Genomic DNA, 57,671 nt, shown 5'->3' with positions numbered 1-57,671 from the left:
GTTTAAGGACTTTGTAAGACAGATCTATATCTTCGCCGTACATAAAATAATCTTCGTCAAAACCATTTACTTGTTTATAAACATCGGTTTTAAGCATCATAAATGCGCCTACTAAAATATCTACTATTCCAGAAGAATCTTGTTTTACTGTATTGGCATAATAGTGTTTGGTATTACCTAGCATTTTTTTAATTGCCACTTTTGGTGTTGGCAAATTACGCTTACTTTCTGGCAAATACGTTCCAGTTCCATCAATTAATCTACAAGCAAAAATGCCTAAATCGTTTTTAATTTCTGAAAATTCAAACAATTCTGTAAAGCAATCTTCAGGGACAACGGTATCTGGATTTAGTATACATAAATACTCGCCTTTTGCATGTTGTACGCCAATATTATTTCCTTTGGAAAAACCTAGATTTTCTGAATTTTCTATAAGTTTTACATTAGGAAATTTTTGCTTTACCATTGTACAACTTTCATCTGAAGACTTGTTATCTACAACAATAATTTCGGCATCTAAATTTTGGATTGCTGCTTCTACACTTTGCAAACAAAGCTCTAAAAAATAACGCACGTTGTAGTTGAGTATGATAACAGACAGCTTCAAAAGTAGAATCTATAATTTTAAAGAGTTTTCAAAAGGAATTCGGTTTAAAATACTTCTTCCAAGCGTGATTTCGTCTGCGTATTCTAGCTCGTCACCAACCGATATTCCGCGTGCAATTGTAGAAGTTTCTACTTCAAATTCTTTAATCTGCTTGTAAATGTAGAAATTTGTGGTATCGCCTTCCATAGTTGGACTCAATGCAAAAATAAGTTCTTTAACGCTACCGTTTTTCACCTTTTCAACTAAACTAGAAATGTTTAAATCATGCGGTCCAACACCATCCATTGGTGAAATTTTTCCGCCAAGAACATGGTACAATCCTTTGTGAGACGCTGTATTTTCTATTGCCATAACATCTCTAATATCTTCTACAACACAGATAACATCTGTTTTTCTTAGTGGGTTTGCACAAATATCGCACAAATCGTTATCGCTTATATTATGACAGGATTTACATAGTTTTAAATCGTTAACCATAGTCTCTAAAGCAAGACTAAGTTTATGCGTATTCTCTTTTGGTTGACGCAATAAATGTAAAGCCAATCGCAATGCAGTACGCTTACCAATACCTGGTAATTGCGAGATTTGATTGACTGCATTTTCTAATAGTTTTGAAGAGAATTCCATAAGTGCGAATTTACAACATTGCAAGATATTATTTTAGATTTTTGGATAAATTAATAGTTAGATACTAATTTCACGAATTGACACTAATTTTTTAATTAAAGCTTAAAACCACTAGCTACTCACTACTAACAACAAAACACCAAACACCATAAACTAAACACCAAACTTATTTCGTATTTTGGCAGTCAGAAAAATCAATTTATGTCGTCTTCTCAAATCATTTTACTAATTGCAGCCTATTTTGGCGTACTAATTTTAATTTCTTATTTCACCGGAAAAAAATCTGGAAACGATGCGTTTTTTAAAGGTAATAAACAATCACCTTGGTATGTTGTCGCTTTTGGAATGATTGGCGCTTCATTATCTGGTGTAACATTTATATCTGTTCCTGGTTGGATTGAAGCATCGCAATTTAGCTACATGCAAGTAGTTTTTGGTTATATGTTAGGCTACTTGGTAATAGGTACAGTCTTATTACCTCTGTACTACAAGATGAATTTAACGTCTATTTACACCTATTTAGAAGAACGTTTTGGAAATTACGCTTACAAAACAGGCGCATCTTTTTTCTTATTATCTCGAATTGTAGGCGCTAGTTTTAGATTGTATTTAGTTGCTAATGTATTACAACTTATTTTATTTGATGATTTAGGTATTCAGTTTTGGCAAACAGTAACAATTACAGTGCTTTTAATTTGGCTATACACATTTAAATCTGGTATAAAAACGATTGTTTGGACCGATACTTTACAAACGCTTTTTATGCTAATTGCTGTTGGAGTTGCTATCTATTTTGTAAGTTCTGAAATGGATTTAGGCGGACAAAGTATTTTTGCTTTTGTTAATGATAGCGAACTAAGTAAAATGTTCTTTTTTGATGATATAAAATCTGCTAATTACTTCTGGAAACAATTTTTATCTGGTGCATTTATAGCTATTGTCATGACTGGTTTAGATCAAGATATGATGCAAAAAAACCTTACTTGCAAAACGTTAAAAGACGCACAAAAAAACATGTTTTGGTTTACGCTTGTGTTAACAGCAGTCAACTTTTTATTTTTAAGTTTGGGATTACTTTTAACAGTTTACGCACAACAAAACGGTATTGATGCGCACAAGGATGATTTATTCCCAATTCTGGCTAAAAACCATTTAGGAATTGGTGTTTTTGTATTTTTCTTATTAGGATTAATTGCTGCAGCTTACAGTAGTGCAGATAGTGCTTTAACGTCTTTAACCACATCTTTTAGTATTGATATTTTAGACATCGAAAAAAAGCACAATGCAGAAAAACAGGTTAAAATAAGAAAGCGAATTCACGTCATGATTTCGTTACTACTTATCTTAGTTATTATAGCATTTAAATACATTATTAAAGATGAAAGTGTAATTTCTAAACTCTTTGTTTTTGCTGGATACACTTACGGTCCACTACTCGGGCTTTATGCTTTTGGATTATTTACCAAATGGCATGTTAAGGATAAATTTATTCCAATAATTGCCATTTTATCTCCTATTCTATCTTACATTATTAGTGTAAACAGCTTAAAATGGTTTGGTTTTGAGTTTGGTTTCTTTATTTTAATATTAAATGGGTTTTTAACGTTTTTAGGACTATTATTCATAATAAAACATCAAAAACAATAAACATAAAATATGTATTAACATAAATTTAAGATATTTTAAAAATATTTGTTAATTTTGAGTTAAATAAATTTAACCCAAATTAGCTTATGCGTTTAATAAAAAGATTTTTCTTTTTAAGCCTATTAATTGTTTTAAGTAGCTGTAATAAACAAAATACAACCAAAAATATCTCCCAAAAAGAATTTTTATTAGATGAAATTTCTCCCGAAGAAAGTGGAATAACTTTTAAAAATTTAATAGCTGAAGACATAAACCACAGCATAATAAACTATATATATTTTTATAACGGAAGCGGTGTTGCTGCAGGAGATATAAATAATGATGGTTTAACAGATCTTTACTTTGCTTCTAACCAGAATAGAAATAAACTTTATCTTAATAAGGGTGATTTTAAATTTGAAGACATCTCAGATAAAGCCAATATAAACAGTAATTCTAGTTGGAATACAGGTGTAACAATGGTTGATATAAATAATGATGGCTTTCTTGATATTTACGTATGTTCCGTTTCTGGATTATTAGATTTTACAGGTCATAATGAATTATTTATTAATAATGGTGATGGCACATTTACAGAAAAATCAAAAGAATACGGTTTAGATTTTAAAGGATATTCTACTCAAGCTTACTTTTTTGATTATGATAAAGATTCTGATCTTGATGTTTACATAGTCAATCATGCTATACATACTACAATATCTCATGGTTCTGCAAGCGTTAGAAACGAAAGAACACCTTTAGTTGGAGATGTCTTACTTAAAAATGATAACGGTAAATTTGTTGATGCCAGCGAAGATGCTAAAATTTTTGGCGGAGCAAATGGATATGGGTTAAGCGCTAGTATTGCAGACTTTAATAATGACGGATGGGATGATATATATGTATGCAACGATTTTCATGAAGATGATTATTACTATATAAATCAAAAAGATGGTACTTTTAAAGAGCAACTTAACGACGCTTTTGCTTCTACAAGTAGATTCTCTATGGGTAGCGATGCTGCAGATATTAATAGAGATGGCTTACAAGATATAATTACCTTAGACATGCTTCCTAAAGATGAAAAAGTTATAAAAGAAACAGAAGGTGATGAAGCAATGCTAAATAAACAAACCCAGTTAAGAAATTTAGGGTATAAAAATCAATATTCTAGAAACATGCTTCAAATAAATAGTGATAATGGTAATTACTTTTATGACACTGCAATTATAAATAATCTAGAAGATACCGACTGGAGTTGGGGACCACTTATTGCAGATTTTGATAATGACGGACATCAAGATATTTTTATAGCAAATGGAATTCTAAGAAGACCTAATGGTTTAGATTTTAGAAAATATGTTGCAAATGCATTTAGAAATAGGTCAAGAAGTGCAGGATTAGAATGGTTATACAATTCTATTAATGAAATGCCTAGAGGCGATATTCCTAATGAAATATTTAAAGGAAACTCAGAATCTTTCGAAGTAAAAACTGGCGAATGGATAGAAAAAAAACCTTCACTATCCAACGGAGCTACCTATGCAGACCTTGATAACGATGGAGATTTAGATATTATTACAAATAATCTAAATACTTATCCTACTATTTATAAAAACAATTCCAACAACAATTATATAGCTTTTAAACCAAACTATTTAGACCAAAACAAAGAAGGAATTGGAACGACTTTTACCCTGTATTATGATAACGTTTCTGTAAAAAAGCAAGTTCATAAATCTAGAGGTTTTCTATCATCAACTAGTAATTCTATTCACTTTGGTCTAAATCAATTAAAACAAGTAGATTCAGTAGTAATAGTATGGCCTAATTTAAAAGTTCAAACCATAAAAAACCCTGATATTAACAAGTTACACAATATAAACTACGATTCAATTAATAGTGTTGAGTTTTCATCTATTTATAAAAAACCTGAAATAACTAAAATATTCTTTAAACAAAACATTATAAATTTTGAACCTAAAGAAGATAGCTATAACGACTTTTATGTAGACAAACTTATTCCGTATAAAACATCTACAATTAGTCCTGCTATTGCAATAGCAGATTTAGACAACAATGGATATGAAGATGTTTTTTTAGGTAATTCTTCAGGTCAACAAGCTAAATTGTTATTTAATAACGGGAAATCTTTTAAAGAATCTAATACATTTTTTGAAGACAAAGATTTTGAAGATAATTGTGCTGCTTTTATAGACTTTGACAATGATGGCGACTTGGATTTATACGTTGGAACTGGAATTAACAACAATAGAGATGTAAAATTAGAAAAAGACAGGTTTTACATTAACACAAATAATAAATTTATAAAAAGTGATATTATTCCAGAAAACAAATTAAACACATCCACAGTTATACCTTACGATTATGATCAAGATGGTGATACTGATTTATTTATAGGCAACTTTTCTTCCACAAGAAAATTTGGAGACAATGTAACCTCTTATCTATTAAACAACAATGGACAAGGAAAATTTACAATAGACAACCAGCTAAAATTAGAATCTAAAGTTACAAGCGCTAAATGGGAAGATATAAATAATGATGGAATAAAAGATTTAATTGTATCCTGTCATTGGGACAACCCAAAATTATACATTAACAACGCGGGGAAATTTAATCTTTTAGATTTAAAAAGTAATCTAAATGGTTTGTGGCAAACAATTTCAACATTCGATATAGACCAAGATGGCGATTTAGATATTTTACTAGGAAATTGGGGTAAAAACACAAGATTTAATGCTTCTGAAAAAAAACCTCTTCATATGTATTTTTCAGATTTTGATAATAACAATGTAGACGAAGCCATTATTGCATATAATATTAATGACAAATATTACCCATTAAATTCTAAGGACGAACTTGCTTCTCAAATGAATTTCATAAGTAATAAATATGTAGAACATACAGATTTCTCCTTAAAAACAGTTGAAGAAATTTTTTCAGCTCAAAGCATCCAAAAAGCAAAACTTTTTAAAGTTCATACTTTAGAATCTGGTGTTTTATATAATGACAACGGAAACTTTACAAATTTTAAACCTTTTCCTTATAAATTACAACTTGCTCCTATTAACTCTTTTTTAAATTTAGAATTAGGTAATGAAAACTATGTTATAGTTGGAGGTAATTTAGAAAGTCTAACTACATATCATGGTGCTTACACCTCATTAAAAGGGTATATGTTTAACAACTTAGATAATATACAAGACTTATCTAAACTTGGCGTAGACATATTTAGCAAAGAGATAAAATCTTTAAACAAAATATCTACCAAAACTTCTGATTACCTAATAGTTTTAGCAAAAAATTCTCCTATAAAAACTTATAAAATTAATACTGATTAGTAGACAACAAAACTAACGTACAAGCAATTTCATAATCTATATTGTTTTCCTCTAAAATTTTATAGAATTCAGGATTTTCTGTTCCTGGATTAAAAATTACGCGTTTTGGTTTTAGATTAACCACATAATCATAATACGCTTCTTGTCTAGTTGGATTTAAGTATAGTGTTACGGTATCTATATTTTGATAATCTATTAAATCTGTATCAATAGTTACACTTGCAACATCTCCTTCTTTTAAACCAAAAGCTACAGTAGGTATGTTTTTGGCTACTAACCTATTAATAGCAATATTAGAATAACGTGTTGGGTTTAATGATGCGCCAAGCACTAAAGTTTTCTTCTTCATAAATGTTAAAATTTCTTAAAATTAAATTTTATCGGTAACAATCTTAAACAAAAGTAGTCTTAATAGCATAAATAAATTCATCAATCAATTAATCATTAAACCAAAAAATGAAAAAAATTCTAACCATTGTTATGCTATTGGTAGCCTTTAGCATAAACGCTCAAGACAACTCTAAACCCAAAATTGGTAGTGTTTCCGGTAAAGTTTTAGACGCAAATTTACAACAATCCTTACCATACGTAAACATTGTAATTAAAGACACTAACAACACAATTATTACTGGAGGCATTACAAACGATGATGGTACATTTACAGTAAATCAAATTCCGGTAGGAAAATCTATTGTAAGCATCGAGTTTTTAGGGTATCAAACCGAAAGTAAAAACATTGAAATCTCTAATAGCAACAAAAACATCAATCTTGGCACTATTAATTTAAAAGAATCTGCTGAAAGTCTGGACGAAGTGACTATTGTTGCAGAAACCTCAACCATACAACAAAAAATAGACAGAAAAGTAATCACTGTAGGTAAAGATTTACAAACTGCAGGTGCAACAGCAAGTGACATTATGAATAATATTCCTTCTGTAAATGTAGATCAGCAATCTGGAAATATTAGCTTACGCGGTAACGAAAACGTGCGTGTTATGGTAGACGGAAAATTATCTAACGTGCCAATCGCTCAATTATTAAAACAAATTCCTTCAACAGCAATTAAAAGTATCGAGTTAATCACTAATCCTTCAGCAAAATATAATCCAGAAGGAATGAGTGGAATTATTAATATCAAGCTACATAAAAACACACAACTAGGCTTTAATGGTAACTTAAACCTTGGATTAACTAAAGAAGTGTATGCAAAATTTAACAGCTCTTTAGATTTAAATTATCGCAACGGAAAATTTAACTTTTATGGAAGCTATGGTAATAATATTGGTAAATATGATAATTTTGGATACATCAACCAATTAAACGATAATTCTAGACAAGACTTTAATTTTTACAACAATAACAAATCTCATCTTTTTAAAGTTGGAGTAGATTATTATTTAAACGATAATAACACATTATCTTTTTTTACCAATCAAAATATTTACGATGGTAATGGTACAGGAACAACCAATTTAAGCTTTCCGGATCAAAACTTATATCAAACACAAATCTTTGGTAATGTTTCAGAAAATAACTCAAACCAATACAATTTTGTTTACAAGCATATTTTTAAAAATGAAGACGAAACTTTAGATATCGAAGTTGATTATAACGATTTTAATCAAGATGAAATTGCTAATTTTAATTACATAAATTTTTCATTTCCAGAAAACTACCAAGACCATGTTGATACACAAAGAAATCAAACGACAATAAACGTAGATTATGTTAAACCAATAAACGAAAAAACTAAATTAGAAGTTGGTGCAGAAGCAAGATTATTTACTACAGATTTAGGATATAGTTCTACAGGACAAACATTTTCTAGCACAGGTACAATTATCCCAACACCAAGTACAGCTTTTGATTATAAAAGAGATATTTTTTCAGCATATGTTACCTTTGGAAAAACTATTAGTGAAAAATGGAGCTACCAAGTTGGCGCCAGAGCAGAACAAGTAAATGTAGATGCAGAAGCTTTAAATCTATTTGCAGATGGTACTAATCAAAACCTACCTTTTACAAACGATTATTTTCAAGTGTATCCTTCTGCATTTGTATCGTATACTGCTTCAGAAAAAAATTCTTATCAAGTAAGCTTAAGCAGACGTGTAGATAGACCTGGATTACAACAAGTAAATCCAATTAGAGAATGGAGCACGCCAAGAGTTTCTTCTTATGGTAACACACAACTTTTACCTCAATTTACTAATTCTGCAGAGGTTAATTACACAAGACAATTAAACAAAGGAAACATTACAGCTGGTGTATTTTACAGACTAATAGAAGATAACATTAGTCGTTATGTCTTTGTAGACAGAACAGATGTCACTTCAGGAAACTCTATTTTATCTTACGATAATTTTGATAACACTTCTGCTTACGGTATAGAGCTTTCTAGTAATTACAGACCAACAAAATGGTGGAATTTTAATGCTAGTTTCGATCTATATTCACAGTCTCAAACTGGTATCACAGAATTTATTGATAGTAACGATTTAAGCACTGCTACAGTAGACGATATTAAGACTCAAACTACCGAAGTTCAAAACTTAGTTTGGAATTTCAGAATGTTTAACAACTTTAAAGCTACTAAAAATTTAAGTGTCTCACTATTTGCAATGTATCGCGGAGAAGAAAAGGGTGTGCAAATGACTAGAAAGCCAATGTATTTTGTAAATACTGGTTTACGCTATAGCTTTTTAGAACAAAATAGAGCTACAATTAGTTTTAATTATAGTGACATTTTTAACACCATGAGATTTGAATTTGAAGGTGATACACCTTATCCTTCAGAAGGACAATTTAATTGGGAAAGTAACACATGGAATGTGGCTTTATCTTATAGATTTGGTGGCGGAAAATACCGCGCTCTACAACGTAAACAACGTGATGACAACGAATCTTCTGGTGGCGGCGGATTTATGTAAAAATCTTCTAGAAGTTTAGCTTTTTACCTAAAATAGTTTGATGGTTAGTATTTAAGTAATTAGCTAAATAAGTGAAAACCCAAAGTTTGATCAGCTTTGGGTTTTCATATTTTACAGCTTTTACATTGCTAAAAAAAATTAAAAATTTAGACAAACTACAGCTAATTTTAAGATAAGTTTTTGTTTAACAATGGACTAGTGTTAAATAAGCGTTAATTATTGATAATCAATGTAATAAAACCTCAATTTTATCGTCTTATAATAAACAAACAACATTAGTTTTATAATTTATTTGAATTAGTCCTCAACCCTATAAAACAAAAGTTTAGTTAGTTAAGTTTAATAAATAAAAAATCCGAAACTCACGTTTCGGATTTTTTTTATTTGTCATTGCGAAGATAAAAAGCTAAGTAATATCTGTTTATAATTAGATTCCTGATTGCGCAGGAATTAGTTACCATTTAATAATAACGCTTCCCCAAGTAAATCCACTTCCAAAAGCGGCTAATACTACTGTATCACCTTCGTTAATTTTACCTTCTTCCCAAGCTTCGCATAATGCTAAAGGAATTGATGCTGCAGTTGTGTTACCGTATCTCATAATATTATTAAAAACTTGATCATCTGTTAGTCCAAATTTCTTTTGAATAAATTGAGCTATACGTAAATTTGCTTGATGCGGAATTAACATATCAATATTTTCTTTTTGAAGATTATTTTTCATTAATCCTTCCATAATAACTTCACTAAAACGTACAACAGCGTTCTTAAATACAAATTGTCCGTTCATGTAAGGGAAGTAACTTTCATCATTTTCATCATTATCAGCAATAATATCGGTTACCCAACGTGTTCCCATACCTGGTGCTTTTACCACCAATTCTTCTGCGTGTTCACCTTGACTGTGTAAATGTGTAGATAAAATTCCTTTATTAGTATCCTCTTCTCTACTCACTACAACTGCGCCTGCGCCATCGCCAAAAATAACAGATACGCCTCTTCCTCTTGTAGTTTTATCTAATCCGTGCGAATGTAACTCACTACCAATTACAAGTATGTTTTTATACATACCTGTTTTAATAAAATTATCTGCTACAGATAAAGCATATATAAAACCAGAACATTGGTTACGTACATCTAATGCGCCAACAGTTTTAATATCTAAAGCATGTTGTACTTGTACGCCTGGACCAGGAAAATACATATCTGGACTTAAGGTTGCAAAAATGATAAAATCTATATCGTCTTTATCTAAACCAGAGCGTTCTATAGCTTGTTTTGCTGCTTTTACGCCCATTGTAGCTGTAGTATCGTCGCTACCTGGAGTAACCCATCGTCTTTCTTTAATACCAGTACGCTCAGTAATCCACTCGTCACTAGTATCCATAAACTTGGATAGATCTTGGTTAGTAACCACATTATCTGGTACATACTTACCAATTCCAATAATTTTTGAGTTGTACATAATTTATTTTTATTGCTTACTCAATACTTTGAGTTTGTTTACAGTTAGTCGTGCAATTTAATGTTTTTACGCCTTTTAATAATTCAATATCTAATTTATTCGTTATGCATGCATAACATATTAAAATGTTCAATAATAAAGTGTCACTTTGTCACATTATTGGCATTGGCATTTTTGTTGCCTATTCAAGACAAAATATTAATCTTAACTTTTTGTTCTTTTTAGAACTGAAATAAAAAATAATACATCATGGCAAAAGGAAATATTAACGTTTCGGTAGAAAACATTTTCCCTTTAATTAAAAAATTCTTGTACAGCGATCACGAAATCTTTTTACGTGAGCTTATTAGTAATGCAACAGATGCTACGCTTAAATTAAAACATTTAACAAGCATTGGCGAAGCTAAAACCGAATATGGTAATCCTATTATCGAAGTAAAAATTGATAAAGAAGGAAAAAAATTACACATCATTGATCAAGGATTAGGTATGACTGCCGAAGAGGTAGAAAAATACATTAACCAAGTCGCTTTTTCTGGTGCTGAAGAGTTTTTAGACAAATACAAAGACAGCGCTAAGGATAGCGGAATTATCGGTCACTTCGGACTAGGTTTTTACTCGGCATTTATGGTGGCAGATAAAGTTGAAATTATCACAAAATCTTTTAAAGATGAACCTGCAGCACATTGGATTTGCGATGGAAGTCCAGAATTTACTTTAGAAGAAGCCGATAAAACTGAAAGAGGTACAGAAATTATTCTTCATATTTCTGAAGGTGAAGAAGAATTTTTAGAAGACAGTAAAATTAGAGAGCTTTTAGTGAAGTATAACAAGTTTATGCCAATACCAATTAAGTTTGGTACTAAAACTGAAACTTTACCAAAACCAGAAGACGCTAAAGAAGACGATCCTGCTCCTACAAAAGAAGTAGACAACATTATAAACAACCCAAATCCTGCTTGGACCAAACAACCAACCGAATTAGAAGAAGACGACTATAAGAACTTCTACCGTGAGTTGTATCCAATGCAGTTTGAAGAGCCTCTTTTCAACATTCATCTTAATGTAGATTATCCATTTAACTTAACAGGAATCTTGTATTTCCCTAAGTTATCTAACGATATGCAAATACAAAAGGATAAAATTCAACTATATCAAAATCAAGTATTTGTAACAGATAATGTAGAAGGTATTGTACCAGAATTTTTAACTATGCTACGTGGTGTAATAGATAGTCCAGACATTCCTTTAAACGTGTCTCGTTCTTACTTACAAGCCGATGGCGCAGTTAAAAAAATTAGCTCTTATATTACTCGTAAAGTTGCCGATAAATTAAAGTCGTTATTTAACAGTAACCGCGAAGATTTTGAAGCAAAATGGAATGACATTAAAATTGTTATTGAATACGGAATGCTGTCTGAAGAAAAATTCTTCGAAAAAGCTGAAGCTTTTGCTCTATACCCAACTGTAGACGGTAAATACTACACTTACGACGAACTATACAATGCAATAAAAGCAAAACAAACCGATAAGGACGATAAGTTAATCATTCTTTACGCAAGTAATCAAGATGAGCAACACAGTTACATAGAAGCTGCAAAGGACAAAGGTTACGAAGTCCTATTATTAGATAGTCCTATTGTTTCGCATTTAATGCAAAAATTAGAAGGTTCTAAAGAAAATATATCATTTGCTCGTGTAGATGCAGATCATATTGATAAGTTAATTCAGAAAGAAGAAAACACAATTTCTAAATTAGACGAAGACCAACAAAAACAGTTGGATGAATTGTTGAAAGAAGTGATTCCTTCAGAAAAATTTATGGTGCAATTAGAAGCTATGGATAGTAACGCTACACCATTTATGATCACACAACCAGAATTTATGCGTCGTATGAAAGAGATGCAACAAACTGGTGGCGGCGGTATGTTTGGTATGGGCAATATGCCAGAAATGTATAATTTAATTGTAAACACAAATCACAATTTAATTAGTGACATTTTAAATACCGAAACAAAAGAGGATAAAGAACGCTTAATAAATCAAAGTTTAGATTTAGCACGTTTATCGCAAGGACTTTTAAAAGGAAAAGAACTTAGCGACTTTATCAAACGTAGCTATGACATGATAAAATAATAATTTCTGCTTTCGCGGAAGATTTTAAACCACTTCTTAACCGAAGTGGTTTTTTTATTTTTAAAAATTAAATACATTTTAATAAAATGTATTTAAAAAATATGTATATTAGCAACATGTATAGCAAAGAACTCACAAAAGGAACACTTAAGCCTATCATTTTAAAGCTATTAAGTCAAAGCGATAAAATGTATGGTTACGAGATTACCCAAAAGGTAAAAGACATTACCAAGGGAAAAATAGATATTTCGGAAGGCGCATTATATCCTATTTTACACAAATTAGAAAAGGATAATGTATTAACTACAGAAAAGGTATTTATTGGCAAACGTGTAAGAAAATATTATTCGGTCACCAATAGTGGCAAACAAGTTATTGCCGAACAAACCAATCAAATCAATGATTTTATAAACACATTATCATTAATTTTTAATCCAAAACCAACATTAAAATGATACTTACAGAACAACAAATTAACTATATAGATAAAAATTTACAGTTGTATGGATTAAAAAACCAAACACTTAAAGAAGATATTTTAGACCATATCTGTACGTATATTGAAAATACAGAAGAAACCAACTTTGATATTGCCTATCAAAATGCAATTAATCAATTTGGTGGTTATTTAAATATCAATCAATTACAAAAAGAAACCAATGCACAATTATATTTTAAATCAGCTAAAAACCGAACTAAGTTTTTGTTTATCATTGGTTTTATTACAGCGGTATTAATTTCAGTAGGAAGTATTTTCAAAATTATGCATTTTCCGTTTGCAGGTATTATTATGGTTTCGGGCTTTGCTGTTCTAATTTTCATCACATTACCTTTATTTTTCTACTCAAAATATAAAGACACCATTTTAAAATATCAATCTTAATATTAATTATAAATCAATCAGAAAATGAAAAAATCAGTTTATGTTTTAGGCTTTATTGCCTTGTTTATTTTAAGTACAGGACTTATGTTTAAAAGTATGCATTGGCCTTTTGCGGGTATCATTACCGTAGTTGGATTTGTCCTTTTCAACTTTATGTTCTTACCAACACTTTTTTATAAATTATATAAAAGCAAATAAAATAAAGCCACTTTTTAAAAGTGGCTTTTTCATTTAATAAATTTCTAACATAATATCATTTAAAAAGATGTAATTTAGTCGGTAAACTAACCTTTTTCATGCTAGAAAAACTCTACAAGTTTTTAAATAATGAAACCGAACAACGTGTTTGTAAAGACATTACAGAACAAGCTTGCAAGCATGTTCCAAAAAATTACTTCATTATTTTACTAAGTAACGTATTTACCAAGCTTGGTGATACACTTAGTAATCCTAAAACTGTACTTACTTGGTTAATGAGTTATGTTAACGCTCCTGTATTTTTAATAAGCCTAATTGTACCTATTAGAGAATCTGGATCTATGGTACCGCAAATATTTATTGCTTCTTATATTAACAAACATTCTACAAGAAAATGGTTTTGGGTTATTGGTGCTTTAATTCAGTTTTTAGCAATCGCATCTATTGGATTTATCGTATTAAATTTTAAAAATGAAACTGCTGGATATTTAATTATACTTGCAGTAATTGTTTTTAGTTTGGCTAGAAGTTTAAGCTCTCTAACGTCTAAAGATATTATTGGAAAAACCATACCCAAAACACGAAGAGGACGACTAAAAGGTTTTACTGTTTCTGTTTCTGGTGTTTTAGTATTAGCTGCTGGTTTACTAATTATGTACAAATCCAAAAGCAATGCAACTATAGATTTTTACAGTTATTTAATCTTTTTTGCGGCTCTAACTTGGTTAATTTCTGCTATTATTTATTCTAGAATTAAAGAATTTCCTAATGACGTAGACGAAGATTCCAAAGACAAATCTAATTTTATATCAAAACTAAAACTTTTAAAAACAGACACTAATTTTAGAAACTTTGTGATTGCTAGATCTCTACTTCTCTGCTCTGCTTTAACTGCTCCGTATTACGTAATTTTAGCGCAAAAGTACGTTGGTAAAGAAAGTTATTTATTAGGCTTATTTATTATCGCAAAAGGTGTTGCATCAATAATAAGCTCGCCTTTTTGGGGAAAATTAGCCGATAAATCAAGTAAAAATGTAATGGCTATTGCTGTTTTAATTGCTTCAGTTTTAGGAATAATAATATTTATAATTATTAGTTATTTTGAAACTATTAGAACAATAAACTGGATTTATCCTCTATCCTTTTTTATATTAGGTATCGCATATGGTGGCGTTAGATTAGGCCGAAAAACATATATTGTAGATATGGCTAAAGGCAACCAAAGAACAGATTATGTTTCGGTTAGTAATACAATAATTGGCTTAATTTTATTGGTAACTGGCGGATTAAGTGCTCTTGTGTCTTTACTTTCTATAGAAATTGTGATTCTAATTCTCTCTATTTTTGGGTTAATTGGTGCATACAGAAGTTACTTACTTCCTAACGTAGAAAAATAAACCGCTAAACAAAAACTCTTGTTTACTAAACCAAACGTACGGTTTACTCAATATTCATTTTATTAAGCATGACTTAAAAGTAAGTTTGATGTATAACATTAAAACTTATTATTATGAACAATGCCATTAAACTAAACATCAAATCACCTTGCAGTGAAGATTTTAACCAATTTAAACCAACTGCAAAAGGCGGATTTTGCGCTACGTGCACCAAAGAAGTCATTGATTTTTCTAAAATGAATTCTGAAGACATCATTAATTATTTCAACACTAAAAACACAGCAAATACTTGCGGTAGATTTAAAAGCGAACAATTAACTACATATCAAATTCCTGTAAAACGAAGTAAATTAAGTTGGTTAACTGGTATTGGATTAGCGTGTTTATCTTTTTTCTCATTTGGAACAGCTAACGCACAAGTAAAAACTACTGAAAATAATACGATTGAAAGCACTTCTGCAAAAGACAACTTAACCATAAAAGGTACAATTTCAGACCAAGATGGTTTACCGCTTCCTTCTGCTACTATTTTACTTGAAGGTACTTCTATTGGGACAACAACAGATTTTGATGGTAATTTTGAGTTTCCTCAACCATTAAAAAAAGGTGATGTTTTACAAATAAGCTACGTTGGTTACGAGCCTAAAAAAGTGGTAATAGACGGAAAAGCCAAAGCCCAAACTATTCAATTGAATATTAGTATGGATGTTGGCTCTGTAATAATGATGGGAAAAGTATCTTCTAAAAAATTATACAAATCTAAAAAGGATTAATAGCTATGAGAAATGTACTTACTATCATTTCTGTTTTAATCTTAAATGTTGCTTTTGCGCAAGTTTCAGATTTTAAATCTATCGATTTTACTGTTGCAGATAATGTTGCAAAACTCAACAATGGTAAAAACTTAGATAATTTACCACTGCTTGCGCATGAGCTAACTTATAAATTAGATACAGATGTAGAAAAATTTAGAGCGATTTACACTTGGGTTAGTACCAATATAAAAGGCGATTTAACTGTAAGCGATAAAGTGTTACACAAAAGAAAAAAACATAAAAATGATAGTTTAAGTTACACACAATGGAATAACGATTACTTAAAAAAAGCGTTTAAAAAACTATTTAAACACAAAAAAACAATGTGCACAGGTTACGCTTATTTAATAAAGCAACTTTGCTTTTTTGCAAATATTGATTGCGAAATTATTAATGGCTACGGTAGAAGTTTTGATGCAAATGTTGAAAGTTTAGAGCTCGTAAACCATTCTTGGAATGCAGTAAAACTTAACAACAAATGGTATTTATGCGATGCTACTTGGTCTAGCGGTTATTTTTTAGGTGCAAAATTCATTCAAGAATATAACGATGGTTATTTTTTAACAGATCCTGTTTTATTCGCAAAAAATCATATTCCTATTGATAGATCTTGGTTTTTAAATCAAAAATTAGAAGTCAAAACGTTTATAGCAGAACCTTTAGTTTACGCTGAAACGTTTAAGCACAAAATAATCCCAATTCAACCTAATACACTAATTACCGAAGTAGAAAAAAACCAAACCTTAACATTTCAAATTAAAACTTTAAAACCTCTAAAACTTGAAGATTTAAGACTTATTTATTTTAAATCTTTAGAAATTAAAGACCTAAAAATCAACACTAAATTAGAAAAAGATCATACCATTACCTTAACAACTCAGTTTAACCATCGCGGATTGTATGATGTTCATTTAGCTGTAAAAGACGATGTTTTTGCAACATTTACCATAAAAGTTATAAAAACTAATAGCGCAGAAAAAATTAATCAAGCACTTGTAAGCAACTAACATTTTATAGCAAATAATTTAGCTACCTTTGTAGTAAATATTTAGCTTAATGTCATTTAAAGACTTACAATTAAACAAACCTTTACGTCGTGCTGTTGCAGATGCTGGTTACGACAACCCTACTTTGGTACAAGAAAAAGCAATTCCTGCTATTTTAGATAAAAAAGACGTTATTGTTTCTGCGCAAACAGGTACCGGTAAAACTGCAGCATTTGCATTACCAATTTTACAATTACTTTTTGACAAACAAGATGCACCAAAACGCGGTAAAAAAATTAAAGCACTTATTGTAAGTCCAACACGCGAATTAGCAGTACAAATCGCTAAAAACTTCGAAACCTATTCTACTTACACTAATCTTAGAACAACTGTGGTTTTTGGTGGTACATCTGTAGAGCCTCAAAAAGACATACTTAATAAAGGCGTAGATATTTTAATTGCTACACCTGGTAGATTGTTAGATTTACACAAGCAAACAGCTTTACATTTAGATCAAGTTGAAGTTTTGGTTTTAGATGAAGCCGATTTAATGCTAGATATGGGATTTATTGATGATGTAAGAAAAATTGAACGCTTATGTCCTACCGAAAAACAAACACTTTTATTTTCGGCAACAATACCTCATAAGGTTGAAAATTTAGCAAAAACCATTTTAAATAATCCAGAATGTATTTTGGTTGCGCCTAATGCATCTACCTCTAAAAATATTGAGCAGTTATTATATTATGTACCAAAACGTAATAAAATAGAATTGTGTTTACACTTACTACGTAACACTATAAAAGGACATATTATCATTTTTAGACGTACCAAATTTGGCGTTAGTAAATTAGAACAAACACTATTAAAAAACGGATATAAAGTAGATAGTATACATGGTGACAAAAGTCAAAGTGCAAGACAGCAAGCCTTAAATAATTTCACTAATAAAGAAGTCAATATTTTAATAGCAACAGATGTTGCAGCACGTGGTATAGATATAGACAGTTTGGATGCAGTAATCAATTTTGATTTACCAAATATACCAGAAACTTATGTCCATAGAATTGGTCGTACAGCACGTGCTGGTCAAACTGGTATAGCTTATTCATTTTGTAGTGCAGACGAAAAATCTTATATTAAAACCATCCAACAATTAATTAGTTTACAACTTGATGTTATTGACGATCATCCATATCCTTTAGACCCAAAAGCAAAACCTATTGTGCATACGTCTAATAAAAAAAGTAAGCACAAAAAAGGACGAAAAGGAAAAGGTAGTAAACAAAAGAAAAAACGCTGGTATTAAAATAGAATTCTTTTTAGATGAAATACATATCATTTTTAATTTTCATAATTTCAATACAATTAGGCTTTAGCCAAACCTTTGTAAAAGACAGTTTAAACAATCAACCTGTATCTTTTGCAACCATAGATTTTGGTAATGGTTACGGGACTTTTGCAGACGAAGAAGGTAAATTTTATTACAGCGAAAAACTATATAAAGGTATAGATACTTTAGCCATATCTGCTTTAGGCTATAAGAAGAAAAAAGTGGCGACAAACCAATTAGGTAATAGTGTACTTTTAAACCAAGAGTCTTCTATGTTAGAAGAAGTAATTGTTACTGCAACACCAAAAGGTAAATACAAATTGGTTACCTTAAAACCTAATGGTCACGAAGACTATTTTAAATGCTGGTTACCAACTATTGAAAGTGAAATCGCAGTGTTTTTCCCAAACAATTCACCAAATACAAAACGAATTTCAAAACTTTTACTACCGATAAAAACTGAAGCTAAAAATTGGGACAAACGCCATAAGGACAAACACGAAAAAAGACCATTTTCAACCCTCTTTAGAGTTCAGTTTTATGATAATAATAACGGTTTACCAGGCGATGTTTTAACTTACGAAAAGATATTATTCATAGCTAATCAAGATACAGATCCTATTTTTGAATTTGATGTTACAAACAGTAATATTATAATTCCTGAAGATGGAATTTTTGTTTCTATTCAAGTTTTAGGCTACACAGATAAAGACGGCAAGTTATTACCTAATAAAAAATATAAAGAGGTAGAAACTAAACGTGGTACCGTAAAAGTCTCTACAACCTTTAGACCGTTATTACCATTTACAGATCAAATAGCAAGCAAACATACTTATGTAAAACGCATTTTTCATAACAACGGTGAATGGGTATTATTTGATCAAAAAAACATAAAAAATTCTAACTTACTTAAAGCAGGATTAAACAATTACGGAATGGGTTTAAAAGTAGAAGTCTATAAAGACAAATAATTATAAATTTCGTCTTATTTATTATGTTTCAAAATTACTGCGCTTAGGCTTGTAAATTCATAATTTTGTAGTATTTTTATTATTCATTCTGTAATAAAAATAAGGCTATTATTTATGACCGAAATTGATATTGAAAAAGAAAATGCTGCGATTGCAAAAGCCTATAAAGAACTTCTTAAAGTAAGTTATCGTACACTATCCACAGAAGACAAAAAACTAATACGTAAGGCGTTTAATGTTGCTGTAGAAGCACATAGTGATCAACGTCGTAAAAGTGGCGAAGCTTATATATTTCATCCTATTGCTGTTGCAAAAATAGTAGCGCAAGAAATTGGTCTAGATGCAATATCTATTGCTGCCGCATTATTACATGATGTTGTAGAAGATAACGAAAACTATACCGTAAAAGATATAGAACGTCTATTTGGTCCAATAGTCGCAAAAATAGTAGATGGTTTAACAAAAATATCATCGTTAAAAAAAGACATGAATGTGTCTTTACAAGCAGAAAACTTTAGAAAAATGCTGCTTACTTTAAATGATGATGTTCGTGTTATAATTATAAAAATTGCCGATCGTTTGCACAACATGCAAACCATGGACTCAATGCGTCCAGACAAGCAAGAAAAAATTGCTAGCGAAACACTTTACATCTATGCGCCATTAGCACATAGAATTGGACTTTACAATATTAAAACCGAACTTGAAGATCTTGACTTAAAATATACCGAACCTGAAGTATATAACGACATCTTATTTAAGATGAAAGAAAGCAAAGAAGAACAAGATGCATACATACGCGAATTTAATGACTTGCTCAAAAAGTCTTTAGATAAAGAAGGTTTAAATTACATCATTAAAGGACGACCAAAATCTATTTTTTCTATTAAAAGAAAAATGGATAAACAAGGCGTATCGTTTGATGAAGTTTACGATAAATTTGCAATCAGAATTATTTATAAATCAGACCGAGCAAACGAAAAATTCTTAGCTTGGAAAATCTATTCAATTGTAACAGATCATTTTAGACCAAATCCAACACGTTTACGCGACTGGATATCGTCACCTAAATCTACAGGTTACGAAGCATTACACATCACTGTAGTTGGACCAAAAAGTAGATGGGTTGAAGTACAAATACGAAGTGAACGCATGAATGAAATAGCCGAAAAAGGCTATGCAGCGCACTACAAATACAAAAATGCAGACGAAAACGATGACAATCTAGACATGTGGATAAATCGTTTACAAGATGCTTTAGAAAACGCATCTACAAACGCAGTAGATTTTGTAGAACAATTTAAACTCAACCTATATTCTAAAGAGATATTTGTATTCACACCAAAAGGAGAATTAAAATCCTTACCAAAAGGTGCAACACCTTTAGACTTTGCGTTTAGTATACATACAGAAGTTGGTCGCAAAACACGTGGCGCTAAAGTAAATGGTAAACTTGTACCATTAAGCCATAAATTAAATAGTGGTGATAGAGTAGAAATTATTACCTCAGAAAATTCTAAACCAAACCCAAACTGGTTAGATTATGCAACAACAGGTCGTGCAAGAAGTAAAATAAAATCTTTACTAAAAGAAGACACTAAAATCATTGGTGAAGAAGGTAAAGAAATTTTAAGACGAAAACTAAAACAACTAAAAATAGAACTAAACGAAAGATCTGTTAACGAAATGGTTAACTTCTTTAAATTAAAAACAAGTTTAGATTTATTTTATCGTGTTGGAACAGGCAACATAGACAATGCAGCGTTAAAAGATTATGCAGCTTCAAGAAGCAATGCGCTAGTAAGTTTTATTAAAAACAAAATATCTAGACGTCAAAATGTTGCGCCAGAAGAAATTAACAAAGACGAAATAACACACAAGTACGATTTATTAGTATTTGGAAAAGAAGAAGAAAAGCTAGACTACAAATTTGCAAATTGTTGTAATCCAATACCAGGTGATCCAGTATTTGGATTTGTAACAATAAACGATGGTATCAAAGTCCATAAAAAATCGTGTCCTAATGCATTAAGCTTGCAATCTAATTACGCATATAGAATTATGCAAGCCAAGTGGATAGACTCTTCGCAACGCGAGTTTGCTGCACAAATAAGATTGTCTGGGATAGACAATTTAGGGTTAGTAAACGAGATAACAAAAGTCATTTCATCAAACATGCATGTCAACATGAAAAGCATAAGTTTTGATAGTGACGATGGAATATTTACAGGAAAAATTAACGTAGTGGTACGTAATAATACCTTACTAAAAAAGCTAATAGATAATCTTAAAAAAATTAATGGTATAGATAAAGTAACTAGACTATAACTCACTTTGTTAATAACTATTAATAACCCGATAACTAATGCAATAAAAATTAGCATTCTTCCTCAAAAAAAAATGTAAATTTGTGAGATAATTATGAGTGCAACAACGGACATCAAAAATCAAGAAATCGTTAAAAATGTGTTTACCGCTTTTTTAGAAGAAAAAGGGCATCGTAAAACACCAGAACGATATGCAATACTTCAAGAAATTTATTCTAGTAACGAGCATTTTGATATAGAATCTCTATATCTAAACATGAAAAATAAAAAATATCGTGTTAGTCGTGCTACACTATACAACACAATAGAATTACTTCTAGATTGTGGATTAGTTAGAAAACACCAATTTGGTAAAAACCAAGCACATTATGAAAAGTCATATTTTGACAAACAACACGATCACGTTATTTTACAAGATACTGGAGAAGTTATAGAATTTTGCGATCCTCGCATTCAAGCAATTAAAAAAACCATCGAAGAAGTGTTTGATATAGAAATAAACAAACACTCTTTATACTTTTACGGTAACCGAAAAAAATCACAAAACAACTAAATATAATGGCAGTAGATTTACTACTTGGTTTACAATGGGGAGATGAAGGCAAAGGAAAAATTGTCGACGTATTAACCTCAAAATACAATATTATTGCACGCTTTCAAGGCGGACCAAACGCTGGTCACACACTTGTCTTTAACGGTAAAAAACATGTATTACACACAATACCTTCAGGTATTTTTCATGAAGATGCAACCAACCTAGTTGGTAACGGTGTAGTAATAGATCCTGTTATCTTTAAAAAAGAATTAGATAAGTTAGCAGAACAAGATGTAGATTACAAAAAGTCATTATTAATTTCGCGCAAAGCACACATAATTTTACCAACACATCGTTTATTAGACGCTGCAAGTGAAGCCTCTAAAGGAAAAGCAAAAATTGGTTCTACATTAAAAGGAATTGGACCAACTTACATGGATAAAACAGGTCGTAACGGTTTACGTGTTGGAGATTTAGAATTAGACACTTGGAAAGAAAAATATCGTAATCTAGCAGACAAGCACGAATCTATGATAGATTTCTACGATGCAAAAATAGAATACGATTTAAAAGAATTAGAAAACGAGTTTTTTGAAGCTATTAAAGTTTTAAAATCTCTAACTTTTATAGACTCTGAAGAATATGTTTTTCAAGCTCAAAAATCTGGAAAAAGTATTTTAGCAGAAGGTGCTCAAGGCTCTTTATTAGATATCGATTTTGGAACTTATCCATTTGTAACATCAAGTAATACAACTGCTGCTGGAGCTTGTACTGGATTAGGTGTAGCGCCAAATAAAATAAAAGAAGTATTTGGTATATTTAAAGCATACACAACACGTGTTGGATCTGGTCCATTTCCTACAGAATTATTTGACGAAGATGGTGCAACTATGGCTCGTGTTGGTCATGAATTTGGAGCAACAACAGGAAGACCAAGACGTTGTGGTTGGTTAGACTTGGTAGCATTAAAATATGCTTGTCAAGTTAATGGTGTTACGCAATTAATGATGATGAAAGCTGATGTATTATCAGGATTTAAAACATTAAAAGTAGCTACAGCATACAAATACAAAGGTGAAACCATTAACCATTTACCTTACAATATCGAACCTGAAAATGTTGAGCCAATTTATACTGAATTTAATGGTTGGGCAGAAGATTTAACAGAAATGTCCGACGCTTCTACTCTACCTCAAGCACTAAATGAGTATATCGCATTTTTAGAAAAAGAATTAGAAATTCCTATCACTATTGTTTCTGTTGGACCAGACAGAAAACAAACAATATTTAGATAAAAAAATCAAGATTCAAATTACAAAAACCTGCTAACAAATAAATTAGCAGGTTTTTCAGTCTTAAATAATTCCTAATAGATAATACTAAGTAAGTTAAATCGTTATTTTTGCAACAAATACCTTAAAATTGAAATCATTTAAAATTAAATATTTACTACTATTTATCTTTGCTTTTGCAACATCAATTGTATTTGCACAACGTAAAACTATAGAGATAAAATATGCTGGATTTGGAGATAAAGACGAAGAAAAATTTCCTGGTGCACAAATTTTAACCAGAGATGATGCCCAACAAATTCACATTTTTCATGACGGCATAGACATGTATTGTGACAAAGCAATATTTTATGGTAAAGAAGACTTTGTCGAAGCGTACGGAAATGTAAAAATGGTTCAAGGTGACACCATAAACCTAAACTCTAAATACGCAGAATATTCTGGTAAAACTCAATTGGCTTTTGCTAGTGGTGATGTAATTTTAACCGAACCTAAATCTACCCTTACAACAGACACATTATACTTTAATAGAGCAAAACAAGAAGCGTTTTATAAAACAGGCGGAAAAGTTGTAAGAGATTCTTCTGGAACAATTACAAGTACTATTGGTCGTTATTTTATGCCAAGAAAAAAATACAGATTTCAAGATAGTGTTAAGTTAGTAAACCCAGAATATACGTTAAAGACTAAAATTTTAGATTATTATACAGATACAGGTCACGCTTATATGTACGGACCTTCAACTATAGAAGACGCTGTAAGTAAAATTTATTGCGAACGCGGTTTTTATAACACAGAAAATGACACAGGTTATTTTGTGAAAAAATCCCGAATAGATTACGATAATCGTGTGTTTGAAGGCGACAGTATGTACTTTGATCGTGGTCGTAGTTTTGCATCGGCAACTAATAATATTAAAGTCACAGACACTTTAAACAACAGTATTGTAAAAGGGCATTATGCCGAAGTGTATCGCGCCAAAGACTCAGTATTTATTACAAAACGCGCTTTAGCCATTACCATTCAAGAAAAAGATAGCATTTACATGCATGCAGACACGTTAATGGTTACCGGTAAACCAGAACATCGTATTACTAGAGCGTATTACAAAGCAAAAATTTACAAATCAGACATAAGTGGTAAAGCAGATTCTGTTCATGTAGATCATAAAATTGGATTAACTAAACTTATCAATCTTGCTAGATTAAATAAAGGTGATGCATTTTCAGCAGCAAGAAAACCAATATTGTGGAATCTTAAAAATCAAATGACAGGAGATACAATTCATTTAAAATCTAATCCAGAAACCGAAAAATTAGATTCGCTAATTGTGTTTTATAATGCATTTGTAATAAGTAAAGATACTATTAGTGAAGATGGTTATAATCAAATTTCTGGACAAAAATTAATTGGATTATTTGATGATCAAAACAATTTAAAACAAGTTAATATTCTTAAAAATTCAGAATCTATTAATTACAGCCGAAATGAAAACGGAGAATTAATTGGTATCGAAAAATCAAAATCTGCAGATATCGAAATGTATTTTGAAAATAAAGAACTAACAGAGCTAAGAAAGCTAAGACAGTTTGACGGTAAATTATATACCGAAGAAGAGTTTCCTAAAAATGCAAGACGATTAAGAGGTTTTGATTGGCGTGAAGATGAAAGGCCAAATTCTGTAGAAGACCTATTTTCAGAAGACCCACCACTTAACCTTCCTAAAATTAAAGGTTTAGAACCATATAATGATGAAGAAGAATTTTTTAACGACGATTTAATTGGTCGTGTAAAAAAAGCCGATCAAGAAGCTAAGGACAAAAATCTAATTAAAAAAGACGAAAAACCTAAAGCCTCTAGAAACATACCTAAACAATTAATGGTACCTAAAAAGTTACCTCCAAAAACCAAAAAGCGTTCTGTAAATAAAGAAGAATAATATGAAAGATTTATTCTTTAAATATCAAGCACAAACTTCACCTTTCCCTTTAGGCATGGAAGTTTCTCATGCAAAAGGAAGCTATATTTATGACACAAACAACAATGCGTTTTTAGATTTTGTTGCTGGTGTATCTGCATGCACTTTAGGACATTGTCACCCTAAAGTTGTAACTGCTATAAAAGATCAAACAGAAAAGTACTTACATGTAATGGTTTATGGCGAATATGCCCAAAATCCAGCTGTAGATTTATGTCAATTCATAGCCAACCACTTACCTGCACCATTAGAACAAACCTATTTGGTAAATTCTGGTACAGAAGCTATTGAAGGCGCTTTAAAACTAGCTAGACGTGTAACAGGAAGAAGTGAGATTATTGCAATGCATAATGCATATCATGGTAATACTATGGGATCATTAAGTTTAATGGATTATGAAGAAAGAAAAGCGCCTTTTAGACCACTTATCCCAGATGTGCATCATATTAATTTTAATAGTGAAACGGACTTAGATTTCATTACTAATAAAACTGCAGCAGTTATTGCCGAGACCATTCAAGGTGGCGCAGGATTTATAGAACCAACCAACAATTACCTATCTAAATTAAAAGCAAAGTGCAAAAGCGTTGGCGCGTTATTAATTTTAGACGAAATTCAACCAGGAATTGGTAGAACAGGTAAGCTTTTTGGGTTTCAAAACTATAATGTAATTCCGGATATTGTAGTCACAGGTAAAGGTCTTGGTGGCGGATTACCAATTGGCGCATTTACTGCTTCTACAGCACATATGTCTTTACTGCAAGACAATCCTAAAATGGGACATATTACAACTTTTGGTGGCAATCCAGTAATTGCAGCTTCCGCTTTAGCGACTTTAAAAGAAGTAGTATCTACCAATCTAATGGAACAAACTTTAGAAAAAGAAACATTAATAAGACAGCATTTAAAACATCCTTTAATAAAAGAAATTAGAGGTAAAGGATTAATGCTTGCTGCAATAACAACTTCGCCAGAAGTGACTAATCATGTTGTATTAGAAGCACAAAAACAAGGATTAATCTTATTCTGGTTATTGTTTGAGCCTAAAGCCATACGTATTACTCCTCCATTAACTATTTCTAAAGAAGAAATTATAAAAGGTTGTGGCATTATTATTGACATACTAAATAACTATAAGTAATTAATTTATAGTTATTACGACCTATTAGAAACGAAGTAAAAATTAGATTGTTCATTACTTTGTTAAAAACAAAAAGATGTAAAGCCTAAAAATAGAAAAATAGAGCGTTACATTTATTACAGGAAATTAAATGCCTATGGAATTTAGCCAAGATAAACCTAACTACAATATTTCGCTTAACAAATTTGAGTCTATGCTTAAAACAAACAACGTATTGTTTTTTGACTCTGAAGAATTTGAAAACATAATACACCATTACCTTAATCAAGGTAAAGTGGCATTAGCCAAAAAAGCTATAAAATTAGGTTTAGAGCAACATCCAACATCAACAAACTTAAAACTTTTTAAAGTAGAAGTTTATGTTTTTGAAAATAAGCTAAAAGAAGCTAATATACTTCTAGATGGGTTATATCAATTAGAACCTTCTAACGAAGAAATTTACATTCAAAAAGCTAACATTTTATCTAAAGAAGATAAACATGAAGATGCTATAAAAGTTTTAAAAATTGCATTAAATATTTCTGAAGAAACCTCTGAAATCTATGCGCTTATCGGTATGGAATATCTTTTTTTAGACAACTTTGAAGACGCTAAACAAAGTTTTATGAGATGTCTAGAAGAAGATCCAGAAGATTATTCTTCATTATATAATATTATGTATTGTTTTGATTTTTTAAATCAAAATGAAGAGGCTATTCTATTTTTAAACAAATATTTAAATGAAAATCCTTATTGTGAAGTCGCTTGGCACCAATTAGGTAAACAATATTTTTCTATAAAAGATTATAAAAAAGCACTTAGCGCGTTTGATTTTGCAATCATATCAGACGATACATTTGTTGGAGCTTATCTAGAAAAAGGAAAAGTTTTAGAGAAACTAAAACGCTATAAAGAAGCAATAGAAAATTACCATTTAACCATGGAGTTGGACGATCCAACTAGTTTTGCTTTGTTAAGAATGGGTTGTTGTTACGAGAAGTTAGGACAATTAGACTTAGCTAAACAATATTATTACAAGACCGTAAAAGAAGATCCGTTATTAGATAAAGGTTGGATTGCAATTACAAAGTTTTACACCAAACAACACAATTACCAAAAAGCACTTTATTACATTAATAAAGCTATTAATATAGATGCAGAAAATGTAATTTATTGGAAATTATATGCGCAAATTAATCACAGATTAAACTTTCTTGAAGAAGCCGAAAGAGGTCACAAACGCGCTTTAGATTTAGGTAATTACGAATTAACTACTTGGATTTCTAGAACAGATATACTTTTACAACTTGGTGAAATAGATGCAGCAAGTTATAACCTAATTCAAGCTGCAGAATTTTACCCAGAAAACCCTGAAATAGAGTTTAGATTGGCTGGAATTTATTTTCAAATATTAGAGGTAGAAAAAGCAAGTTACCACCTAAAAAACGCGTTAAGTTATAACAAAGATTATCTTTTTATTGTTGAAGAATTGTTTCCGCTAGTTTACAATTCTATAACTTTTCAAAAGGCGTTAAAAAAGTTACAATAACTTAATCATAATTCTAAATTTGCATACCTTTGGATTTAGTAAATAAATCAATATGCAAAGACGATTAAAAGACTACCTGTTTATAAGTTTAAAAGGTGTTGCAATGGGCGCAGCAGATGCTGTTCCTGGAGTTTCTGGAGGAACAATTGCTTTTATTTCTGGTATCTATGAAGAGCTTGTAACTACAATAAGTAATATTAATCTTGACTTACTTAAAACTCTAAAAAACAAAGGTTTTAATGCATTTTGGACAAAGCTTAATGGTAATTTTATATTAGCCTTACTTACTGGAATAATCATAAGCTTTATTTCGTTTATGAGAATTGCTAAATACCTTTTAGAACAACATACTGTTTTAATTTGGTCTTTCTTCTTTGGTCTTATTATAGCAAGTATCTATTTTGTAGGAAAGCAAATTAAAAAATGGTCTGCAGCAACTGTTATAGCTTTAATTATTGGTACTTGTATTGCTTTTTATATTTCCAACTTACCATCTTTAGCAAGTAATACTAGTAGTTATTTTCTATTTATTGCTGGTGCAATTGCAATTTGCGCTATGATTTTACCAGGAATTTCTGGTAGTTTTATATTAGTAATTTTAGGCGCATATAAAACTTTAAGTGACGCGTTTCATGACTTTGATTTAAAAAAAATAGCATTATTTGCTTCTGGTGCTGTAGTTGGTTTGCTTAGTTTTAGTAGAATTTTAAAATGGCTTTTTAAACATTATCACAATATTACTCTAGCCTTGTTAACCGGTTTTATTTTAGGTTCCTTAAACAAAGTCTGGCCATATAAAAAAACAGATACAGTTATGAGTGATCTTAATGGGCAAATCATAGAATTTGAAACTGTTTCAGATGTTGGAACACTTGGTATTTATCAAAAAAATCTAAATAATTTTGACAGTTATAAAACTGTTTTAGAGCATAGTATTTCGCCTTCTAATTATGAGGCTATAAATGCAACAAGTGCGCAATTACCTCTAGCAATTGGATTAATGATTGCTGGATTTTTAACTATTTTTATACTTGAAAAATTAGGAAACAAAGTTAAATAATGCAAAGTACTAGAACACTTAAAGACCGTTTATTCCTGATCTTAAAAGGATTAGGAATGGGAGCAGCAAATAAAGTTCCTGGTGTTTCTGGTGGCGTAGTCGCTTTTGTTGCTGGATTTTATGAAGAGTTTATTTATTCTTTACAAAAAGTAAACTCAAAAGCATTTAAACTACTTTTTAACGGAAGATTTAAAAGTTTTTTTTACTACATAAATGGTAGATTTTTAGGCTTATTATTTTTAGGTATGATAATAAGCTATTTTAGTATCTCTAAAATATTAGATTATTTAATTACCCATTATCAGCTGTATGTTTGGAGTGTGTTTTTTGGGATGATAATAGGATCTATTTACTATATAAGTAAAGATTTTAAAGACTGGAAACCTACAACCTATCTAGCTTTAACCATTGGTATTGCAGTTGGATTAAGCATTAGTTTTCTTGATCCAGCAAAAGAAAACGACAACCTATTGTTTGTGTTCTTTTGTGGTATAATAAGTGTTTCTGGTATGACTTTACCAGGATTTTCGGGTTCGTTTATATTAATATTACTTGGTAATTATGTACTGCTTTTAGTAGACTCGGTAAACGCATTGTACGATACGTTTGCAGAAGTAATTACTGGAGATTTTAGTTTTACAACCAATGCTATCAGGTTAAGAATGCTAAAGGTTTTAGCTGTGTTTACATTAGGATCTGTAGTTGGTTTGGTCACTTTTTCTCATGTATTAAACTACATTTTAAAACATTATAAAAGTGTAACAATAGCTTCCATTATAGGTTTTATAATAGGATCTTTAGGTGTTGTTTGGCCTTTTAAAGAAACTATTTTTAAAACCAACAATTCCACTTTTGTGTTAGACTCTAGAGGCGAAAAAATTATAGAAAACTACAAGCGGTACTTTCCAGATGCTTCACCAGAAACTTTTTATGCTGTTGCCTTTATTATTATTGGAATTGCAATCGTATTAGCACTAGAACTTTATGGACAAAAAACAAGACAAGCCAATGCGTAAATTTGGACTAATTGGTCGTAACATATCCTATTCATTTTCTCAAAATTATTTTTCAATAAAATTTAAAGACGAAAATATCTTAGATGCAACCTATCAAAATTTTGATATTCAATCTATAAATCAATTTAAGAAAGAAATTTTAGCTACAGATCATTTAGCTGGGCTAAATGTAACAATACCTTTCAAAGAAGAAATTATTCCGCTTCTAGATAAAATAGATAAAAAAGCAAAAAAAATTGGTGCTGTAAACACAATTAAAATCACAAAAAAAGGAAAAACAAAAGGCTATAATACAGATTGTTACGGATTTAAAAAATCACTTAAACCATTACTAAAAAAACAGCACAAAAACGCTTTAATTTTAGGTACTGGCGGCGCAAGTAAAGCTATTGCTTACGTGCTAAAACAATTAAACATCGATTATAAATTTGTATCTAGAACTGCTAGTAATAATGCAGACTACACGTATACGGATTTAAATCAAGAATTAATTAACAATCATCAAATTATAATAAACTGTACGCCAGTTGGTACGTATCCTAAAGTAAATCATGCACCAGATATACCTTACCAATTTATCACCTCAAACCATATTTTATACGATCTAATTTATAACCCATCTACCACTCTATTTTTACAAGAAGGTAAAAATAAAGGAGCAACCATTATAAATGGGTATGATATGCTAGTATTTCAAGCAGAAAAAGCATGGAAAATATGGAATAAATAAAGGATAGCTCTTAAATTAGTTTGTAATTTTTCAACTTGTTATTATCTTTAAATTCTAATTTAATAAATCATTTAAAGATGACAGAGCAAGATAACCTGCAAAATGCAGACGGAATGGAAGACAAAAAAGACGCTATTCAAACTGAAAACAGCGTAAACACTTCAAACGAAGACGATAACCTTTTAAACGAAATTGACGATTCTAACGCAGAAGATGCCGAAGATGAAGGCAATAAAGACCGTCATAATATTGAAGAAAAAGATTACGAATCGCTTAATATGGAGCAATTAGTAATAGAATTAGATAGGCTAGTAAAAAACGAAAAAGTACAAGCCATAAAAAAACATGTTGACGCATTAAAAAACGAGTTTGATAAGCAGTTTCAAGATTTATTAGAAGAGAAAAAAGAAGAATTTTTAAGTAATGGTGGTAACGAAATAGACTTTAGATACAACTCACCACTACAAAGAAATTTTAGAGATACTTACAAAGATTACAAGCAAAGACTAACTGCACACTACCAAAATCTAGAAAAAAATCTAAAACAAAATCTAGAAAAACGATTAGAAATCATAGATCAAATAAAGCATCTTACAGATAATGCAGAAGACTCTATGAGCAGTAAATACAAAAGTTTTAAAGATTTACAAGAGCTATGGAGAAATGCAGGACCAATTCCTAGAGACAAATACAATAACGCTTGGAATAGTTATCATTTTAATGTAGAAAGATTTTACGATTTACTTCACTTAGACCGTGATTTAAGAGATAAAGATTTTGAACATAACCTAGAATTAAAAACAAAAATAATAGAGCAAGCAGAAGAATTAGCTAAAGACGATAACATAAATCGTGCGTTTAGAGAATTACAAAACCTACATAAAATATGGAAGGAAGAGCTTGGTCCTGTTGCACGAGAATATAGAGAACCAATTTGGGAACGCTTTAAAGAAGCAACAAAAAAAATAAACGAAAAACGACAAGATTATTTTAAAAACCTAGACACACTTTACGAACAAAATCTTGTAAATAAACATGCAATAATAGATAATATTCAAACTATTGCTCAAGAAAATATTAACTCGCATAAAGGTTGGCAATCCAAAATAAAAGAGGTAGAAGCGTTAAGAGAAGAGTTTTTTAAAGCAGGAAAAGTACCTATTAAAGTTAATGAAGCGACTTGGGCAAAATTTAAAGAAGTCGTTAGATTATTTAACCGAAAGAAAAATCAATTCTATAAAGATCTTAAAAAAGAACAATACGCTAATCTTGAAAAAAAGTTAGAATTAGTAAAAATTGCCCAAGAAAATAAGGATAACGAAGATTTTGCTGCAACAACACCTTTAATGAAAAAAATCCAGTTAGACTGGAAACAAGTTGGTCATGTTCCAAGAAAAGATAGTGATAAAGTATGGAATCAATTTAAAGCTGCATGTAACCACTATTTTGATAGAATAAAAGAACAACGCAACGCAGCATCTGAGGAAGAAAATCAAGCCTATACAGAAAAAGAAGCTCTACTTAAAAAAGTAAAAGATATTTCTCTTACAGGTGATCAAAAAGAAGATTTAGCTACCATAAAATCACAAATAAATCTTTGGAAAAACATAGGTCGTGTACCAAGAAATAAACGACAAATAGAAAACGACTTTAACACTGCGTTAGATCAACTATTTAAAGGATTAGATCTTAATAAGGCTGAAGCCGAAATGATAAAGTTTGAAAATAAATTACAAGATTTATCCTCTACAGAAGACCAAAGAGCTTTAGATAACGAACGTTTTTATATCCAGAAAAAAGTAGATGAAATTAAAGGCGAAATCAATCAATTAGAAAATAATCTACTGTTTTTCTCAAACGTTAAATCTGATAATCCATTGGTAAAAGACGTACACAAAAACATAAAAAAACACAAAGACGAACTTTCTATTTGGAAGAATAAATTGAAAAAAATTAAGTCTTTATACTAGTGAAAAATAATAATTTTTGGGATAGCATTGCAGAGTATGTAAAGATTAAACATTTTATTGCCTTAATTCTTTTTATAGTTGTGCTTTTAATACTATCACTAAAAAAACTATTACAATACTTTACTTAATAAAAAACCAAACCCTATTTCTGAGGGGAAATAGGGTTTTGGCTCCTAACTAAACTAACCAATTATTTCTCTTCGCTTACAAGAAATAATTTTCTTTTTTATGACATTTTAAGACTGATGTTCGCTATTAATCAACTATATACTCTTGGTAAGTGTTAATGTCATATAATGTATATACGGTTAGATATTTATTTTGGATCATTTTAATTCTATTATTTTTTAAAAAAAATGTCTTTCTTAACACAAACCCTTATATAACAACACTTAAGCGAGTATATTTTTTATAATTTTTTTGCTTGTTCCCAAAACACATCCATTTCTTCTAGTGACATCTCTTTTAAATTTTTGTTTAAGGACTTAGCTTTTTCTTCTAAATAAGTAAATCGTTTAGTGAATTTTTTATTTGTTTTTTCAAGAGCATTTTCTGGATTAATTTTTAAAAATCGCGCATAATTAACTAAAGAAAATAGTACATCTCCAAACTCATTTTCCATAGCTACTTCATCTTTATTATTAACTTCTGCTTTAAATTCTGTTAGCTCTTCTTCTACTTTTTCCCATACTTGTTCTGGTTGTTCCCAATCAAAACCAACACCTGCAACTTTATCTTGAATACGACTTGCTTTTACTAATGCTGGTAAACTTTTTGGCACACCTTCTAATACGCTTGTTTTTCCTTCTTTTAATTTTAGTTTTTCCCAATTGCGTTTTACATCTTCTTCGTTTTCAACTTTTACATCTCCGTAAATATGCGGATGTCTATGTATAAGCTTTTCGCAAACCGTATTTAACACATCGGCTATATCAAAATCGTTTGTTTCACTTCCAATTTTTGCATAAAAAACCAAGTGAAGCATTAGATCTCCTAATTCTTTCTTTACTTCTCCTAGATCGTTGTCTAATATTGCATCGCCAAGCTCGTAAGTTTCTTCAATAGTAAGATGGCGTAAGGTTTGCATGGTTTGTTTTTTATCCCAAGGACATTGTTCTCTTAATTGTTCCATTATAGTTAATAAACGATCAAATGCTTGTAGTTGCTCTGCTCTAGTATTCATAAAAAAAGTTGTTTTTGTAAAAGTACAATGATTTAGGTTTGTTAATGTTAATGGCATAAAAAAATCCAGCAAAATGCTGGATTTAATTTTGTATTAGGAACGTGTGATTATTCTTCTTCATCACTTTTATTAGTGTCTTCTTCTAAATTTAAAAGATCGTTTTTAACTAATAAGTTATACCATTGTATCACTTTTTTGATATCGCTTACATACACTCTATCTTCGTCATAATCTGGTAAAATCTCAAAAAAGTATTCTTCTAATTTATCTTTAGAATCTTTATGGCTAACTGCTGTAGTTTTTCCATCTTCTTTTTCGCTTATTTTTTTAAAAACATTTGCTAAAGGCACTTCTTCGGCAAGAGTATATATAGCTATTTCACTTAACACACTTACATTTTGCTGTATACCTATTGCGATACGTTTTTGATCTATTAAAGATTCTGCAATAAATCCTGTTCTTGTTTGTGTTACTAATTTATATAATCCAGGTTTACCTGATATTGCTAATACTTTTTCTAAAGCCATAAATTTAATTTTAAAGGTGGCAAATATCTAATCTTACATTGGGTTTTCCAAACGTTTAACGTTTCTTTTTCAATAACGGAAACTTCATACGGTAATCTACATTTATTTTACCTTTAGATATGTTGGCTAATTTTCCTTTGATTAGTCGTTTTTTTAATGATGATAATTTATCTGTAAATAACACGCCTTCTATATGATCATACTCATGTTGGAAAACACGTGCTGCAAGACCGGACAATTCTTCTGTATGTGTATTAAATTGTTGATCTTGGTACTGTATTTTTATTACTGGTTTTCTAAACACATCTTCCCTTACATCTGGTATACTTAGGCAACCTTCGTTAAATGCCCATTCGTCTCCAGTCTCTTCTAGGATAACTGGGTTTATAAAAACACGTTTAAAATCTTTTAATTGCTCCTGATCTTCTTTTGATAATTCTTCATCTTCTGCGAAAGGTGATGCATCTACAATAAAAAGACGGATAGACAGACCAATTTGCGGCGCAGCTAATCCTACACCGTAAGCGCCATACATAGTCTCAAACATGTTTTCTATTAAGGTATCTAAATTTGGGTATGTTTTAGTTATCTCTTTTGCTGTTTGTTTTAAAACTGGATCTCCGTATGCGACTATTGGTAATATCATAAAATTAATTTTGCTGCAAAAATACAATACTTTTGCTGTAAATGGTATTAATACAAATAAAAAAAACTCTTTAAAATAAAGAGTTTTTTAACGTATAGAAAAACTATATTTATAGGACTACTAATTTTTTGGTGATAGTAGTATTTTCTAAGTCTATTTGTACCATATACACACCTTTTGCAAAGGTATTTGTTTCTAATTTTACACGACTTAAATTACTAACCGTTTTAGTTTGCACTAATTTTCCTGTTACAGAATATACGTGTACTGTAGCATTTGCTTTGGTACCTAAAACAACAAATAAATCACTGTTTTTAACTACCGGATTAGGAAATAATTTTACTGTATTTTTGATGTATTCTACATCGTTTACAGACAATGTTTGATTAGTTAAATTACCGTTTGTATACTCACATTGACCATATCCTAAATCTGCTAGAAAAAAGTTGCTATTAGTTAATTGATCATTAGAATTATCTATATCATAAATAGAATATGGTGCATCACATTCTACTAAAGTAAACGATTTTGCTTCGGCAGTAATCGTGTTTGGTCGATCTACACAATTAGATGTTCCTGGATCGTAGAAAAAGTAAATTGAAGATCCATCTGAAAATCCAGTTGGTGGACAATTTTGAGCCTGTAAAGTAAAGCTTATAACTATTAAAAATAATAGACTTGTAAAGTAAAGTTTTTTCATATTAAAATTTATTGATTAGTGATAGCAATCAAATATAACTTTGAAAAAATTTACTATTGAAATAAATTAGATTATAGTATAAAAACTAACGATAAACTGCTAGAATAAATGTACGATTATTGGTTGTAGAGGTAACTTTGTAAAATTATAGTTGCACTTACCTCATCTAATAACGCTTTGTTTTGTCTTTGTTTTTTCTTCAATCCGCTATCGATTAAAGTTTTTGCAGCCATTTTAGAAGTAAATCGCTCGTCTACTCTTTTTATAGGAATATTAGGAAATGCTTGTTCTAATTTAACCAAAAATGGTTGAATTAAAGCTTCGCTTTCGCTTGGAGCATTATTCATTTGTTTTGGTTCTCCTACTAAAAAAAGCTCGACATCATGTTTTTGAGTATAGTCTTTTAAAAATGCTATTAGCTCTTTGGTAGGAACTGTTGTTAAGCCAGAAGCAATTATTTGTAAATCGTCTGTAACTGCTAATCCTGTCCTTTTTTTACCGTAATCTATTGCTAATAATTGAGCCATATAAAAATTTTATGCAAATTTATAGTTTTATAAGGGTAACACCTTAATTATTATGCCATATTTTAATTTTTAGGAATTATCTTTGCTATAAGTTAGCGTGAAGAATTGCAACAACATCTTTTTTTTGCTGCGATATTTGGCAAAAAAATATAGCACTTCGATTATGCTCAGTACAAATTTAAGCCTGACCATTAAGACACGCCAAAAAAATGAAATTACAAAACATGAAAGATTTACAAAACATTATCGAATCTGCTTGGGATAACCAAGATCTTTTAACCGAAACAGCAACTATTGAAGCGATTAGAAAAGTAATATCGCTATTAGATGAAGGTACACTTCGCGTTGCTGAACCTACTGAAAATGGTTGGCAAGTTAACGAATGGGTTAAAAAAGCAGTAGTACTTTACTTCCCAATACAAAAAATGGAAACTTTAGAAGTTGGTATTTTTGAATATCATGATAAAATCCCTTTAAAAACTGGTTATAAAGAAAAAGGTATTAGAGTTGTACCTCATGCTGTGGCACGTCATGGTGCATATATTTCTGCAGGTACTATTTTAATGCCTAGTTATGTAAACATTGGTGCTTATGTAGATGAAGGTACTATGGTAGATACTTGGGCAACAGTTGGTAGTTGTGCGCAAATTGGTAAAAATGTACACCTTTCTGGTGGCGTTGGTATTGGTGGTGTTTTAGAACCATTACAAGCAGCTCCAGTAATTATAGAAGATGGTGCTTTTATTGGTAGTAGATGTATTGTTGTGGAAGGTGTTAGAGTTGGTAAAGAAGCTGTTCTTGGTGCAAATGTAGTTTTAACGATGAGCACAAAAATTATTGATGTTACTGGTGATAAACCAGTTGAAATGAAAGGTTATGTTCCAGAACGTTCTGTTGTAATTCCTGGTAGTTACACTAAGCAATTTGCTGCTGGAAGCTATAATGTACCTTGTGCTTTAATAATTGGTAAACGTAAAGAAAGTACTAACAAAAAAACATCGCTTAACGATGCGTTACGCGAATATGATGTAGCTTTCTAGTTAGTAGTTAGTAGTTAGTAGTTAGTAGTTAGTAGTTAGTAGTTAGTAGTTAGTAGTTAGTAGTTAGTAGTTAGTAGTTAGTAGTTAGTAGTTAGTAGTTAGTAAAACTATTAACTACTAACTATCATAAAATACCTCATAAAAATTTTACTAAAAACTTATTCCTATTCCCTTACAACTTATCACTTCTCCCTTTTTCCTTTTTTTCCTTATCCCTTTTTACTTAGTACCAAACTGCATTTTTCGTCCAGATCTACGCAATTTTTTTCGGTTTATTTTATGTTGAAATGCCATACTATGCTTCAACATGACGTCGTGAATTTCTTGGTAAGGTTTATTATATAATTCAGCGTATTTTTTTGCTATTACCTTAATCATCGTTTTAGATAACCACATACGTCTAAAATTATGCATACGCTTATCAAAAGTCATGTTCTCAAAACGCATTCGGTTTAAATCTATAAGATAAAATTTATAGCCTTTATCTGTTTTTAGAATTAAAGTATTTCCTGGAGAATGATCTAAAAAATTAATATTGTTTTGATGTAACTTAAAAGTAAATTCGGCAAATTGCTTTAGTAGTAATGCTCTATCAGGGAATTTTGGATTGTGGATTAGTGCTCTAAATTCAAAATCATAATCTATATGCTCACTTATATAATAGCTATTTTTTAATCCAAAAAAAGATGTTTCTTCTATGTAAGCAATAGGAAATGGTGTAGAAATATCGCAATCTATTAACCTGCTTGCATAGTTAAAAGATCGTTTGGCTTTACTTAGTCGTATCCACTTGTAAATAAAACTATTAAAAGCATTGGGTTTTTTAAAGGACTTTATATTAAGCTTTACGCCATCAACTTCAAAAGACTTAATAACATTACGTTGACCAACAGTTACAGCGTCTCCTTTGCTTTCAAAATCTTTTACAAAAGCATTAATTTGAGGTTTTAAATGTTGATATTTAGAATGACAGTAAGTGATAGTCTATTTTTTATAATTGCTTCAAAGATATGTTAAACTAAATTTTAATAAAAGCCGATAAAATTATATTTTGCGCTAAGGCAAAAGCCAATTTAAATGAAAAAGATATTAATCATTCAAAATAAAAGGATTGGAGATGTACTTTTAGCGTCTCTAATTGCAACCAATTTAAAAAAAGTTTTTCCAAATTCTGTAATAGATTATATGGTTTACGATTACACAACTGGTGTAATAGAAAATAATCCAGCTATTGATAATATTATCGAAATAAACGAAAAACAACTAAAAAAAATACCTGTTTTATTTAAAACTGCTCTAAAAGTAAGGCGTAAAAACTATGATATTATTGTAGATCCTTATGCAAAATTTCAAAGTCGTGTTATCTCTTTATTATCAGGCGCAAAAACAAGAATAGGGTTTAAAAAGCGCGATAAAAATCCGCCTTTACCCTTCTACACGCACAACATTCCTTTTTTATTAGAAAAAAGTAAACCTTGTGGAAAATCTATTGAAGACAGAGTAAATTTAATTACCTCGGTTTTTAATATTGAATCACCAACTTACGAACCAAAATTATATTTAACAGATAAAGAAGAACAATACGATAAGCTTAACCAATACAACAAACCAGTAGTCATGTTTGGTATTTTAGGTAGTACACCGCAAAAATCTATGCCTTATGATTACATTGTAGACTTAATAGATTTTGTAACTGAAACTTATGATGTCTATGCGTTATTTAATTACTCGCCACATCAAAAAGAAGATGCGTTAACCATTTACAATAAGTGTAAACACAAAGACCGTATTATTTTTGATATTTATGAAGAAAGTATTCGCGGTTTTGCCCTACTTATGAATAAATGTAAATTATTAATTGCTAATGAAGGCGGTACAGTACATATTGCAAAAGCATTAAACAAACCAACGTTTACAATTTTTTCGCCATACGTATTAAAAGAACATTGGGCTAGTTTTGAAGACGGAAAAACACATACCTCTATTCATTTACTAGATGAAAAACCAGAATTATTCTCGACAAACAGAGAACAACGCAAAAAAATTGAAGAAGATCCATCTTTTTTATATAAACAACTTACGCCAAAAATTATTATCCCAAGATTAGACACTTTTTTAAAGTTTCATCTAACAGCTAACTAACACTAACTTTTTATGAAAAAACTAAGTTTAAAAGATCGATTTCATCATTGGAGACGAAAAATGAGATGGAACAGACAATATAAAAAAGGAAAATGGGACTATTTAAATAATGATCGCGAACATTTAAGATACCAGCAAATTGTAGATTATATAAATAAATACAGTTTAAAAACACCAACTATTTTAGATTTAGGCGCAGGAGAAGCTGTTCTAAACACAAAGTTTAATCCAGAAGATTACACACACTTTTATAATGTAGATTTTTCTAAAGCATCTATTCAAAACGCAAAAGCTAAAAACCTATCCAAATCTACAAGCTTAGTCGCAGATATACATACTTTTAATCCAGATCAAACGTATGATGTGATCGTATTTAATGAAGCTTACTATTACGTACATGACATGTTAAGACAAGACGTTTTAAATAGGTTTATAAAAAAGTTAAATCCTAATGGTTTATTAATTGTTTCTATTTACAGAGAAGGATTAGACTGTTGGGAAGTTATAGACGCAAATCCAAATTTAGAAAAAACCGAATTTAATATCGTTAAAACTGATCGTGAACAAACCTATTGGAAAGTTGGTGCTTACCGACTTAAATAGGTTGTTTTATACCATAGTCTGTCCATGTTTTTTTTAAAGATTTGGTTGCTTTTCTAATTGCTTGATTTGTAGTTAAAGCGTTTTCATTAATATAACTTCGTTCGTGGTAAAGGTGTACACAAATGGCGCTATACCTTATTTGAATTGGCTTTACGCCTAAATTAATTAAACGTTCACCTAACTCTCTATCTTCGCCGCCATAAGCCATTCTTTGGTCAAAACCATTTACGCTTAAAAGGTCTTTTTTCCAACCAGAAGCATTCATTCCGTCCCAAGTTGCTTTAGTTGGAGTTAGCGTATTTAATAATACTTGCTTTAACCCTTTTGCGGTTAATTTATTTAATTTAAATGAAGATTTTAAGCCATGTTGTAATAGCCAATGTTTATCAAAACAATGTTGTGATTGGATATCTGTTTCGGTTATAATTTCCGAAATGTGTTTGGGCAATTTAAAATATCCACCTGATAAAAAACAATTCTGCTGTTTTAGATTAAAATGGATTTGCACAAAATCTTTTCTAGGAATACAATCACCATCGGTAAAAAGCAAATAATCTGCTTTAGATTTAAGAATAGCTGTATTTAAAATTGTTGTTTTTCTAAAGCCTTTATCTTCATGCCATACATGACTAATGCTAAGATTAGATTGTTTGGCAAAACTATCTATTACTTGTTTTGTGCTTTGTGAAGATCCATCGTCTGCTATAATGATTTCAAAATCTTTAAATGTTTGAAGTTGATAACCTATCAACACATTATACAACCATTTAGGTTGATTATAAGTACTTATAATAACAGATAGTTTAGGCATTTTATTTTTTTACAATCCCAAAGTCTGTCCAAGTTTTATTTTCGTCTTTAACAGCTTTTCTAATTTTCAAGTTTTTGTTTATAGACTCTTGGTTTTTATAACCTCTTGGATGGTCTAAATGCACGCAAACAGCGCTATATCTAATTTGTTTACTTTTTATGCCAAGGTTAAACAATCGTTCGCCAAGCTCACGATCTTGTCCTCCATATTGCATTCTTTCATCAAAACCATTAATTTTTAAGATGTCTGCTTTCCATCCTGAAGCATTATGTCCATTCCAGCTTGCGTTAGTTGGTGTAATCCAATTTAAAAAGTTAGACATAAAGCCACTTGCTTTTAATTTATTATTTTTAAAAGACGCTTTTAAACCATTCTTTTTTAACCAACTTACATCAAAACAGTTTTGTTTAGCAATATCGTCTAAAGTAATTTGTTTTGAAATAGACATTGGTAACATAAAATAGCCACCAGATAGAAAATAACCTTGTTCTCTATATTTTACGTGTACTTCTACAAAGTCTTTACGTGGTATACAATCTCCATCGGACATTATTATGTAATCTGTAGTACATGCTTGAATGGCTTTATTTAAAATTTCAGATTTTTGAAATCCGTTATCTTCATGCCATACATGTATAATATCGTAAGATACTTGCTGTTTTAAATCCTGAATTAATTGCTTAGTTGGCTCGCCAGAACCATCATCTGCAATCACAATTTCAAAATCTTTATAAGTTTGGTGATCATAACCAATTAACACTTTTTCTAACCAATCTGGAGAATTATATGTGCTTATAATTATAGAAGTATCTTTCATTAAATATGTAGAGTTATGTCGTAGAATAGACATTAATAGCACAAAGATAAAGTTATTTTAATAAATTTGTTTTATGAAACAATTATCTGTCATTATTCCTACGTTTAACGAAGAAGCTTATATAGAAAAAGCTATTAGGTCTGTAAGTTTTGCAGACGAAATTATTGTAGTAGATTCTTATAGCTCTGACAAAACAGTACAGATAGCTAAACAGTTTAATTGTACAGTAGTACAACGTAAATTTGATAATTTTTCTAACCAAAAAAATTACGCTTTACAATTTGTAAGTGGCGAATGGATTCTTTTTGTAGATGCAGACGAACGTATTACCTACGCTTTAAAACAAGAAATATTAGACACCATATCTAATCCTAAACATGCAGGTTACAAACTAAAATTTCCGCATTTTTATATGAATCGTTTTTTATATCATCATTACGATTCTGTATTACGATTAGTTAAACGTGCTAATTGTAAATTTGAAGGTTTAGTACACGAAAAATTGATTATTGATGGTAGTATTGGTCAACTTAAAAATCCTGTACTTCATTTTACTTACAAAGGTCTAGAACACTACATTAGCAAAAAAGATAGTTACGCATGGTTTCAAGCAGAACAAATGCTTAAAAAAGGTAAAAAAGTTACCTATTTTCATTTAGCATTTAAACCGTTTTACCGTTTTTTTAGTAGCTATATTTTAAGACGTGGTTTTATGGATGGTATTCCTGGACTTGCTGTTGCAAGCATTAATGCATATGGTGTATTTTCTAGATATGCCAAATTAATGTTATTAAAAAAAGGAATAAAGTAAGGTTGAAGTACGAAGTTGGAAGTAACCTTTAAAAATTCTAATATAAAAACTTTAGACACTTTAAATACTTTAGACACTTATAACTTTAAATACTTTAGGCTCTTTAGACTCTTACAACCTTAATTACTTTTAAAACAACTTACCTACTTTTAATTTCCATATAAACTTTAGTAACGTATCATCACCTTTTATATCCAAGCGTTGTACTTGATACTTATTTTTAAAAGGAAATTTATTAATTCTATTTCCAATACGTAAACCGTAGTCTAAACGATTGGTTTTTAACAAGGTTTCAAATTGCTTGTTTATTGGGTTTTTTCTAGGGAATTTTCCATAAGGATAAGCAATAGTGTTGGACAACTCTAATCCATTGTTACTAATAAATTCTTGACAAGATTTTAAGTCTAACTTTATCGTATTTATAGAAGATAATTGGTAATTAATATGACCATAACTATGCCAACCAAGCTCGATAATAGATGGATCCAGTTGCTTTAATTGTGCTACAGACATTATTGTTTTTTCACCTTCATCCCAATTATTTTTATTACCAACAAATTTAAAAGGCACATAAAAACAAGCTTTAAGATTATGTTTTTTAAACAATGGATATGCTAATTCTAATTGATTAACATAAACATCGTCAAACGTAATAATTACAGATTTTTTTGGTAAATCTTTTGCGGCTTTAAAACGCTCTAAATCTTTAAAATGAAGCGTTGTATAACCGTTATTTTTTAAATACAACAACTGTTTTTCCAGGTTATCTACATGTATGGTCAAACCCTTACTTAAATTAGTAACTGTTGTAACAGAATGATACATTAACACCGGTAATTTTGCCATACCAAAAATGATTTTTAACTACTCACAAATATATAAAGCCTATTGGTTATATTTGCCTAAAATCTTATTTTCTATAACATGATAAGCGCTTTAGCTATAACTTATAACGAAGAAAAAAATGTAGAACGCTACATTAAAAGCTTATCCTTTGCAGACGAAATTATCATAGTAGATTCTTTTAGTACAGATAACACCGTAAATCTTGCGAAACAACTTGGAGCAAAAGTTGTACAACGTAAATTTGATAATTTTTCGGCACAAAAAAACTATGCGCTAACCTTAGCAAATCACGATTGGATTACCTTTTTTGATTTAGATGAAATTGTAACACCAAAATTAGCTGAAGAAATAACAAACACAGTAAAAACTAACCCTAAAAATGAAACTTTTAAAGTAAAACGAAACTTTTATTTTATGGGAAAACGTTTGAAATATAGTGGATTTCAAACGGATTATGTTATAAGATTATTCAATAAAAACAACAGCAAATACAACGGTAAATTAGTACACGAAGCTATTGAAACAGCTTCAACTATTAAAAAATTAAAACATAAAGTAGATCATTACACGTATAAATCTTTTGACGATTATAATTTAAAACTTACCAAATACAGTAAATTAAAAGCAGAAGAATTATATAACAAAAATGTCCGACCAAACCTATATCATTTTTTATTTAGACCTTGGTACAGATTTATGCACCAATATTTTTTAAGACTTGGTTTTTTAGATGGAAAAGAAGGTTTTATAGTATCTTATCTTAGTGGTTTTATGGTGTTTAAGCGTTATATTCAGCTTTGGACTATGTACAGAAATATTGAATAGATGAAACACGTTTTTTTAGAATCTCATAACATAAAAAATCAATTTAACGGTTTTGGACAATTTAATTATCATCTAATTAATGGGCTTTATAATGCGCAAATTGAAGATTTTAAAATAACACTTAATGCTAAAAACACAACGCCTTTAAAAGATAAATACGGTAATTATTTTAACTATAAAACTTATAAATCTTTAAGCCGAAAACCTTTATTCAGAATTAAAAAAAAGTACGATGTTTGGCATAGCTTAAATCAAAATATAAAAGTAGAACCATTTTTTAATATTCCGTATGTGTTAACCGTTCATGATGTAAATTTTGTAGATGAAGTTTCTAACAACATGGACCATAAAGTGAATCGTAGATTTAAAGAAAAATTAAAACGAAGTCACGCCATTACTTACATATCTGAATTTGCAAAACAATCTACTCACAAACATTTTGATGTTCCAAATGTACCAGAATACGTAATCTACAATGGTAATCCTATTAGTGAGCTTCAAACCGATTTTAAAGCTGTAACTCCAGTAACAAAAAGACCTTTTTTATTTTTTATTGGCGGATTAACAGTACGTAAAAATCCACATACTTTAGTACAAATGTTGGAGCATTTACCAGATTTTGATTTGGTCCTTGCTGGATCTACAAAGGACGATTATACAACCAATGTTTTAGAAACAGCTATTGCTAAAACTAATACAAAACACCAAATTCATATTTTAGGTAAAATTAGTTCTACCGAGAAACATTATTACTATAAACATTGTGCTGCGTTAGTGTTTCCTTCATTATTAGAAGGTTTTGGTTTACCTCCAATAGAAGTGATGTCTTATGGTAAACCTGTATTTTTATCCAATCTTACATCGTTACCAGAAATTGGTGGTAAACATGCTTTTTATTGGGATAATTTTGATCCAAAATACATGGCTAACGTCTTGATAGAAGGATTACATAAGTATGAAACCAATAAAGCTTTTTATATAAATACGTACCAAGAACGAGCTAAAAGTTTTAATTGGGATACTGCAGCATTACACTATGCAGACGTCTACAGAAGTTTATTTTAAAACCATTTGTTGTTTCTGCTTTAAAGAATATTTTAAAGGCGCACCTTGAAAAACTATCCAAAATAATTTTGCTCTATTTTTACTGGTCAACGCTTTTAAAGCTAACTTTAGTAAAATAATAAACTGTAAGCATTTATATTTTAAATAAGAGTAATTTTTACGGTATATGTAAAGCCTAGAAATCATTAACTCTTGCTTAATTAAAGGATTTGCTTTTACGGTTGCACTTTCTAAATGTTTAAAAGTAGATGTTGGTACTAACACACTTTTATAACCCAATTGCTTTAACCTAAAGCACAAATCCATTTCTTCAAAATATAAGAACAAATTAGTGTCAAAACCTCCAATTTTTGCGAAAATTTCAGCTTTAAAAAACATAAAACAACCTTGTAAAGCTGGTACTTCAAAAGGTGTTTTATATGGTAATTCTTTTCGTTTTGGATGATGTTTTATAAATTTTTCTATAAAACTTCTTCCAAATAATTCTTTTCTAAACCCTTGAAAATAATCAAACCCAATGACAGGTTTATTATCAATATTTAATTGTTGTGGAGAACAGACTGCAACATCATCGTTTGCTTTTAAATATTCTATTAAAGGAGAAAAACAATCTTCTGTAATTATTACATCGTTATTTATAAAAGCCAAATATTTACCTTTTGCAAACTGAACACCTAACATATTTCCTGCTCCAAAACCTAAATTTATAGCACTTTTATGAAATATTACAGGATAATCTACAGCTTTAAAAGTAGTTTCTAATTGTAAACTTAAAGGTTCTGTAGAGGCATTATCAATTACAATAACTTCAAAAGTATACTGCTTAGGAAACTTAGCTACCAATGAGTATACAAAATCTAAAGTCAATTTTGCATTATTATAATTTACTGTAATTATAGATACATCTACCGTAGTCATTAAAAAATATTAAGCGTTATACATGGTTTTAAAATAAGCTTCAAAATGCTCTTGAAAATAAAAGTCTGCTCCATTAGTTGTTGTTGGAAACATTACAGGATAATCTGGATATGCTTCCAATAGTCTTGGTACTTTTAATCCTTCGGCAATTGCATAAGCAAAAGTTTGATTACTTAAATAAAACTTACATGATTTTATTATTTGTGCTAGTTCTAGAAAGTCTTTAACGTCATAAAATTCTAGATTTGGTACGCTTTGCTTTAAATCTTCATATTCATCTTTTGTGCCCAAAAACAATAAGTTATCGTAGTGTTTTAAAAATGAATAATCTATAAACACATTACGTGCTCTAAAGGTACGTACAATTACAATTTTATCTGTAATAGTATTATGTGGTTTTACATCTAAATAAGGTAAAGTCATGTCGGCTTGTTTTCCTACAAGATGATAATACCATCTAAATGAATGAAATTGATTTGAAATAGGTAAAGCTCTAAAAAAATCTAAATCAACATCTATAGTTTGGTTGGTGTAAACTGTTACACTATTTAAATACGATTGTTCTTTTAATAATGGTAAAAGCATATTAAAAGACCTTTCGGAAATCATAATATTTCCTGATGGATGTTTAAAATATTGTCCGTTATAAGGCTGATTAACTTTAACTATTAAATTGCAAATTTTTGTTTTTGACAACTCTTTTATAATGGGTAAAGCATATATTAAATCTCCTAAATGACCAGAATGTGATAAATTAATTTCGGTTTTAGAATCGATATTATCTTTAAACTGTTTTAAAGTTTTTAAAACTTCAGGATTTAAAGTAGCACGTTTTTTCTGCTCGCGTTTAGCATGCTTAACTTCTAAATATTTGCTTTTATTGTTGGTAATTTTATACCAGAATTTTAATAATTCAGAGTTCATAAAACAGTCGATTAATTTAAAATTTGGTCTAACGTACTATACACAGCTTTTTCACTTAAAAACTCTTCGTAAAATAGATTTGCCTTTTGCTTGTTGGCTTCATAAAAACTAGAATCATTAAGTAATTGCGTTAAGTAAGACGCAAATTTAGTTGCATTATCTGTTACTAAACAACCATTATCTACTTTATTAATTAATCCATCTACGCCTCTTGTATTACATACAACTGGTAAATTAAAGGATAACGCTTCTACAACTTTAATTTTTAATCCTGTACCACTTAACATTGGACAAATTACAACTTTTGAAGCATTGTAAGTTGCAGATAAATCTTCAACATAATTAATTTTATTTACGTTTGGATAATCCTTAACATGTTTATTTATTTTTCCAACTACGGTTATAGATATGTTAGTCTCTAACAAAGGATAAACTTTATTAAAAAACCATCGTGCTGCTGCTATATTATGTTCGTTTTCACTAGCTACGTATAAAACATCTATAGTTTTTGTTGTGCTTTGTATTTTACTAGTTGTTAAGTGTGGCACTAAATGCACTGGTGTTTTTATAAATTGCTCAAAAAGGTATTTTTCTTCTACTGAAATTGCCCAAACTTGATCAACACTATTTAAAAGTTTCATTTCACCTTCAAAAAATTCACCTAACTTAAAATCTTTTCGGCTTTTAAATTGCGAGGTTAAAAAATCGTGTGTATCTACTATTGTCGTTGCTCCTTTTAAGTATGGATTATTTAAAACCAAAGGTATCCAACAAGAATAGCTAACAATTATTTTATCGTAAGTATTAGATTGCAACACCTTATTAAAAGCTTGTTGTTGATTTAATTGTCTACGATCAAAAGGTTTAGGTATTTTACTAAACAATTTGGGTATAGAGACCTTTAAAAAATAACTTAAACCTCCTTTTTTATGCTTTGGTAAAAAATGTACTTGATTAACTAATTTTTCAGATTTAAGTGTCTCTACATCTTGTTCTGTAAAGTGTTTATCGGTTTCTGCTACTAAATCTAAGGTTATATTTTTAGCCTTAAAATACTGTAAAAGCGTGTAAGCTCTTACGTGGTTACCTTGTGAACGTACCAACGGATTACCTGGAAAAAAATATAATACTTTCATTAAATTACTTACAGAAACAGCTCCAAAAATAGCATTTTATAATTTATTAGCCATTATATTTTATTTTTGAAGATTTGCAACTTAATTTTACAATCTATTTTAATTTTCATGCAAGAAACGCCTTTAATTTCAGTAATAATTCCGTGTTATAACGGAGAACAATATATTGAAAAAACTCTTCAACATGTAATAAATCAAACATTTACAAATTGGGAATGTATTGTTGTTGATGATGGTAGCGCGGATAATTCTAAGGAAATTATTACCGCTTTTGAAAATCTAGACAATAGAATTATTTATTATTATCAAGACAACCAAGGACTTTCTGGTTCTAGAAATTCTGGAACAAAAATTAGTAAAGGAAAATACATCTATTATTTGGATGCAGACGATTTGATTGATAAAAACACGCTTCAAAATTTTGTTAATTTAATACCTCACAACACAGATATTATCTTTGGCAAGACTGCATTAACAGATGGACATAACAAAAACATTATTGGTTATTTAGAACATTATCTACCAGTAAACCAAAAGTTATCAAATACCAATTACAAGTTAATACCAATGGTATTAAATGATAAAGTAAGTTGTGTTGCACATAATAGATTATACAAAAAAGCCTTTATTACTAAGCATAACCTTGCTTTTAAAGACCGATTATTACATGAAGACGAATTATGGTTTTTTGAAACCTTAATTAACTGCCAATCTATTATATTAAGTGATCAAACAACATATTATTACAATACTGGAAATCAAAACTCTATTACCAATAATTTCAACATTAAAAACACCAAAGCATATTTAGATATTTTAAATACTATCTATCAAAAATATTATCTAAACGCAGAATCACCTGAAGCAAAAAACGTCACAAATCTTTACTTGAATTATTTTAAAATGACCATAATAACACATTGTTATTTTAACACGCCAAATCAAGATAAAGAAGACGTTAATAAGTTAATTACAAATGCTTTTAAAGTTGTGAAACTACCAGAAGTTAGTTACAACAATTTAAGTAGCAGCTTAAAAAAATTACACCAAAATTTTAAAACAGTATTACCTTTAGGCTTAGATAAAACGCTTAACTATTTGCGTTGGTATAGATCTAAAAGTCTAAAAAAGATAATAAAACGCCAACTACTATTAATACAAGCTAAGATGGCTTAAAGATATTTTCTTTTAAGTTGTTCTATTAAAGATTGCGAATCAAAATCTGCATTTTTATCAAAATTAGGCTCGCGTCTAGTCATTTCATTCCAAAGATGAATCGCGTAAGTATCTTTAAATAAATCTGCACTATTTTTAAAAGTGCTATCGTAAACTGTATGCCAGTTAGAAAAATGTATTGGAAAAAAATAGGTAAATGGTTTGGCTTTGTCCTTTATTTTGAAATAATCTAAAGCCTTAGTAAATCCTTCTGGTCCGCCAGATTCGCCCCATTCTATATGCTCTCTACCTTTACCCCAAAATTTACGTTTACGCTTTACCTTTTTTTGGTGTTTACTATCGTAAGGTAAAATAGTATTTGGGAATTCGCAATTATGACTTAAAAATTTACACATCTCATGTCCTGGTTTAAATCCCAAAACAGCAGGACAAACAAGATCTATAGATTCTGAACCATACACTTCATCTTCATCAAAATCAAAAGGTTTAATACAAATTACATCAGTATCTACCCAAAAACCACCTTTTTTATATAACAATTCCCATCTAAACCAATCGGCAAAACCGGCGTAGCTTCCACCGTTATAAGTAAAAATTTCAGATGAATTAATAATTTCATTTGCATCTTTTACTGTTGTTCCTTCAGGAATATTTTGCACTTCTCCATAAGTATACAAGTGAAACTCATGATTGTTTTTTAAAAAAGAATTAATGCAAAGCTGTTCTATTTTTGATAAAGAACCGCCAATCCATAAAGATTGAATAATAGGTAAAGCCATATAAAATTTTAAAGTTCAAAATTACAATTTTTAAACTTTAAGATTAAAATTTAAAGAATTGTTTTTTAAGATTATTGGCGTTTAAGCTTTATTACCATAATTTTACACCAAAATAAATAGGTTAATGAAATACGCACTATTAAAATATAGAGATCAAGAAACAAATATTGGCGATTACATACAAAGTCTAGCTGCAAAGCGTTTTTTACCACAAGTAGATGCGTTGATTAGTCGTGAAGCATTGGATGAAACCACTGAAAATGCTAAAATTATTTTAAACGGTTGGTTTATGCATCACCCAGAACATTGGCCACCAAGCGAGACTTTACTTCCTAAATTTGTTTCGTTTCATATCAACGATTTTGCTAAAAAACCATTAACAAGTCCAGAAGCTATAGCCTATTATAAGAAGCATCAACCCATTGGTTGTCGTGATAAATTTACACTTCAAAAATTAGAAGAAAATGGTGTAGAAGCCTACTTTTCTGGTTGTTTAACACTTACTTTAGAGAAAGAGAAATATCAAAATACTACAACACCAAATGCAATTGTGTTATGCGATATTTTATCACATAAAAACGACGTGTCCGATATTAATAAAAAAAGTCTTTGGAAAACTATTAGAAATCCTCACAAGCCTATTATAAATGCAACTAAGTCTTTTTTAAAAGAATACAAAGAAAAAAAAGAGGCTAAAAAAATTATAGAAAAATTAATTCCTAAATCTATTTTAGAGCAAAGTATAACCGTTTCTAATCAAGATTTTAATGCAAAAACGCATGAAGAAAAATTTAAAAAAGCAGAACAGCTTTTAAGTCTTTATGCATCTGCAAAACTTGTAGTTACTTCTAGAATTCATGTTGCATTACCTTGTTTAGCTTTTGGTACACCTGTAATTTTTGTTAGACCAGATAGAGATACCAGTAGATTTGAAGGTATTACGGACTTTTTTAACACCTTTACTATAGACCAAATCTTAAATACCGAAAAAACAGAACTACAACAACAGTTTACAAATTCAAGTAAAATTGTAAGAACAGAACATTTAAAATACAGAGAACAACTTATAAAAGACGTTAGTCAATTTATTAATTCTTAAAATGGAGCAGCAAATAGCTACTACAATACAGCACCTTAAACAAGGTAACACCATACTTTACCCAACAGATACAGTTTGGGGAATTGGTTGTGATGCCGCAAATTTTGAAGCAGTAAAAAAAATCTATCAATTAAAACAGCGTGAAGCCTCTAAAGCATTAATATGCTTGGTTAGTGATTTAAAAATGTTAGAAAAATATATTCAAAAGGTACCAGAAGTTGCTTACCAAATAATAGAATTTAGTGACAAACCAACAACTATTATTTATGATAATCCAATTGGTTTAGCTACTAATCTAATTGCAGAAGACAACACGTTAGCTATTAGAATTCCAAAAGACGAATTCTGTCAAAAACTAATCCAGCAATTTAGAAAACCAATTGTCTCTACCTCAGCAAATATTGCTGAAGAACCAACACCAAATTCCTTTAAAGAAATAAGCACACCTATTTTAAAAGGTGTGGATTATGTTGTAAATTTGCAAAACGAAAAAAACAATACCAAACCATCTACAATAATCAAATTATCTAGTAATGGTGAAGTAAAGATTATTCGTGAGTAAATTTACCTGATGAATTACAAACAAGCACTACAAAACCCAATATTTAAAACAATCTCTCAAGCCTCTAAAAACCTTAACTTAGACAGTTATGTAATAGGTGGTTTTGTAAGAGATTTTATTTTAAAACGCGGTAATGCAAAAGATATAGATGTGGTAGCTATTGGTAGTGGAATAGCACTTGCAAAAGAAGTCTCTAATTTATTACCAAACAAACCAAAAGTTCAAGTATTTAAAACCTACGGAACAGCAATGCTACGGTATGATGATATCGAAATAGAATTTGTTGGTGCACGTAAAGAATCCTACAACGAAGATAGTCGTAATCCAGTTGTAGAAAATGGTACGTTAGAAGACGATCAAAACCGTCGTGATTTTACTATAAATGCATTAGCTTTAAATCTTTCTGAAGCTAATTTTGGAGACTTACTAGATCCATTTAACGGTGTTGAAGATTTAGATAACAAAATAATACGTACGCCATTAAATCCAGATATCACGTATAGTGACGATCCATTACGCATGATGCGCGCCATACGATTTGCGACACAATTAGATTTTAAAATCGAAAACCAATCCTTAAGAGCCATTTCTAAAAACAGTGAACGCATAAAAATTATCACTAAAGAGCGTATTGTAGTAGAATTAAATAAAATTTTAGAAAGTCCAACACCTTCAATAGGTTTTTTACTTCTTGAAAAAACTGGACTTTTACAAATAATTTTACCAGAGTTAACCGCTTTAAAAGGTATTGACGAAAAAGAAGGACAACGTCACAAAGATAATTTTTATCACACTTTAGAAGTTGTTGATAACATCGCAAAACATACAGATAATGTTTGGTTGCGTTGGGCTGCATTATTACACGATATTGGTAAAGCACCAACAAAAAAGTTTAGCAAAAAAGTAGGTTGGACGTTTCATGGTCATGAATTTGAAGGATCCAAAATGGTATTTCATTTATTTAAACGCTTAAAAATGCCTTTAAATGATAAGATGAAATACGTCCAAAAACTAGTCTTTATGAGCTCTAGACCAATTGTCTTAGCTCAAGATATCGTAACAGATTCGGCAGTTAGACGTTTGTTATTTGATGCTGGAGATTATGTTGATGATTTAATGACGCTATGTGAAGCAGATATCACGACAAAAAATCCTAAAAAATTTAAAAAATATCATAACAACTTTAAAATTGTAAGAGAAAAATTAGTTGAAGTTGAAGAAAAGGACCAGGTAAGAAACTTTCAGCCACCAGTTTCTGGAGAAGAAATCATGGAGACTTTCAACTTAAAACCTTCAAGAGAAGTTGGTGTAATCAAAGAAGCAATTAAGGAAGCTATTTTAGAAGGTGATATCCCAAACGATCACGAAGCAGCTTTTAATTTAATGCTTGAAAAAGGTAAAGCTTTAGGCTTAAAAAGAGAGTAAGTATGTTAAGGCTTATTAGAACAAATTCCGATCATCCAGATTTTATAAATCTTGTAAAAGATTTAGATGCTTATTTAAAAATTGTTGATGGAGATGATCATGAATTTTATAATCAATTTAATAACATAGACGTCTTAAAGCATACAGTTATTGCGTATGTAGACAACCAACCTGTTGGTTGCGGTGCATTTAAAGCTTTTAACAATTCTAGTGTAGAGATTAAACGCATGTATACCTCGCCTATAGCAAGAAATAAAGGTATTGCATCTGCAATTCTTAAAGATTTAGAGGATTGGGCAAAAGAACTTAATATTAAATCTACTTTATTAGAAACAGGTTTAAAACAAACCGAAGCGGTTAAGTTTTACAAAAAAAATAATTATAAAATAATACCAAATTTTGGTCAGTATGCTGGCGTAGAAAATAGTGTTTGTTTTTTAAAAGAATTAAAATGAAAAAGAAAGATAACAAAAAAGTAATTTATTGGCTTTTAACAGGTTGTTTATTAATTTTTATAATGGTAATTGTTGGCGGCATCACACGCTTGACACATTCTGGTTTATCAATTTCTAATTACAAATTAATTTCTGGAACAATTCCACCAATGAATGACGCCGAATGGAATGCCGCTTTCGACCTTTACAAGCAATATCCAGAATATCAAAAACTTAATAACCATTTCACTTTAGAAGATTTTAAAGATATCTACTTTTGGGAATGGATCCATCGTGTTATTGGTCGTGTTATTGGGTTAGTATTTTTCTTTCCTTTTGTATATTTTTTAATTACAAAACAACTAACCAGACCAACTATAAAAAAAGCAATAGGTTTGATGTGTCTTGGTGCTTTTCAAGGATTTTTAGGTTGGTACATGGTAAAAAGTGGTTTGGTAGATCGACCAGATGTTAGTCATTTTAGACTAGCTGCGCATTTAACCACTGCATTTATCACTTTTGCGCTAACATTTTGGGTTGCATTAGATTTAATATTTCCTTTTAACAAGGTTACAGATACCGGATTTAAAAACTTGTTGCGCGTAACTACATTTGTGCTATTAGTACAGATAATTTATGGCGCTTTTGTTGCTGGTTTAGATGCAGGTTGGATACATAACCATTGGCCAATGATGAGTGAAGGTAAATTTATTCATGAAACTGTGTATACCGAACAAAATTCGATTTTATTAAACTTAACCGAAGGTAAAAGTGGCGTACAGTTTGTACATCGTACACTTGCATATTTTGTAGTTGCATTAATACTAATCGTATTTTTTAAAGGACAAAAATTTGTAGAAACCAAATACCAAAAACTGGCTTTAAATAGTTTAATAGGCTTAGTCTTTTTACAATTTGTTTTAGGTGTATTAACCCTATTATTACAAGTTCCTGTTTGGTTAGGTGTTGCACATCAAGTTGGTGCGTTTTTCTTATTAACAGCAATGACATTTACTTTACATAGATTTAGCAAATAAGGATTAAAACCTTATCTTTGTAAACTTATTTTTTTAATTATGATTTACCGTTTTAGAGCTATTTTAGACAACGATACAGAAGAAGATATCTTTAGAGATTTTGAAATTCGTGAAAACGATACTATGGAAGATCTACACAATGTTATCACTCAATCTTTTGGGTTTGATGGTACAGAAATGGCATCTTTTTATATTAGTGATGACGAATGGAATCAAGGTGAAGAAATTAGCCTTTTTGATATGAGCGATGGTTTAAATCAAGTTAAATTAATGAATGAAACTACCATTGCAGATATCGTACACGAAGCACAAACTAAACTTATCTATGTTTACGACTTTTTAAGTATGTGGACATTTTTTGTTGAATTAGCTGAAATTGTTGAAGAAGCGCAAGGCACAGATTATCCTAACCTAATGTATGTACAAGGTCAAGTTCCTACAGAAGCTCCAGAAAAAGTTTTTGAAGCCGATAGTGACGACGACTTTAATGAATTTGACGACGACTACGATATTGATGATTATGAAAGTTTAGATTTTGATGAAAACTGGAATTAATACCCTTTGGTATTAACATCTTGATAATTTCGTTTTACAAAATCTAAAGCATTTTTTAAGATTTCTCCCATATTTTTGCTGCGTTTAAACTCTAAATCCAAAGTATAATCATAGATTTTAGATTTAAGCATTTCGATATGTTTTTCAATAGAAATAGTATCGTTAGTCATACAATCTAACAACTCTCCTATTCTATCTTGATAACTAATCATACGTTTTGCTATGGTAGATCGCTCTTCTATTTTGTACTGATCAATAGAATCTTTTGTAAGTTTTTCTGCAACTAATGCCACCATTTTATTATTCTCTTTAAAAAATTGTGGTCGGTACACATTAAACTTACCTTCATAGCATTGTTGATCAAAATCTATAGCTCTAATTTTAAATACTACATGATCAAAATCGTGCGTTGGAACAATGACATAATTGTATGCACGCATATCACCAAGTAATCTAATCATACAACGCTCGTTAAACTTTACAAACTCTTTTGCGATTTGAGATTTTTCTGAAGGTAAACACTCAGATAATTTATTTTGAATAAACTCATCGCCTGGTATACCTGCAATATGCTCTTCTATTAAGGTATTTTTATAGACTAAAAAATTTAAATTGTATGGCGAAAGCATATGCTCTAATTCTAATCCATAGATTCTAGATGCATCTGCTTTTTTTACATAAAAATAAGTGTAATTATCATTTAAAATATTTCTAACTTTTACTCTAAACGGTTTACTATTACCAAAGGTGCAGTAATCTACAGCATCTACATTTAAAAACGGAATGGTTTTTTCGTTTCCGTCAGAATGTAATTGAGTGTAGACTTTTTTTAGGTTAAGATCAATTTCTGCGCGATCAAATTCGTTATAATACACGCGTATCCAAAGCGTGTCATTATCGTCTTTATCATAAACCGTTACTGATCCTTGAAAACGCAACAAATCTTCATATAAAATCGAGATTTTTAAATTTCGATTATATTCATTTAAATACTCGTGTAATTTTTCGTTTACAGGATAAGATGGTTTCTTTTTAGAAATTTTTAAATCTTGCATAGATCCTAATTTACTCAAATTTAGTAACAAATTTTATAAATTGTAACAAAACCCAGCTACAATCGTCTTACTTATATCAATCAAAAAAATCAATATTATTGTGAGTACAATTTTAACCATCACCAATCTTACCAAAACCTACGGAAAACTAACTGCTGTAAACAATCTATCTTTTACTATAAACAAAGGAAATGTTTACGGAATTTTAGGTCCTAACGGAAGCGGAAAATCTACAACATTAGGCATTGCCTTAAATGTGGTAAACAAAACATCTGGAGAATTTAAATGGTTTAATGGTAATTTATCTACGCATGAAGCCTTAAAAAAAATTGGCGCTATTATAGAGCGACCTAATTTTTACCCTTACATGACTGCGTATAAAAACCTTAAGCTAGTGTGTAAAATAAAAGATATTCCAGAACAAAAAATAGACGAAAAACTAGAACTAGTTGGACTTTTAGAAAGAAAACACAGCAAGTTTAAAACGTTTTCTTTAGGGATGAAACAACGTCTTGCCATAGCAAGCGCATTACTAAACGATCCAGAAATATTAATCTTAGACGAACCTACAAATGGACTTGATCCGCAAGGTATACATCAAATTAGGTCTTTAATAAAAGACATAGCTAGTAAAGGCACAACTATACTTTTAGCTTCACATTTATTAGATGAAGTTGAAAAAGTGTGTTCGCATGTTGTTGTTTTAAGAAAAGGCGAAAAACTTTACGAAGGTCCAGTAGACCAAATGATAACAAGCAATGGTTTTTTTGAGTTAAAATCTGACAATAATGCTGAGTTAATTAAGTTTTTAAATGATCATAAAAACATAACTTCTGTTAAAGAAAATGATCAAATAATTACAGCTTTTTTAGATCAACCTATGTCAGCCTCAGCGTTTAATCAAGATTGTTTTAATGCAGGTATTAGGTTATCACACTTAGTGCTTAGAAAAGAGAGCTTAGAAGAACAATTCTTGCAACTTACAGTTCAATTAAACTAAACTATCAATCAAAAAAAATCAATCAAAATGTTACGTCTTTTAAATATAGAATTAATCAAACTTTGGAATAACAGATCAAGTAAAGTGCTAATTTTAGCCTACTTTATTTTA

The 57,671-nt window shown here is 30.1% G+C and carries 55 protein-coding genes (2 of these 55 only partly in view); 37 read left to right on the top strand and 18 right to left on the bottom strand.

The features are described 5' to 3' along the window. Both IFB02_RS09790 and recR read right to left on the bottom strand, forming a co-directional pair. Positions 1 to 607 carry the 5' portion of a glycosyltransferase family 2 protein gene (locus tag IFB02_RS09790; RefSeq protein WP_106687193.1) on the bottom strand. Its footprint begins 491 nt before the window's first position, so the window shows 607 of its 1,098 coding nt (coding positions 1–607); its start codon is at positions 605 to 607; its stop codon lies off the left edge, out of view. A gap of 9 nt (positions 608 to 616) precedes the next feature. After that, on the bottom strand, positions 617 to 1,234 hold the full coding sequence (gene recR, locus IFB02_RS09785; RefSeq protein ID WP_106687192.1) for a recombination mediator RecR: 618 nt from the start codon (positions 1,232 to 1,234) through the stop codon (positions 617 to 619). Between the two features lie 201 nt (positions 1,235 to 1,435). Here recR and IFB02_RS09780 point away from each other — a divergent pair, with 201 nt between their 5' ends. Both IFB02_RS09780 and IFB02_RS09775 read left to right on the top strand, forming a co-directional pair. Next, positions 1,436 to 2,881, top strand: a complete 1,446-nt coding sequence (locus IFB02_RS09780; RefSeq protein WP_106687191.1) for a sodium:solute symporter — start codon at positions 1,436 to 1,438, stop codon at positions 2,879 to 2,881. Positions 2,882 to 2,967: 86 nt separating this feature from the next. After that, complete coding sequence (locus IFB02_RS09775; protein ID WP_106687190.1) at positions 2,968 to 6,225, top strand: VCBS repeat-containing protein; 3,258 nt, start codon at positions 2,968 to 2,970, stop codon at positions 6,223 to 6,225. Here IFB02_RS09775 and IFB02_RS09770 read toward each other — a convergent pair. After that, positions 6,212 to 6,574 (bottom strand): CoA-binding protein, encoded by a 363-nt coding sequence (locus tag IFB02_RS09770; protein ID WP_106687189.1) that lies wholly within the window; start codon positions 6,572 to 6,574, stop codon positions 6,212 to 6,214. The two genes, IFB02_RS09775 and IFB02_RS09770, sit on opposite strands and share 14 nt — an antisense overlap. Positions 6,575 to 6,681: 107 nt before the next feature. Here IFB02_RS09770 and IFB02_RS09765 point away from each other — a divergent pair, with 107 nt between their 5' ends. Further along, positions 6,682 to 9,156 carry an outer membrane beta-barrel family protein gene (locus IFB02_RS09765; RefSeq protein ID WP_106687188.1) on the top strand — a complete coding sequence of 825 codons (2,475 nt, stop codon included), beginning with the start codon at positions 6,682 to 6,684 and terminating at the stop codon, positions 9,154 to 9,156. Positions 9,157 to 9,610: 454 nt separating this feature from the next. Here IFB02_RS09765 and IFB02_RS09760 read toward each other — a convergent pair whose 3' ends face one another. Beyond that, positions 9,611 to 10,621 (bottom strand): 3-oxoacyl-ACP synthase III family protein, encoded by a 1,011-nt coding sequence (locus IFB02_RS09760; protein WP_106687187.1) that lies wholly within the window; start codon positions 10,619 to 10,621, stop codon positions 9,611 to 9,613. A 249-nt stretch (positions 10,622 to 10,870) separates the two neighbouring features. Between IFB02_RS09760 and htpG the strand changes: the two genes are divergently transcribed. From htpG to IFB02_RS09665, 19 genes are all read left to right on the top strand, one after another. Further along, positions 10,871 to 12,757 (top strand): molecular chaperone HtpG, encoded by a 1,887-nt coding sequence (htpG, locus tag IFB02_RS09755; protein ID WP_106687186.1) that lies wholly within the window; start codon positions 10,871 to 10,873, stop codon positions 12,755 to 12,757. Between the two features lie 86 nt (positions 12,758 to 12,843). Further along, positions 12,844 to 13,212: a PadR family transcriptional regulator gene (locus IFB02_RS09750; RefSeq protein ID WP_317173460.1), complete on the top strand. Its 369-nt coding sequence runs from the start codon at positions 12,844 to 12,846 to the stop codon at positions 13,210 to 13,212. Next, a complete protein-coding gene (locus IFB02_RS09745; RefSeq protein WP_106687185.1) occupies positions 13,209 to 13,640 on the top strand; it encodes a hypothetical protein in 432 nt (143 codons plus the stop codon). The genes IFB02_RS09750 and IFB02_RS09745 overlap by 4 nt, the downstream gene beginning before the upstream one ends. 24 nt (positions 13,641 to 13,664) lie before the next feature. Continuing rightward, the gene (locus IFB02_RS09740) at positions 13,665 to 13,838 is read left to right on the top strand and encodes a hypothetical protein (protein WP_165569193.1); all 174 of its coding nucleotides are present in this window, start codon (positions 13,665 to 13,667) and stop codon (positions 13,836 to 13,838) included. A gap of 98 nt (positions 13,839 to 13,936) precedes the next feature. Then, positions 13,937 to 15,235: an MFS transporter gene (locus tag IFB02_RS09735; RefSeq protein ID WP_106687184.1), complete on the top strand. Its 1,299-nt coding sequence runs from the start codon at positions 13,937 to 13,939 to the stop codon at positions 15,233 to 15,235. A gap of 113 nt (positions 15,236 to 15,348) precedes the next feature. Further along, on the top strand, positions 15,349 to 16,008 hold the full coding sequence (locus tag IFB02_RS09730; RefSeq protein ID WP_106687183.1) for a carboxypeptidase-like regulatory domain-containing protein: 660 nt from the start codon (positions 15,349 to 15,351) through the stop codon (positions 16,006 to 16,008). Between the two features lie 5 nt (positions 16,009 to 16,013). Continuing rightward, positions 16,014 to 17,057: a transglutaminase domain-containing protein gene (locus IFB02_RS09725; RefSeq protein WP_106687182.1), complete on the top strand. Its 1,044-nt coding sequence runs from the start codon at positions 16,014 to 16,016 to the stop codon at positions 17,055 to 17,057. A gap of 49 nt (positions 17,058 to 17,106) precedes the next feature. Next, on the top strand, positions 17,107 to 18,345 hold the full coding sequence (locus IFB02_RS09720) for a DEAD/DEAH box helicase (RefSeq protein WP_106687181.1): 1,239 nt from the start codon (positions 17,107 to 17,109) through the stop codon (positions 18,343 to 18,345). Between the two features lie 17 nt (positions 18,346 to 18,362). Continuing rightward, positions 18,363 to 19,340 (top strand): carboxypeptidase-like regulatory domain-containing protein, encoded by a 978-nt coding sequence (locus IFB02_RS09715; protein WP_106687180.1) that lies wholly within the window; start codon positions 18,363 to 18,365, stop codon positions 19,338 to 19,340. A gap of 114 nt (positions 19,341 to 19,454) precedes the next feature. Next, on the top strand, positions 19,455 to 21,668 hold the full coding sequence (locus tag IFB02_RS09710; RefSeq protein WP_191072705.1) for a RelA/SpoT family protein: 2,214 nt from the start codon (positions 19,455 to 19,457) through the stop codon (positions 21,666 to 21,668). A gap of 93 nt (positions 21,669 to 21,761) precedes the next feature. Then, on the top strand, positions 21,762 to 22,220 hold the full coding sequence (locus IFB02_RS09705) for a Fur family transcriptional regulator (protein WP_106687178.1): 459 nt from the start codon (positions 21,762 to 21,764) through the stop codon (positions 22,218 to 22,220). Between the two features lie 5 nt (positions 22,221 to 22,225). Then, positions 22,226 to 23,497: an adenylosuccinate synthase gene (locus IFB02_RS09700; RefSeq protein ID WP_106687177.1), complete on the top strand. Its 1,272-nt coding sequence runs from the start codon at positions 22,226 to 22,228 to the stop codon at positions 23,495 to 23,497. Between the two features lie 127 nt (positions 23,498 to 23,624). Further along, the gene (locus tag IFB02_RS09695; RefSeq protein WP_223878833.1) at positions 23,625 to 25,433 is read left to right on the top strand and encodes an OstA-like protein; all 1,809 of its coding nucleotides are present in this window, start codon (positions 23,625 to 23,627) and stop codon (positions 25,431 to 25,433) included. Position 25,434: 1 nt separating this feature from the next. Continuing rightward, the gene (locus IFB02_RS09690; protein WP_191072704.1) at positions 25,435 to 26,613 is read left to right on the top strand and encodes an aspartate aminotransferase family protein; all 1,179 of its coding nucleotides are present in this window, start codon (positions 25,435 to 25,437) and stop codon (positions 26,611 to 26,613) included. 136 nt (positions 26,614 to 26,749) lie between these two features. Next, positions 26,750 to 28,141 (top strand): tetratricopeptide repeat protein, encoded by a 1,392-nt coding sequence (locus IFB02_RS09685; protein WP_191072703.1) that lies wholly within the window; start codon positions 26,750 to 26,752, stop codon positions 28,139 to 28,141. Positions 28,142 to 28,193: 52 nt separating this feature from the next. After that, positions 28,194 to 29,201, top strand: a complete 1,008-nt coding sequence (locus IFB02_RS09680; protein WP_106687174.1) for a DUF368 domain-containing protein — start codon at positions 28,194 to 28,196, stop codon at positions 29,199 to 29,201. Beyond that, complete coding sequence (locus IFB02_RS09675) at positions 29,201 to 30,217, top strand: DUF368 domain-containing protein (RefSeq protein ID WP_106687173.1); 1,017 nt, start codon at positions 29,201 to 29,203, stop codon at positions 30,215 to 30,217. The genes IFB02_RS09680 and IFB02_RS09675 overlap by 1 nt, the downstream gene beginning before the upstream one ends. Further along, positions 30,186 to 30,947: a shikimate dehydrogenase family protein gene (locus tag IFB02_RS09670; RefSeq protein ID WP_223878832.1), complete on the top strand. Its 762-nt coding sequence runs from the start codon at positions 30,186 to 30,188 to the stop codon at positions 30,945 to 30,947. The genes IFB02_RS09675 and IFB02_RS09670 overlap by 32 nt, the downstream gene beginning before the upstream one ends. A 77-nt stretch (positions 30,948 to 31,024) precedes the next feature. After that, positions 31,025 to 32,917, top strand: a complete 1,893-nt coding sequence (locus tag IFB02_RS09665) for a DUF349 domain-containing protein (RefSeq protein WP_191072702.1) — start codon at positions 31,025 to 31,027, stop codon at positions 32,915 to 32,917. Between the two features lie 409 nt (positions 32,918 to 33,326). Here the strand turns inward: IFB02_RS09665 and mazG are convergent, their stop codons facing one another. The 5 genes from mazG to ruvX form a co-directional block, all read right to left on the bottom strand. Continuing rightward, a complete protein-coding gene (mazG, locus tag IFB02_RS09660) occupies positions 33,327 to 34,100 on the bottom strand; it encodes a nucleoside triphosphate pyrophosphohydrolase (RefSeq protein WP_191072701.1) in 774 nt (257 codons plus the stop codon). A gap of 107 nt (positions 34,101 to 34,207) precedes the next feature. Further along, a complete protein-coding gene (locus IFB02_RS09655) occupies positions 34,208 to 34,627 on the bottom strand; it encodes a DUF5606 family protein (protein ID WP_106687171.1) in 420 nt (139 codons plus the stop codon). Between the two features lie 55 nt (positions 34,628 to 34,682). After that, entirely contained in the window at positions 34,683 to 35,273 is a 591-nt protein-coding gene (gene def / locus IFB02_RS09650) for a peptide deformylase (protein WP_191072700.1), read from the bottom strand. Positions 35,274 to 35,382: 109 nt separating this feature from the next. Next, positions 35,383 to 35,973 carry a T9SS type A sorting domain-containing protein gene (locus tag IFB02_RS09645; RefSeq protein WP_106687169.1) on the bottom strand — a complete coding sequence of 197 codons (591 nt, stop codon included), beginning with the start codon at positions 35,971 to 35,973 and terminating at the stop codon, positions 35,383 to 35,385. A gap of 116 nt (positions 35,974 to 36,089) precedes the next feature. Further along, positions 36,090 to 36,500, bottom strand: coding sequence for a Holliday junction resolvase RuvX (gene ruvX, locus IFB02_RS09640; RefSeq protein WP_106687168.1), 411 nt, complete (start codon positions 36,498 to 36,500; stop codon positions 36,090 to 36,092). Between the two features lie 224 nt (positions 36,501 to 36,724). Between ruvX and IFB02_RS09635 the strand changes: the two genes are divergently transcribed. Beyond that, complete coding sequence (locus IFB02_RS09635) at positions 36,725 to 37,540, top strand: 2,3,4,5-tetrahydropyridine-2,6-dicarboxylate N-succinyltransferase (RefSeq protein WP_106687331.1); 816 nt, start codon at positions 36,725 to 36,727, stop codon at positions 37,538 to 37,540. A 219-nt stretch (positions 37,541 to 37,759) separates the two neighbouring features. On the opposite strand, the gene IFB02_RS09630 is transcribed toward IFB02_RS09635, so the two are convergent. After that, the gene (locus IFB02_RS09630; RefSeq protein WP_255457295.1) at positions 37,760 to 38,338 is read right to left on the bottom strand and encodes a lipopolysaccharide kinase InaA family protein; all 579 of its coding nucleotides are present in this window, start codon (positions 38,336 to 38,338) and stop codon (positions 37,760 to 37,762) included. A 279-nt stretch (positions 38,339 to 38,617) separates the two neighbouring features. On the opposite strand from IFB02_RS09630, the gene IFB02_RS09625 reads away from it, so the two are divergent. Together IFB02_RS09625 and IFB02_RS09620 are read left to right on the top strand one after the other, a co-directional pair. Continuing rightward, the gene (locus IFB02_RS09625; RefSeq protein ID WP_106687166.1) at positions 38,618 to 39,682 is read left to right on the top strand and encodes a glycosyltransferase family 9 protein; all 1,065 of its coding nucleotides are present in this window, start codon (positions 38,618 to 38,620) and stop codon (positions 39,680 to 39,682) included. 12 nt (positions 39,683 to 39,694) lie between these two features. After that, positions 39,695 to 40,285: a class I SAM-dependent methyltransferase gene (locus IFB02_RS09620; protein WP_106687165.1), complete on the top strand. Its 591-nt coding sequence runs from the start codon at positions 39,695 to 39,697 to the stop codon at positions 40,283 to 40,285. Here IFB02_RS09620 and IFB02_RS09615 read toward each other — a convergent pair. Both IFB02_RS09615 and IFB02_RS09610 read right to left on the bottom strand, forming a co-directional pair. Then, positions 40,278 to 41,096 carry a glycosyltransferase family 2 protein gene (locus tag IFB02_RS09615; RefSeq protein ID WP_106687164.1) on the bottom strand — a complete coding sequence of 273 codons (819 nt, stop codon included), beginning with the start codon at positions 41,094 to 41,096 and terminating at the stop codon, positions 40,278 to 40,280. The two genes, IFB02_RS09620 and IFB02_RS09615, sit on opposite strands and share 8 nt — an antisense overlap. Before the next feature lies 1 nt (position 41,097). Further along, positions 41,098 to 41,913 (bottom strand): glycosyltransferase family 2 protein, encoded by an 816-nt coding sequence (locus tag IFB02_RS09610; RefSeq protein ID WP_106687330.1) that lies wholly within the window; start codon positions 41,911 to 41,913, stop codon positions 41,098 to 41,100. 73 nt (positions 41,914 to 41,986) lie between these two features. Here IFB02_RS09610 and IFB02_RS09605 point away from each other — a divergent pair, with 73 nt between their 5' ends. Beyond that, positions 41,987 to 42,724 carry a glycosyltransferase family 2 protein gene (locus IFB02_RS09605; protein WP_106687163.1) on the top strand — a complete coding sequence of 246 codons (738 nt, stop codon included), beginning with the start codon at positions 41,987 to 41,989 and terminating at the stop codon, positions 42,722 to 42,724. Positions 42,725 to 42,853: 129 nt separating this feature from the next. Here IFB02_RS09605 and IFB02_RS09600 read toward each other — a convergent pair whose 3' ends face one another. After that, positions 42,854 to 43,570 (bottom strand): polysaccharide deacetylase family protein, encoded by a 717-nt coding sequence (locus IFB02_RS09600; RefSeq protein WP_106687162.1) that lies wholly within the window; start codon positions 43,568 to 43,570, stop codon positions 42,854 to 42,856. A gap of 78 nt (positions 43,571 to 43,648) precedes the next feature. On the opposite strand from IFB02_RS09600, the gene IFB02_RS09595 reads away from it, so the two are divergent. Next, entirely contained in the window at positions 43,649 to 44,395 is a 747-nt protein-coding gene (locus IFB02_RS09595; protein ID WP_106687161.1) for a glycosyltransferase family 2 protein, read from the top strand. Continuing rightward, positions 44,396 to 45,460 carry a glycosyltransferase family 4 protein gene (locus tag IFB02_RS09590; RefSeq protein ID WP_191072699.1) on the top strand — a complete coding sequence of 355 codons (1,065 nt, stop codon included), beginning with the start codon at positions 44,396 to 44,398 and terminating at the stop codon, positions 45,458 to 45,460. Here IFB02_RS09590 and IFB02_RS09585 read toward each other — a convergent pair. Genes IFB02_RS09585 through IFB02_RS09575 form a run of 3 tightly spaced genes read right to left on the bottom strand, consistent with a single transcriptional unit; the run spans position 45,452 to position 48,438 of the window. Continuing rightward, a complete protein-coding gene (locus tag IFB02_RS09585) occupies positions 45,452 to 46,378 on the bottom strand; it encodes a glycosyltransferase family 2 protein (RefSeq protein WP_191072698.1) in 927 nt (308 codons plus the stop codon). The genes IFB02_RS09590 and IFB02_RS09585 overlap by 9 nt on opposite strands. A 9-nt stretch (positions 46,379 to 46,387) precedes the next feature. Continuing rightward, complete coding sequence (locus IFB02_RS09580; RefSeq protein ID WP_191072697.1) at positions 46,388 to 47,302, bottom strand: hypothetical protein; 915 nt, start codon at positions 47,300 to 47,302, stop codon at positions 46,388 to 46,390. 11 nt (positions 47,303 to 47,313) lie between these two features. After that, positions 47,314 to 48,438 carry a glycosyltransferase gene (locus tag IFB02_RS09575; protein ID WP_191072696.1) on the bottom strand — a complete coding sequence of 375 codons (1,125 nt, stop codon included), beginning with the start codon at positions 48,436 to 48,438 and terminating at the stop codon, positions 47,314 to 47,316. Between the two features lie 108 nt (positions 48,439 to 48,546). On the opposite strand from IFB02_RS09575, the gene IFB02_RS09570 reads away from it, so the two are divergent. After that, positions 48,547 to 49,614 carry a glycosyltransferase family 2 protein gene (locus IFB02_RS09570; protein ID WP_191072695.1) on the top strand — a complete coding sequence of 356 codons (1,068 nt, stop codon included), beginning with the start codon at positions 48,547 to 48,549 and terminating at the stop codon, positions 49,612 to 49,614. On the opposite strand, the gene IFB02_RS09565 is transcribed toward IFB02_RS09570, so the two are convergent. Continuing rightward, entirely contained in the window at positions 49,611 to 50,393 is a 783-nt protein-coding gene (locus tag IFB02_RS09565; RefSeq protein ID WP_191072694.1) for a glycosyltransferase, read from the bottom strand. The two genes, IFB02_RS09570 and IFB02_RS09565, sit on opposite strands and share 4 nt — an antisense overlap. Before the next feature lie 124 nt (positions 50,394 to 50,517). Between IFB02_RS09565 and IFB02_RS09560 the strand changes: the two genes are divergently transcribed. From IFB02_RS09560 to IFB02_RS09535, 6 genes are read left to right on the top strand one after another with little or no spacing between them, the layout of a single operon-like run. After that, a complete protein-coding gene (locus IFB02_RS09560; RefSeq protein ID WP_191072693.1) occupies positions 50,518 to 51,492 on the top strand; it encodes a polysaccharide pyruvyl transferase family protein in 975 nt (324 codons plus the stop codon). A 1-nt stretch (position 51,493) separates the two neighbouring features. Next, positions 51,494 to 52,054: an L-threonylcarbamoyladenylate synthase gene (locus IFB02_RS09555; protein WP_191072692.1), complete on the top strand. Its 561-nt coding sequence runs from the start codon at positions 51,494 to 51,496 to the stop codon at positions 52,052 to 52,054. Between the two features lie 9 nt (positions 52,055 to 52,063). Beyond that, positions 52,064 to 53,479 (top strand): CCA tRNA nucleotidyltransferase, encoded by a 1,416-nt coding sequence (locus IFB02_RS09550; protein WP_191072691.1) that lies wholly within the window; start codon positions 52,064 to 52,066, stop codon positions 53,477 to 53,479. A gap of 2 nt (positions 53,480 to 53,481) precedes the next feature. Beyond that, the gene (locus tag IFB02_RS09545) at positions 53,482 to 53,934 is read left to right on the top strand and encodes a GNAT family N-acetyltransferase (protein ID WP_106687151.1); all 453 of its coding nucleotides are present in this window, start codon (positions 53,482 to 53,484) and stop codon (positions 53,932 to 53,934) included. Beyond that, a complete protein-coding gene (locus IFB02_RS09540; RefSeq protein WP_106687329.1) occupies positions 53,931 to 54,950 on the top strand; it encodes a COX15/CtaA family protein in 1,020 nt (339 codons plus the stop codon). The genes IFB02_RS09545 and IFB02_RS09540 overlap by 4 nt, the downstream gene beginning before the upstream one ends. Positions 54,951 to 54,989: 39 nt before the next feature. Next, the gene (locus IFB02_RS09535; protein ID WP_106687150.1) at positions 54,990 to 55,505 is read left to right on the top strand and encodes an IS1096 element passenger TnpR family protein; all 516 of its coding nucleotides are present in this window, start codon (positions 54,990 to 54,992) and stop codon (positions 55,503 to 55,505) included. On the opposite strand, the gene IFB02_RS09530 is transcribed toward IFB02_RS09535, so the two are convergent. Continuing rightward, positions 55,502 to 56,560, bottom strand: coding sequence for a hypothetical protein (locus IFB02_RS09530; RefSeq protein ID WP_106687149.1), 1,059 nt, complete (start codon positions 56,558 to 56,560; stop codon positions 55,502 to 55,504). The genes IFB02_RS09535 and IFB02_RS09530 overlap by 4 nt on opposite strands. A gap of 100 nt (positions 56,561 to 56,660) precedes the next feature. Here IFB02_RS09530 and IFB02_RS09525 point away from each other — a divergent pair, with 100 nt between their 5' ends. Together IFB02_RS09525 and IFB02_RS09520 are read left to right on the top strand one after the other, a co-directional pair. After that, positions 56,661 to 57,560 carry an ABC transporter ATP-binding protein gene (locus IFB02_RS09525; RefSeq protein WP_106687148.1) on the top strand — a complete coding sequence of 300 codons (900 nt, stop codon included), beginning with the start codon at positions 56,661 to 56,663 and terminating at the stop codon, positions 57,558 to 57,560. 27 nt (positions 57,561 to 57,587) lie between these two features. Next, on the top strand, positions 57,588 to 57,671 hold the 5' end (the start) of the coding sequence (locus IFB02_RS09520; protein ID WP_106687147.1) for an ABC transporter permease. It continues 753 nt past the right edge of the window; only the first 84 of its 837 coding nucleotides appear in the window; the start codon lies at positions 57,588 to 57,590; its stop codon lies beyond the right edge, outside the window.

The sequence above is a fragment of the Mesoflavibacter profundi genome (genome assembly GCF_014764305.1).
GTDB lineage: Bacteria > Bacteroidota > Bacteroidia > Flavobacteriales > Flavobacteriaceae > Mesoflavibacter > Mesoflavibacter profundi.
This window is presented reverse-complemented; position numbering and strand designations above follow the sequence as displayed.

What these genes read in the sequence shown, in the direction of transcription:
- recR (WP_106687192.1), bottom strand. Translation starts at nt 1,234, where the DNA reads ATGGAATTCTCTTCAAAACTATTAGAAAATGCAGTCAATCAAATCTCG.
- IFB02_RS09780 (WP_106687191.1), top strand. Translation starts at nt 1,436, where the DNA reads ATGTCGTCTTCTCAAATCATTTTACTAATTGCAGCCTATTTTGGCGTA.
- IFB02_RS09775 (WP_106687190.1), top strand. Translation starts at nt 2,968, where the DNA reads ATGCGTTTAATAAAAAGATTTTTCTTTTTAAGCCTATTAATTGTTTTA.
- IFB02_RS09770 (WP_106687189.1), bottom strand. Translation starts at nt 6,574, where the DNA reads ATGAAGAAGAAAACTTTAGTGCTTGGCGCATCATTAAACCCAACACGT.
- IFB02_RS09765 (WP_106687188.1), top strand. Translation starts at nt 6,682, where the DNA reads ATGAAAAAAATTCTAACCATTGTTATGCTATTGGTAGCCTTTAGCATA.
- IFB02_RS09760 (WP_106687187.1), bottom strand. Translation starts at nt 10,621, where the DNA reads ATGTACAACTCAAAAATTATTGGAATTGGTAAGTATGTACCAGATAAT.
- htpG (WP_106687186.1), top strand. Translation starts at nt 10,871, where the DNA reads ATGGCAAAAGGAAATATTAACGTTTCGGTAGAAAACATTTTCCCTTTA.
- IFB02_RS09750 (WP_317173460.1), top strand. Translation starts at nt 12,844, where the DNA reads ATGTATTTAAAAAATATGTATATTAGCAACATGTATAGCAAAGAACTC.
- IFB02_RS09745 (WP_106687185.1), top strand. Translation starts at nt 13,209, where the DNA reads ATGATACTTACAGAACAACAAATTAACTATATAGATAAAAATTTACAG.
- IFB02_RS09740 (WP_165569193.1), top strand. Translation starts at nt 13,665, where the DNA reads ATGAAAAAATCAGTTTATGTTTTAGGCTTTATTGCCTTGTTTATTTTA.
- IFB02_RS09735 (WP_106687184.1), top strand. Translation starts at nt 13,937, where the DNA reads ATGCTAGAAAAACTCTACAAGTTTTTAAATAATGAAACCGAACAACGT.
- IFB02_RS09730 (WP_106687183.1), top strand. Translation starts at nt 15,349, where the DNA reads ATGAACAATGCCATTAAACTAAACATCAAATCACCTTGCAGTGAAGAT.
- IFB02_RS09725 (WP_106687182.1), top strand. Translation starts at nt 16,014, where the DNA reads ATGAGAAATGTACTTACTATCATTTCTGTTTTAATCTTAAATGTTGCT.
- IFB02_RS09720 (WP_106687181.1), top strand. Translation starts at nt 17,107, where the DNA reads ATGTCATTTAAAGACTTACAATTAAACAAACCTTTACGTCGTGCTGTT.
- IFB02_RS09715 (WP_106687180.1), top strand. Translation starts at nt 18,363, where the DNA reads ATGAAATACATATCATTTTTAATTTTCATAATTTCAATACAATTAGGC.
- IFB02_RS09710 (WP_191072705.1), top strand. Translation starts at nt 19,455, where the DNA reads ATGACCGAAATTGATATTGAAAAAGAAAATGCTGCGATTGCAAAAGCC.
- IFB02_RS09705 (WP_106687178.1), top strand. Translation starts at nt 21,762, where the DNA reads ATGAGTGCAACAACGGACATCAAAAATCAAGAAATCGTTAAAAATGTG.
- IFB02_RS09700 (WP_106687177.1), top strand. Translation starts at nt 22,226, where the DNA reads ATGGCAGTAGATTTACTACTTGGTTTACAATGGGGAGATGAAGGCAAA.
- IFB02_RS09690 (WP_191072704.1), top strand. Translation starts at nt 25,435, where the DNA reads ATGAAAGATTTATTCTTTAAATATCAAGCACAAACTTCACCTTTCCCT.
- IFB02_RS09685 (WP_191072703.1), top strand. Translation starts at nt 26,750, where the DNA reads ATGGAATTTAGCCAAGATAAACCTAACTACAATATTTCGCTTAACAAA.
- IFB02_RS09680 (WP_106687174.1), top strand. Translation starts at nt 28,194, where the DNA reads ATGCAAAGACGATTAAAAGACTACCTGTTTATAAGTTTAAAAGGTGTT.
- IFB02_RS09675 (WP_106687173.1), top strand. Translation starts at nt 29,201, where the DNA reads ATGCAAAGTACTAGAACACTTAAAGACCGTTTATTCCTGATCTTAAAA.
- IFB02_RS09670 (WP_223878832.1), top strand. Translation starts at nt 30,186, where the DNA reads ATGGACAAAAAACAAGACAAGCCAATGCGTAAATTTGGACTAATTGGT.
- IFB02_RS09665 (WP_191072702.1), top strand. Translation starts at nt 31,025, where the DNA reads ATGACAGAGCAAGATAACCTGCAAAATGCAGACGGAATGGAAGACAAA.
- mazG (WP_191072701.1), bottom strand. Translation starts at nt 34,100, where the DNA reads ATGAATACTAGAGCAGAGCAACTACAAGCATTTGATCGTTTATTAACT.
- IFB02_RS09655 (WP_106687171.1), bottom strand. Translation starts at nt 34,627, where the DNA reads ATGGCTTTAGAAAAAGTATTAGCAATATCAGGTAAACCTGGATTATAT.
- def (WP_191072700.1), bottom strand. Translation starts at nt 35,273, where the DNA reads ATGATATTACCAATAGTCGCATACGGAGATCCAGTTTTAAAACAAACA.
- IFB02_RS09645 (WP_106687169.1), bottom strand. Translation starts at nt 35,973, where the DNA reads ATGAAAAAACTTTACTTTACAAGTCTATTATTTTTAATAGTTATAAGC.
- ruvX (WP_106687168.1), bottom strand. Translation starts at nt 36,500, where the DNA reads ATGGCTCAATTATTAGCAATAGATTACGGTAAAAAAAGGACAGGATTA.
- IFB02_RS09635 (WP_106687331.1), top strand. Translation starts at nt 36,725, where the DNA reads ATGAAAGATTTACAAAACATTATCGAATCTGCTTGGGATAACCAAGAT.
- IFB02_RS09625 (WP_106687166.1), top strand. Translation starts at nt 38,618, where the DNA reads ATGAAAAAGATATTAATCATTCAAAATAAAAGGATTGGAGATGTACTT.
- IFB02_RS09620 (WP_106687165.1), top strand. Translation starts at nt 39,695, where the DNA reads ATGAAAAAACTAAGTTTAAAAGATCGATTTCATCATTGGAGACGAAAA.
- IFB02_RS09615 (WP_106687164.1), bottom strand. Translation starts at nt 41,096, where the DNA reads ATGCCTAAACTATCTGTTATTATAAGTACTTATAATCAACCTAAATGG.
- IFB02_RS09610 (WP_106687330.1), bottom strand. Translation starts at nt 41,913, where the DNA reads ATGAAAGATACTTCTATAATTATAAGCACATATAATTCTCCAGATTGG.
- IFB02_RS09605 (WP_106687163.1), top strand. Translation starts at nt 41,987, where the DNA reads ATGAAACAATTATCTGTCATTATTCCTACGTTTAACGAAGAAGCTTAT.
- IFB02_RS09600 (WP_106687162.1), bottom strand. Translation starts at nt 43,570, where the DNA reads ATGGCAAAATTACCGGTGTTAATGTATCATTCTGTTACAACAGTTACT.
- IFB02_RS09595 (WP_106687161.1), top strand. Translation starts at nt 43,649, where the DNA reads ATGATAAGCGCTTTAGCTATAACTTATAACGAAGAAAAAAATGTAGAA.
- IFB02_RS09590 (WP_191072699.1), top strand. Translation starts at nt 44,396, where the DNA reads ATGAAACACGTTTTTTTAGAATCTCATAACATAAAAAATCAATTTAAC.
- IFB02_RS09585 (WP_191072698.1), bottom strand. Translation starts at nt 46,378, where the DNA reads ATGACTACGGTAGATGTATCTATAATTACAGTAAATTATAATAATGCA.
- IFB02_RS09580 (WP_191072697.1), bottom strand. Translation starts at nt 47,302, where the DNA reads ATGAACTCTGAATTATTAAAATTCTGGTATAAAATTACCAACAATAAA.
- IFB02_RS09575 (WP_191072696.1), bottom strand. Translation starts at nt 48,438, where the DNA reads ATGAAAGTATTATATTTTTTTCCAGGTAATCCGTTGGTACGTTCACAA.
- IFB02_RS09570 (WP_191072695.1), top strand. Translation starts at nt 48,547, where the DNA reads ATGCAAGAAACGCCTTTAATTTCAGTAATAATTCCGTGTTATAACGGA.
- IFB02_RS09565 (WP_191072694.1), bottom strand. Translation starts at nt 50,393, where the DNA reads ATGGCTTTACCTATTATTCAATCTTTATGGATTGGCGGTTCTTTATCA.
- IFB02_RS09560 (WP_191072693.1), top strand. Translation starts at nt 50,518, where the DNA reads ATGAAATACGCACTATTAAAATATAGAGATCAAGAAACAAATATTGGC.
- IFB02_RS09555 (WP_191072692.1), top strand. Translation starts at nt 51,494, where the DNA reads ATGGAGCAGCAAATAGCTACTACAATACAGCACCTTAAACAAGGTAAC.
- IFB02_RS09550 (WP_191072691.1), top strand. Translation starts at nt 52,064, where the DNA reads ATGAATTACAAACAAGCACTACAAAACCCAATATTTAAAACAATCTCT.
- IFB02_RS09545 (WP_106687151.1), top strand. Translation starts at nt 53,482, where the DNA reads ATGTTAAGGCTTATTAGAACAAATTCCGATCATCCAGATTTTATAAAT.
- IFB02_RS09540 (WP_106687329.1), top strand. Translation starts at nt 53,931, where the DNA reads ATGAAAAAGAAAGATAACAAAAAAGTAATTTATTGGCTTTTAACAGGT.
- IFB02_RS09535 (WP_106687150.1), top strand. Translation starts at nt 54,990, where the DNA reads ATGATTTACCGTTTTAGAGCTATTTTAGACAACGATACAGAAGAAGAT.
- IFB02_RS09530 (WP_106687149.1), bottom strand. Translation starts at nt 56,560, where the DNA reads ATGCAAGATTTAAAAATTTCTAAAAAGAAACCATCTTATCCTGTAAAC.